At 62.4% G+C, this 57,671-nt stretch carries 31 protein-coding genes (1 of these 31 running past the window's edge); 12 read left to right on the top strand and 19 right to left on the bottom strand.

Features of this window, described 5'->3' with window-relative positions; translation table 11 throughout:
* The 5 genes from ccoN (OC605_RS11825) to ccoN (OC605_RS11805) form a co-directional block, all read right to left on the bottom strand.
* Positions 1-548 carry the beginning of a cytochrome-c oxidase, cbb3-type subunit I gene (gene ccoN, locus OC605_RS11825; RefSeq protein WP_024012334.1) on the bottom strand. Its footprint begins 895 nt before the window's first position, so the window shows 548 of its 1,443 coding nt (coding positions 1-548); it begins with the start codon at positions 546-548; the stop codon falls past the left edge of the window.
* A 481-nt stretch (positions 549-1,029) separates the two neighbouring features.
* Positions 1,030-1,983, bottom strand: coding sequence for a cytochrome-c oxidase, cbb3-type subunit III (ccoP, locus tag OC605_RS11820; protein WP_186565724.1), 954 nt, complete (start codon positions 1,981-1,983; stop codon positions 1,030-1,032).
* Entirely contained in the window at positions 1,980-2,177 is a 198-nt protein-coding gene (locus OC605_RS11815; protein ID WP_262137288.1) for a cbb3-type cytochrome oxidase subunit 3, read from the bottom strand. The genes ccoP and OC605_RS11815 overlap by 4 nt, the downstream gene beginning before the upstream one ends.
* 3 nt (positions 2,178-2,180) lie before the next feature.
* Positions 2,181-2,789 carry a cytochrome-c oxidase, cbb3-type subunit II gene (gene ccoO / locus OC605_RS11810; protein ID WP_003223389.1) on the bottom strand — a complete coding sequence of 203 codons (609 nt, stop codon included), beginning with the start codon at positions 2,787-2,789 and terminating at the stop codon, positions 2,181-2,183.
* A gap of 10 nt (positions 2,790-2,799) precedes the next feature.
* Complete coding sequence (ccoN, locus tag OC605_RS11805; RefSeq protein ID WP_024012337.1) at positions 2,800-4,224, bottom strand: cytochrome-c oxidase, cbb3-type subunit I; 1,425 nt, start codon at positions 4,222-4,224, stop codon at positions 2,800-2,802.
* A 92-nt stretch (positions 4,225-4,316) separates the two neighbouring features.
* On the opposite strand from ccoN (OC605_RS11805), the gene OC605_RS11800 reads away from it, so the two are divergent.
* Positions 4,317-4,997: an alpha/beta family hydrolase gene (locus OC605_RS11800; RefSeq protein WP_262137286.1), complete on the top strand. Its 681-nt coding sequence runs from the start codon at positions 4,317-4,319 to the stop codon at positions 4,995-4,997.
* 1,034 nt (positions 4,998-6,031) lie between these two features.
* Positions 6,032-6,385 (top strand): DUF6124 family protein, encoded by a 354-nt coding sequence (locus OC605_RS11795; RefSeq protein WP_016773880.1) that lies wholly within the window; start codon positions 6,032-6,034, stop codon positions 6,383-6,385.
* Between the two features lie 274 nt (positions 6,386-6,659).
* Here the strand turns inward: OC605_RS11795 and OC605_RS11790 are convergent, their stop codons facing one another.
* From OC605_RS11790 to inhA, 3 genes are all read right to left on the bottom strand, one after another.
* Positions 6,660-8,225 carry a methyl-accepting chemotaxis protein gene (locus OC605_RS11790; RefSeq protein ID WP_262137283.1) on the bottom strand — a complete coding sequence of 522 codons (1,566 nt, stop codon included), beginning with the start codon at positions 8,223-8,225 and terminating at the stop codon, positions 6,660-6,662.
* Between the two features lie 102 nt (positions 8,226-8,327).
* The gene (locus tag OC605_RS11785; protein ID WP_122881583.1) at positions 8,328-9,119 is read right to left on the bottom strand and encodes a CPBP family intramembrane glutamic endopeptidase; all 792 of its coding nucleotides are present in this window, start codon (positions 9,117-9,119) and stop codon (positions 8,328-8,330) included.
* Positions 9,120-9,328: 209 nt separating this feature from the next.
* Positions 9,329-10,015, bottom strand: coding sequence for an isonitrile hydratase (gene inhA, locus OC605_RS11775; RefSeq protein WP_262137280.1), 687 nt, complete (start codon positions 10,013-10,015; stop codon positions 9,329-9,331).
* Positions 10,016-10,104: 89 nt separating this feature from the next.
* Between inhA and OC605_RS11770 the strand changes: the two genes are divergently transcribed.
* On the top strand, positions 10,105-11,088 hold the full coding sequence (locus tag OC605_RS11770; protein ID WP_262137279.1) for a GlxA family transcriptional regulator: 984 nt from the start codon (positions 10,105-10,107) through the stop codon (positions 11,086-11,088).
* Here the strand turns inward: OC605_RS11770 and OC605_RS11765 are convergent.
* A complete protein-coding gene (locus OC605_RS11765; RefSeq protein WP_262137277.1) occupies positions 11,057-11,944 on the bottom strand; it encodes an alpha/beta fold hydrolase in 888 nt (295 codons plus the stop codon). The genes OC605_RS11770 and OC605_RS11765 overlap by 32 nt on opposite strands.
* Positions 11,945-12,034: 90 nt before the next feature.
* On the opposite strand from OC605_RS11765, the gene OC605_RS11760 reads away from it, so the two are divergent.
* The gene (locus OC605_RS11760) at positions 12,035-12,667 is read left to right on the top strand and encodes a hypothetical protein (protein WP_262137274.1); all 633 of its coding nucleotides are present in this window, start codon (positions 12,035-12,037) and stop codon (positions 12,665-12,667) included.
* On the opposite strand, the gene OC605_RS11755 is transcribed toward OC605_RS11760, so the two are convergent.
* The 4 genes from OC605_RS11755 to OC605_RS11740 form a co-directional block, all read right to left on the bottom strand.
* On the bottom strand, positions 12,639-13,028 hold the full coding sequence (locus OC605_RS11755) for a hypothetical protein (protein ID WP_262137272.1): 390 nt from the start codon (positions 13,026-13,028) through the stop codon (positions 12,639-12,641). The two genes, OC605_RS11760 and OC605_RS11755, sit on opposite strands and share 29 nt — an antisense overlap.
* A 310-nt stretch (positions 13,029-13,338) precedes the next feature.
* Positions 13,339-15,165, bottom strand: a complete 1,827-nt coding sequence (locus tag OC605_RS11750) for a glycoside hydrolase family 15 protein (protein WP_262137270.1) — start codon at positions 15,163-15,165, stop codon at positions 13,339-13,341.
* Positions 15,158-15,958: an SDR family oxidoreductase gene (locus tag OC605_RS11745; RefSeq protein ID WP_262137268.1), complete on the bottom strand. Its 801-nt coding sequence runs from the start codon at positions 15,956-15,958 to the stop codon at positions 15,158-15,160. The genes OC605_RS11750 and OC605_RS11745 overlap by 8 nt, the downstream gene beginning before the upstream one ends.
* Positions 15,959-16,047: 89 nt before the next feature.
* Positions 16,048-17,052 carry a family 2 encapsulin nanocompartment cargo protein terpene cyclase gene (locus OC605_RS11740; protein ID WP_186565704.1) on the bottom strand — a complete coding sequence of 335 codons (1,005 nt, stop codon included), beginning with the start codon at positions 17,050-17,052 and terminating at the stop codon, positions 16,048-16,050.
* A 244-nt stretch (positions 17,053-17,296) separates the two neighbouring features.
* Here OC605_RS11740 and OC605_RS11735 point away from each other — a divergent pair, with 244 nt between their 5' ends.
* Positions 17,297-18,469 (top strand): MFS transporter, encoded by a 1,173-nt coding sequence (locus OC605_RS11735; protein WP_262137264.1) that lies wholly within the window; start codon positions 17,297-17,299, stop codon positions 18,467-18,469.
* Positions 18,470-18,580: 111 nt separating this feature from the next.
* Here OC605_RS11735 and OC605_RS11730 read toward each other — a convergent pair whose 3' ends face one another.
* Positions 18,581-19,714, bottom strand: coding sequence for a cupin-like domain-containing protein (locus tag OC605_RS11730; RefSeq protein ID WP_186565700.1), 1,134 nt, complete (start codon positions 19,712-19,714; stop codon positions 18,581-18,583).
* A 135-nt stretch (positions 19,715-19,849) separates the two neighbouring features.
* On the opposite strand from OC605_RS11730, the gene OC605_RS11725 reads away from it, so the two are divergent.
* From OC605_RS11725 to OC605_RS11700, 6 genes are all read left to right on the top strand, one after another.
* Positions 19,850-20,590: a thioesterase II family protein gene (locus tag OC605_RS11725; protein WP_262137262.1), complete on the top strand. Its 741-nt coding sequence runs from the start codon at positions 19,850-19,852 to the stop codon at positions 20,588-20,590.
* 34 nt (positions 20,591-20,624) lie between these two features.
* Complete coding sequence (locus tag OC605_RS11720; protein ID WP_262137260.1) at positions 20,625-21,608, top strand: TauD/TfdA family dioxygenase; 984 nt, start codon at positions 20,625-20,627, stop codon at positions 21,606-21,608.
* 187 nt (positions 21,609-21,795) lie between these two features.
* Entirely contained in the window at positions 21,796-25,197 is a 3,402-nt protein-coding gene (locus OC605_RS11715; RefSeq protein ID WP_262137258.1) for an amino acid adenylation domain-containing protein, read from the top strand.
* Positions 25,194-33,017: a non-ribosomal peptide synthetase gene (locus OC605_RS11710; protein ID WP_262137256.1), complete on the top strand. Its 7,824-nt coding sequence runs from the start codon at positions 25,194-25,196 to the stop codon at positions 33,015-33,017. The genes OC605_RS11715 and OC605_RS11710 overlap by 4 nt, the downstream gene beginning before the upstream one ends.
* A gap of 13 nt (positions 33,018-33,030) precedes the next feature.
* Positions 33,031-45,345 carry a non-ribosomal peptide synthase/polyketide synthase gene (locus OC605_RS11705; RefSeq protein WP_262137254.1) on the top strand — a complete coding sequence of 4,105 codons (12,315 nt, stop codon included), beginning with the start codon at positions 33,031-33,033 and terminating at the stop codon, positions 45,343-45,345.
* A 69-nt stretch (positions 45,346-45,414) separates the two neighbouring features.
* Positions 45,415-46,374: an alpha/beta hydrolase gene (locus OC605_RS11700; protein ID WP_262137252.1), complete on the top strand. Its 960-nt coding sequence runs from the start codon at positions 45,415-45,417 to the stop codon at positions 46,372-46,374.
* A gap of 919 nt (positions 46,375-47,293) precedes the next feature.
* Here OC605_RS11700 and OC605_RS11695 read toward each other — a convergent pair.
* The 5 genes from OC605_RS11695 to pvdM form a co-directional block, all read right to left on the bottom strand.
* On the bottom strand, positions 47,294-49,777 hold the full coding sequence (locus OC605_RS11695; protein ID WP_177421669.1) for a TonB-dependent siderophore receptor: 2,484 nt from the start codon (positions 49,775-49,777) through the stop codon (positions 47,294-47,296).
* Between the two features lie 114 nt (positions 49,778-49,891).
* Positions 49,892-51,541: a cyclic peptide export ABC transporter gene (locus OC605_RS11690; protein ID WP_262137249.1), complete on the bottom strand. Its 1,650-nt coding sequence runs from the start codon at positions 51,539-51,541 to the stop codon at positions 49,892-49,894.
* A 109-nt stretch (positions 51,542-51,650) separates the two neighbouring features.
* On the bottom strand, positions 51,651-52,538 hold the full coding sequence (locus OC605_RS11685) for a formylglycine-generating enzyme family protein (protein ID WP_016773898.1): 888 nt from the start codon (positions 52,536-52,538) through the stop codon (positions 51,651-51,653).
* Between the two features lie 36 nt (positions 52,539-52,574).
* Complete coding sequence (locus OC605_RS11680; RefSeq protein WP_262137247.1) at positions 52,575-53,861, bottom strand: aminotransferase class V-fold PLP-dependent enzyme; 1,287 nt, start codon at positions 53,859-53,861, stop codon at positions 52,575-52,577.
* A complete protein-coding gene (gene pvdM / locus OC605_RS11675) occupies positions 53,858-55,222 on the bottom strand; it encodes a pyoverdine-tailoring dipeptidase-like protein PvdM (RefSeq protein WP_101160093.1) in 1,365 nt (454 codons plus the stop codon). The genes OC605_RS11680 and pvdM overlap by 4 nt, the downstream gene beginning before the upstream one ends.
* Positions 55,223-55,429: 207 nt before the next feature.
* On the opposite strand from pvdM, the gene OC605_RS11670 reads away from it, so the two are divergent.
* Complete coding sequence (locus OC605_RS11670; RefSeq protein WP_262137244.1) at positions 55,430-57,055, top strand: PvdJ/PvdD/PvdP-like protein; 1,626 nt, start codon at positions 55,430-55,432, stop codon at positions 57,053-57,055.
* The last annotated feature ends 616 nt before the right edge of the window (positions 57,056-57,671 follow it).

The following is a 57,671-nucleotide window of genomic DNA, read 5'->3' as shown; positions in this document are numbered from 1 at the left end:
AGCGACATGTGGTTGACGATGTGCAGCATCGCGGTGACGACGATGAACGCGCCGTAGAACCAGTTGCCGACATAGATGTGCTTGGTTTTGCGCTTGGTGATGGTGCCGAAGAACACCAGACCGTAAGTGACCCAGACAATCGCCAGCAGAATCGCGATCGGCCATTCCAGTTCGGCGTATTCCTTGGTGGTGGTGTAACCCAGCGGCAAGGTAATGATTGCGCCGACGATGACCGCTTGCCAGCCCCAGAAGGTGAAGGCAGCGAGGCTGTCGGAAATCAGTCGCGTCTGGCAGGTTCGCTGCACGACATAGTAGGAAGTGGCAAACAGTGCACAACCGCCGAAGGCGAAAATCACCAGGTTTGTGTGCAACGGGCGCAAGCGTCCAAAGCTCGTCCACGGCAGACCGAAGTTCAGTTCCGGCCAGACCAGTTGCGAGGCGATGAAGACACCGAGCCCCATGCCAAGGATCCCCCAGACCACCGTCATGATGGCGAACTGGCGGACTACCTTATAGTTATAAGCAGTCGGACTGATTGCTGTGCTCATTCTAAGGTTCCACGGTTTGGGTATTTTTATAGGGATAAAATCGGCCGCAAGTATGTATAAAGCAGGGGGTCATTGCAACGCGCCATGACCTGGGTCAATGCTTTCCAACGCTGATGCTGCGGCCTTTCCATACGCCGCGTAGGGTCAAAAATGGCCTCTGACAAAATGTCGCCGTGAGTGAAAAAAACGCCGGGTCCGGATCGCCGTCAACGATGCCCGCTGACAGGTCTTGATCGGGTTTCACAAGGCAATCGGCGTAACAGCCGTTAACTGCCTGCCTTTGCGGCAAATCCATCGGCCGGTTTATCGGACGCATCGCTTGAGAGTCATCGGAAACCGTCACGCACCGGTCCGCTTTCGAACAAGCGTAGACCCGAATCAGGCGAACCGAAAGGTGAGGTGGCAAGGGGTGCGACAATGCGTCGCAAGGGGGCGGGAAACTGCCGCGACGAAAAAGTCGCGGCAGTTGTGTACGCAAGATTTATTTGGCTGTGTCTTCAGTTGCCAGTTTTTCTGTATTCAAACTGTTGCTCAAGCTGTACACATAAGCGGCAAGCAATTGCACTTTATCGTTGCCCAGCAATTCATTCTGCGCGGGCATGTGCCCTTGGCGACCATGGCGAATGGTCTGCTCAAGCTGGGTCAGGCTGGTGCCATAAATGAAGCCGGCCGGATGAGTCAGGTTTGGCGCGCCCATCGCCGCAGTGCCTTGGCCGGTGGCGCCATGACAGGCGACGCAAGTGGTGCTGAACGCCTGCTGCCCGGCTTGCAGATCCGCCTTGCTGTCGGCAGGTAGCGGCAGGCCGGCCAGTTCGTGGCGCACATACGCGGCAACGTTTTTCACTCCAGCCTCACCGAGCACTTCGCCCCAGGCCGGCATCGCCGCCATCCGCCCACCCATGATGGTGGTCTTGATCGTCTCGGCATCGCCGCCCCAGCGCCAGTCGCTGTCAGCAAGGTTAGGGAAGCCGAACGCGCCCTTGGCATCCGAGCCGTGGCACACCGAGCAATTGGAGGCGAACAGACGACCACCCATTTTCAGCGCCTGCGGATCCTTGGCCACTTCTTCCAGGGGCATCGCCGCGAATTTGGCGAAGATCGGACCGAACCGGGCGTCGGCCTTGTTCATTTCCTTTTCCCATTCGTGCACGCCGGTCCAGCCATCCTCATAGCCGGGCAGGATGCCTTTCCAGTTGCCCAGGCCCGGATACAGAATCAGATAGCCCACCGAGAACACCAACGTGCCGGCGAACAGCATGAACCACCACTGCGGCAGCGGATTGTCGTATTCCTCGATGCCGTCGAAGCTGTGGCCCATGGTCTGGTCGACGCTGCCCTTGGTCTCGCCCCGGCGGGTGCCGATCAGCAGCCAGGTCAGGCCGATCAGGCTGCCAATGGTCAGTACGCAGATCCACGTACTCCAGAAGGTGGTCATGGCCGGGTACTCCTTGTTTCAGGGGCTGAAATTGTTTCGGGTGGTGGTTCGTCGGCGAACGGCAGCAGGCGTGCCTCGGCGAATTCCGGGGTGCGCTTGCGGTTGAACACCCACAAGGTCAAACCGACGAAGGCGACGAACACCACGACCGTGCCGAGGCCGCGGATCAGGCCTGCACTCATTTCAATGACCATGGCTCACCTCTTGCTCTTGATCGCAGTGCCGAGCACTTGCAGATAGGAAACGAGGGCGTCCATTTCGGTCTTGCCCTTGAGGCTGGCGACCGCGCCGCTGATGTCGTCGTCGGTGTACGGCACGCCGAGGGTGCGCATGGTTTTCAGCTTGGTTTCGGTGTGGCTGCTGTCGACCGCTTGGGTGACCAGCCACGGATAGGCCGGCATCTTTGATTCCGGCACGACGTTGCGCGGGTTGTACAAGTGCGCGCGGTGCCAGTCATCCGAATAGCGCGCGCCGACCCTTGCGAGGTCCGGACCGGTACGTTTCGAACCCCACAGGAACGGGTGATCCCAAACGCTTTCGCCCGCCACCGAGTAGTGCCCGTAGCGTTCGGTTTCGGCGCGGAACGGGCGGATCATCTGCGAGTGGCAACCGACGCAGCCTTCGCGGATGTAGATGTCGCGGCCTTCCAGTTGCAGCGCGGTGTAGGGCTTCATGCCTTCCACCGGTTTGTTGGTGACGTCCTGGAAGAACAGCGGGACGATCTGGGTCAGGCCGCCGATGCTCACGGCGAACACCATCAGCAGCATCAGCAGGCCGACGTTCTTTTCAATCGTTTCATGTTTCATGGCGGACTCCTCAGGCCATCTGCGCGGCAGCGACGACATCAGCAGGCTGCGAGGCCCGCACGGTGCGCCAGGTGTTGTAAGCCATCAGCAACATGCCGCTTAAGAAAATCGCCCCGCCGATCAGCCGCACGACAAAGCCCGGATGGCTGGCCACCAGGGTTTCGACGAAGGAATAGGTCAGCGTGCCGTCCTCGTTCACTGCGCGCCACATCAGGCCCTGGGCGATGCCGTTGACCCACATCGAGGCGATGTAGAGCACGGTGCCGATGGTCGCCAGCCAGAAGTGCGCATTGATCAGGCCGACGCTGTGCATCTGCGCCTTGCCGAAGATTTTCGGGATCATGTGGTACAGCGCGCCGATCGAGATCATCGCCACCCAGCCGAGGGCGCCGGCGTGAACGTGGCCGATGGTCCAGTCGGTGTAGTGGGAGAGGGCGTTTACCGTCTTGATGGCCATCATCGGGCCTTCGAAGGTCGACATGCCGTAGAACGCCAGCGACACCACGAGGAAACGCAGGATCGGGTCGCTGCGCAACTTATGCCACGCGCCCGAGAGGGTCATCATGCCGTTGATCATGCCGCCCCAGCTCGGTGCCAGCAGGATCAGCGACATCACCATGCCCAGCGATTGCGCCCAGTCCGGCAGCGCGGTGTAGTGCAGGTGGTGCGGGCCGGCCCAGATGTACAGGGTGATCAAGGCCCAGAAGTGCACGATCGACAGGCGATACGAATACACCGGACGCTCGGCCTGTTTCGGCACGAAGTAATACATCATGCCGAGGAAGCCGGCGGTGAGGAAAAAGCCTACGGCGTTGTGGCCGTACCACCACTGCACCATGGCGTCGGTTGCACCGGCGTACACCGAGTAGGACTTGGTGAAACTCACCGGCAACTCGAGGTTGTTGACGATGTGCAGGATCGCCACGGTGATGATGAACGCGCCGAAGAACCAGTTGCCCACATAGATGTGTTTGGTTTTGCGCTGCATGATCGTGCCGAAGAACACGATCGCGTAGGCGACCCAGACGATGGTGATCAGGATGTCGATCGGCCATTCCAGCTCGGCGTACTCCTTGGAACTGGTGTAACCCAGCGGCAGGCTGATCGCCGCCAGCAGGATCACCAGTTGCCAGCCCCAGAAGCAGAACGCGGCGATTTGCGGCGCGAACAATTGCGTCTGGCAGGTGCGTTGCACCGAATAAAAAGAACTGGCGAACAGCGCGCAGCCACCAAAGGCGAAGATTACCGCGTTGGTGTGCAGCGGGCGCAGACGGCCGAAACTGGTCCAGGGCAAATTGAAGTTGAGTTCCGGCCAGACCAATTGCGCCGCGAGAAAAACCCCGAGGCCCATGCCGACGATGCCCCACACCACCGTCATAATGGCGAATTGGCGGACCACCTTGTAGTTGTAGGCGGTACTGATAGAAGTGTTCATGGTTCCCCATCCACGGTTCAGCCGAAGTGAGCGCGCGCAAACGACGCGAATCCTTCGCCTGGAGTTATAGGCAGACTAAAAGCGAGGCAAGCATGGACAAACAGCACAAGGCCAGTATTGACGGGGATCAATGGGCGCAGTGTGTGCTCGATCATGGATGGTTGTGGGATGCCGCTGTTGGTGAGGCTTCGGCAACGCTGATTCTGGCGCACGGGGCGGGGGCGCCGATGGATAGCGAGTGGATGAACGACATGGCTGGGCGCCTTGCCGGGCTTGGGGTCAACGTGTTGCGGTTTGAGTTTCCGTATATGGCGCAGCGGCGGGTGGATGGGGTGAAGCGGCCGCCGAATCCTGCTGGCAAGTTGCAGGAATGTTGGCGGGAGGTGTTTGCGCTTGTGCGGCGTCATGTCGCTGGGGTTTTGGCTGTTGGCGGCAAGTCGATGGGCGGGCGGATGGCGAGTCTGGTGGCGGATGAGTTGGGGGTGGATGCGTTGGTGTGTCTGGGGTATCCGTTTTATGCGGTGGGGAAGCCGGAGAAGCCGCGGGTTGAGCATTTGGCTGGTTTGAAGACGCGGACGTTGATTGTGCAGGGGGAGCGGGATGCTCTGGGGAATCGCGAGGCGGTTGAGGCCTACACGTTGTCACCGAGTATTGAGGTGATGTGGCTGGCGGCAGGGGATCATGATTTGAAGCCGCTGAAGGTTTCCGGGTTTACCCATGAACAGCATTTGGCCAGCGCCGCGCAGAAAGTATCCGAGTTTCTCAAGGGTTAACCGAGATTCTGTTTTCCATGGAGATCGGCTCCCTTTCCCCCTCGCCCCCTTGGGGGAGAGGGTTGGGGTGAGGGGGGGTAGCTGTTGATCTTGCTCTTGGGGGCATATCCGTTGCTGCGGTAACGGCTGCTTAGGGTTCCGCCCTTACGGCGGGTCACCTTTTTCAAACGCCAAAAAGGTAACCCAAAAGGCTTGCTCCTACGTTCGGCCCTCGCAGGCTCGGGTTCCTTCGCTCCGGGACTGATCCGGGCGCAGCGGCTCCGGTTTGCTTCGCTGCACCTCCTTGCGCTGTGTCTGGCTGCGCCAGACGGTCGCTACGCTCCCACCCCCGGATCAATCCCTCCACTCAGCCTTCCGACGTCGCCGGTGGATCAAGATCAAGAGCACTCGAGCTAACGCTCATTGTTGAGTGGGGCGGCTTTGCCGCGGGCAGCTGCGCTGCTTTGCTTTTGCTTTTGTGGGAGCGAGCCTGCTCGCGAAGGCGGCCTGACAGCCGACCAATCTCTACCTTTTGGACCAAATCCCTGTGGGAGCTGGCTTGCCAGCGATGGCGACCTCCAAGCCGACCAATCCCTCACTGACGTACTCGGTCCAAATGTGGGAGCGAGCCTGCTCGCGAAAGCTCCCTTCCAGACGACATCAACCCACCTGCCTGTCAGAGGCAATCCCTGCACTTAAACATCATCAAATAGCCACGTTTAAACTACACGACCCGTTACGCCATCCAGGCTACAACTCCTTGCGCCATTGCCTACGCCTACGCCAGAATCCGCCGGCTTACGCGCCATGAGGTTGGCTATATCGTTTCTCGGTCACTGACAAAAAGCAGTGATCGGGTTTGGTAGCCCGTCTCTAAGCGTCATGACGCCATATGCAGTCTCTGTAGAGACTCGATTTATGGTGGCCATGCGTGGGGCTCCTTCGGGAGCGCCGGGTTTCCTGCTTAGACCGGTCTACCAACCTGCGTATGGTCGCCACCCTCGTTTGGTAGCGAGAGTGATGACTCCTTATTTTTCTAAGTAGGAGCTTCATCTATGTTCAAAGTAACCCCCAACCCGCCACCCTCCCACGACCGCGCACTCGACCCGCAAAAAATCCAGGAAGCCACCGACCGCGCCCTCGATTACTACCTCAAACCCGAAGATCTGGCCGCTCCACCAAGCTCTCCAAAATATCGCCCGATCTATGTCGTGGACCCCACGCTGGATGACGAAACCCTGTTGGTTGAGGCCTGCGAGTCGCTTTCATACGCGCATGCCATGGCCGGTAACATCGCCAACTCAATAGGCGGCCCGGAGCGCAAACCGCTGCTGGCGCTGCAACAGGTGATCATGCTCAATGAACTGTTGGTCAATCGGTTACTGGACAAACTGAAGCTGCCTCAATAAGTTCGCTGGCTTTTATGGCCTCTTCGCGAGCAGGCTCGCTCCCACAGGGGAATGGTGTCGGGCACATAATCTGTGATCACCACAGATCCAGTGTAGGAGTGAGCCTGTTCGCGATGGCGGTCTTCGAGCCGACCAATTCCTCACGGATGTACCTCATCCAATGTGGGAGCGAGCCTGCTCGCGAAAGCGCTCTACCGGACACCGTCATTTTCAGCAGGTAACAAAAAACCCGGAAGGCTCACGCCATCCGGGTTTTTTCATTCCAGCCATCCAATCAGCGGTTAAACCGCGCCACCAACGAATACTGGGTGTTGGCCGTCTTCGTCAGCTCTTCACTCAACAATGCCGAGTTATGCGCTTGCTCGGACGTCTGATCCGCCAACTCCGAGATATTGCTGATGTTACGGCTGATCTCTTCAGCCACGGCACTTTGCTCTTCGGTCGCGGCGGCGATCTGGGTGGTCATGTCGGTGATGTTGGCCACTGCTTCGCTGATGCCGACCAGTGCCTGATCCGCTTCCAGGACCCGCGCCACGCCTTCTTCGGCCTGGCGATGGCCGGCTTCCATGGTCTGCACGGCGCTGGAGGCGGTCTGTTGCAACTTGGCGATCAGGGCATGGATCTGCCCGGTGGATTCGCTGGTGCGTTGCGCCAGTTGGCGGACTTCGTCAGCCACGACCGCAAAACCACGACCCATTTCGCCGGCACGTGCCGCTTCGATCGCAGCGTTGAGGGCGAGGAGGTTGGTCTGGTCGGCGATGCCTTTGATCACGTCGACCACACCGCCGATTTCGTCGCTGTCCTTGGCCAGTTGCGTTACGGTCAGGCCGGTTTCGCCGACGACTACCGACAAACGCTGAATCGCTTCGCGGGTTTCCCCGGCGATGTCGCGGCCGCGGCCGGTCAGGCGGTTGGCTTCCTGGGTGGCGTCAGCGGTGCGCTGTACGTGGCTGGCGACTTCCTGGGTGGTGGCAGCCATCTGGTTGACGGCGGTGGCGACCTGTTCGGTTTCCACGCGCTGACGTTCCAGGCCGGTCGAGCTGTTGTGCGCCAGGGCGTCGGACTGCTTGGCCTGATCGGTCAGGTGTTCGGCGGTGTCCTGCAGGCGGGTCAGGCAGGTTTTCAGGCGTGCTTCCTGGCTGAGGATCGACATTTCCAGGCGCGCCTGGGCGCCACGGCTGTCGGTGTACATCTGCGCGATCAGCGGGTCGGAGGTGGTCTGCTCGGCCAGGCGGAGCAGGCGCTTGAGCCCGCGTTGCTGCCACTGCAGGCCCATCAGGCCCAACGGCACCGAAAGACCGGCGGCGAGGGCGAAGCCCCAATGCGAGTTCAGCGTCGCGCCGATCATGAAGCTCAGCTGGCTGACCAGAATGAACGGCAGCCAGTCCTGCAGGAGCGGCAGCCATTTGTCCGTCGAAGGAATCGCCGACTTGCCCTGGTTGATGCGTTGGTAGAGCGCTTCGGCGCGGCGGATCTGTTCGGCGGTGGGCTTGACGCGCACCGACTCGTAACCGATCACCTGATTGCCTTCGAACACCGGTGTTACATAGGCGTTAACCCAATAGTGGTCACCGGATTTGCAGCGATTCTTGACGATGCCCATCCATGGCAAGCCTTGTTTCAATGTGCCCCACATGTGCGTGAACACCGCCGACGGCACGTCAGGGTGGCGGACCAGATTGTGCGGTGCACGGATCAGTTCCTCCCGCGAAAACCCGCTGATCTCGACAAAGTCGTCGTTGCAGTAGGTGATCACGCCCTTGGCATCGGTGGTGGAAATCAACCGTTGCTGAGCTGGAAAGGTCCGCTCGCGTTGTGTAATGGGCTGGTTGTTACGCATGGTTTTTCAATCCGCAAGGCTTTGAATGGTTGTCGGCGCCGACAGGTTTTTATTGAAGTTTTTTTTCAGATTTAAGTACGCCGTCGCAAAACCGCGCTTGCGTCAACTGGCCAGCATCGGATAGGTGAACAGGCCGAAGTGCAACAGGTTCAGGCCGAAATGGGTGGCGATCGCCGCGCCCAGTCCGCCGAAACGGTAGGCCAGACCATAGCCGACCCCGGCCAGTCCCGCCAGCAACACCCAGGTCCAGCCAGCACCGGCATGCACCAGACCAAATAGCAGCGAGGCCAACAGCAGCGCGAGGTTGTCGCCGTAGGGCAGGTGCTTGAAGCGACGGCTCAGCCCGCCCTGTATATAGCCGCGAAACAGCGCTTCCTCGACCAGCGTCACCAGCAGCAGATTGTTCAGCACCCACAGCCAGGCCTGATCCGGCCACTTCGGCGCCCAGGCGATTACGCCGAGCAACAATGCGCCGCCAAGGGCGAGAATCGCACACAGCGTCAGGGCGAGGGCGGTGGCATAGACCGTCAGGCGCAACGAACGCCGCGCGACGATCCACGGACAAACCAGCAGCAACCAGAAGCCCACCAGCGGTTTGTCGAGATTGAGGTACATCGCGAACGGCACCGCGTTGTCAGTGAAACGTTGCGGATTGATCACCCGGCCGTTGGCGAAGCCCGGCAGCCAGTGCATCGCCAGTGCCACGGCCAGAACGATGAACAGGCCATGGCCGAGCCAACGCGCGACCGGCACCTCTTGCTGACGCACGGCGAATGCGGCGAACAGCAAAAGCCCCACGGAGATCAATGCCAGCCAACCGAGCTGGCCGTAGCTCAGGGCCAATCCGTAACCGAGGCCGAGCAGCGCGAGATAAAGCCAGGGCAGCGCCTTCATCGAAAGTCCTTGTGCGAGATTTCTGGAAGGGGCTTTCTACACGGGCGAGGGAGGTGGGACAAGTGAAGGTGTGGCAGTCATGCCCGACACAAATCAAATGTGGGAGCGAGCCTGCTCGCGAAAGCGGTTTTCCAGATGACGTCACTGGCGACTGACACTCCGCTTTCGCGAGCAGGCTCGCTCCCACAGGTTTTGCATTCGGCTGAAGATCAGCGCAGGCCCAGTTTGGCCGCCGCGCGTTCGGTAATCTCCGTACGCAACTTCAACGACGGCGCCGCGCGCAACCGCGCTTCATCGACCACCGCGCTCGGCGCCACGTCCGGGCTCCCAGCGTTGAACGGCGGTGCCGGGGCATATTCCAGTTGCAACTGCACCAGTTGCGCCGTATCGGCACCGACCAGTTCCGCCGCCAGCACCAAGGCGAAATCGATGCCAGCGGTAATTCCGCCACCGGTAAACAGATTGCCGTCGCGTACCACCCGATCCTTCACCGCAACCGCGCCCAGGGTCGGCAGCAACTGGTGATAAGCCCAGTGCGTGGTCGCGCGCTTGCCCCGCAGCAGCCCCGCCGCGCCGAGCACCAGCGAGCCGGTGCACACCGAGGTCACGTATCGTGCCTGCGCGGCCTGGCGTTTGATGAAATCCAGCGTCTGCTGATCTTCCATCAGCGGCCCGACGCCACTGCCGCCGGGCACGCAGATCACGTCCAGATCCGGGCAATCCTCAAAGGTCGTAGTCGGTTTCAGCAGCAGGCCGGTGCTGGACGTCACCGGCATCAGGTCCTTCCAGATCAGGTGCACCTGCACGCCGGGCAACGAGGCGAGCACGTCGTAAGGGCCGGTGAGGTCGAGTTGCTGGACCTGCGGGAATAATAGAAAACCGATCTGCAGCGTCATCGTTGTGGCTCCGTTGAAAGAAGTGGACGACTTCACTGTAGGCGCGTAGGTTCTGGCGCATACGCCAATCACCCCACGAATTACGCCAAATGCCTAAAGCCATTCACGTTCTCGCGTTCGCCAACATGCAGATCCTTGATGTCACCGGACCGCTGCAGGTGTTCGCCTCGGCCAACGATCTGGCCCGCCAGCGCGGCTTGCCGACGCCCTATGCGCCGAGCGTGATTGCCAGCGGTGGCGGGGCGGTGATGTCGTCGGCGGGCCTGGCGGTGCTGGCCGAACCGTTGCCGCAAACGCCCAGCGATACCTTGATCATCGCCGGTGGTTGGGGCATTTATCCGGCATCGGAAGATCTGCCACTGGTCGACTGGGTTCGCAAGCATGCGCACGGCTGCCGGCGCGTGGCTTCGGTGTGCACCGGGGCCTTTCTGCTCGCGGCCAGCGGCTGGCTCGATGGTCGCCGCGTGGTCACCCACTGGACGCGCTGCGAGCAACTCGCCGCGCAACATCCGAATCTGCAGGTGGAAGCCAATCCGATTTTCATCAACGACGGCCCGGTGTGGACCTCGGCCGGGGTCACGGCCGGCATCGATCTGGCGCTGGCCATGGTCGAAGAAGACCTCGGCCGCGATATCGCCCTCGACGTCGCCCGGCACCTGGTCGTCTTCCTGAAACGCCCGGGCGGGCAGTCGCAATTCAGCGTGACGCTGTCGCTGCAACAACCGGGCAACCGCTTCGATGAACTGCACGCCTGGATCGCCGAAAACCTGACCTGCGACCTCGGCGTCCCGACCCTCGCCGAGCAGGCCGGCATGAGCGAACGCAGCTTCATCCGCCACTACCGCGCCGACACCGGCCAGACCCCGGCGCGGGCGATCGAATTGATCCGCGTCGAAACCGCCCGCCGACTGCTCAGCGATACCGGTTTGCCGGTGAAACGCATCGCCGCCAATTGCGGCTTTGGCAGCGAAGAGACGTTGCGGCGCAGTTTTCTCCGTGCCATTGGCGTGACACCGCAGGCTTATCGCGAGCGGTTTTCGGTCAGCGTTGCAACAGATCCAGTATCGCCTTGAGGGTTTCCTGCGGCGCTTCTTCGGGAATGTTGTGGCCGACACCCGCCAGCACGCGCCGCTCATAGACGCCGCTGAAATGTTCGGCATCTTCATCAATCAGCGAAGGCGGGCCGACGCCATCATCGCCACCGCACAGCGAAATGCTCGGCACGCTGATCACCGGCTGTGTGGCCAGCGCTTCCTCCATCCACTCCAGGGCTGGATCGCCCGGGGCGTAGCCGAAGCGATGCCGATAGGAATGAATCACCACGTCGACGAAATCAGGATTATCAAAAGCGCCAGCGGTCAGCGGGTAGCGTTCATCCTTTCGCGCCCATGTCGGCGACCACAGCCGCCAAAGCAACTGACACAACTCCCGGCGATTCTGCTTAAGTCCCTCGACGCCACGCGGCGTGTGGAAGTAGTACTGATACCAGAGCCGATGCTCGTCTTCGGGGTCCAACGGCTGGTTCGCATGGGCGATGTCCTGCACGAGGTAGCCGTCGCCGCTGACCAGCCCGCGCACTCGCGCCGGAAACAACGCCGCGACAATACACGCCGCCCGACCGCCCCAGTCATACCCGCAAAGCGTGGCCTGTTCGATGCCCAGCGCATCCATCAGATCGAGCAAGTCCTGCGCCATCGCAGCTTGCTGGCCGGAGCGCAGGGTTTGCGCACTGTTGAACCGGGTCGCCCCGTAACCGCGCAAGTACGGCACGATGACGCGGTAGCCTCGCGCGGCCAGCGCCGGGGCGACTTCGTCGAAGGCGCGCGGGGAATAGGGGAAGCCGTGGAGCAGAATCACCGGGGCGCCGTTGTTCGGGCCATGCTGTTCGTAGGCAATGGTCAGAAAAGGCGTAAGGACTGACTGAATCATGACTGTCAACTCCGTGCAAACGTCTTCCAAACCCTAGACCATCGGATAGACTGCGCAGCTCATTCTGTCGACTGGCTTCAAGGACGATACATGTCACTCAAAACGCTGCTTGTTATGTTGGGACTTGTCGTGATGCTGACCGGTTGCGCATCGCCGCCACCGGCATTGCCGGACACCCCGCAGCGCCGTGAACTGATGGAGCGCATGTTTGCCAAGTCGACGATCATGCTGTCCTTCAAGGAGTTGGACGCACGGTCCGCCGCCGTGCCGGGCGAACCGCAACGCCAGCTCAGCGCCGATGAGGCATTGGCCAGACACAAGAAACAAATGAATGTCGACCTGCCGGCGGCGTACTGGGAGCAGCGCCGGGTAAACCTCGCGCAACTTATCGATGCCAGAGCAAAAGGTGAAGCCTTCGGTCTGGCGGCATACAAGCAAAAGTACTTCGAGCAATTGTCCCAGGCGCCGACGCCAATGCTCGCGGCGCTGGCCAATGCGCCGAGGATGGACGCGCTGGCAGAGTTTCCATTGGTGCTGCCCAATGATCATCAGCTCAGTTACTTCTACCTGATGACCGTTGCGGATGAAACGTTTTGGGAAATCGAGCAGTTCTACCAGCACATGGCCGATCTGGACGCACAGTATGGCGTCTGTGCCCTGTACCCGGATTGCTACCGCCCGGACTTCCGCACGGCTAAGCCTCAAGCTCCGCGATCTGATTGAAATACTTCGTCCGATCCGGCGTAAACGTCACCTTCATCTTCGTCCGTGAGCACGTCAGCGAACGCTCCTGCGCCAGATCGATATCCAGATCTTCGCCACGCAGTCCCTGCCACTGCGCCAGATATTTCAGCGATCCGTATTTCTCGTTTTTCTTCAGGCTGCGACTGACGCCGCCCTTCCAGCCAAGCACCGGCAATTCACCGGCCAGGCAGCGCTGAGCCAGTTCGGGAAAGCGTTCGGCGCGCTGGCGGCCGATTTCCCAGCATTTGATCAGGCCTTTGTCGGCGCTTTCCCAGAGCTGGGTGCGGGTCAGCCCGGTGCGAAGAGGGGAGGCGATGCTGCGCTGGACGTGGTGAGGCATTCCGGTTCCTTGAATTCGGGGGTGGTTGGACAGCTCCGCTGTGCCCGTTGCGTTGGATGGTAGGTGTGGATGTAACGGCTGGCAACAAGGTATTTCGGGGTGTAAGCGCAGGTTACGGGAAGCGTTCCAACGTGACGTGAGTGGTTTTTGTAGGCGCGTTTTTTACACAGACTGTCGCCAGACGTAACCGCCGCACAGGTTTCAAGGTGGGTAGGGGCCTGATCCGGTTGTCTGGCGAGCAGGCCTGTGGTGGAAAAAAACCGTGCGCACAGAGATCGGTCTTACAAGCGCTGACGAAAAGTAGTCAGCGCTATGGCTGCCAGGAACTCTTCTCGCCACTCAATTTTCGATCAAGAAAACTCGCCGCACTGATCAACGCCAGATGCGTCAGCGCCTGCGGCGTGTTGCCCAGATGCCGGCCGTGGCTGTCGAACTCTTCGGCGTATAGCCCAAGCGGGTTGGCATATCGCAGCAATTGCTCGAACTCCAGATGGGCTTTTTCCACCTGGCCGGCGCGGGCCAGGCATTCGACATACCAGAACGAGCACGCGGCGAATGCGCCTTCGGTGCCGCTGAGGCCATCGATGTTGGCGTCCTCGTTGCGATAGCGATAGACCATGCCGTCGCGCACCAGGGTTTTTTCGATCGCTTCCAGAGTCGACAGCCAGCGCGGATCCTTGGCGCTGACGAAACGCACCAGCGGCATCAGCAGCATCGAGCCGTCCAGCGCGGTGCCGCCCTTGTACTGAACGAAATGCCCGCGTTCCTCATCCCAGAAGTTGTCCCAGATGTCGGTGTAGATCGCTTGCCGGGTCTGATCCCAACGGGCGAACGGTGCCGGCAACGAACGCTTGGAGGCCAGACGGATCGCCCGGTCCAGCGCCACCCAGCACATCAGCCGCGAGTGCAGGAAGTGATGAGTCTCACCGCGCATTTCCCAGATGCCGACATCCTCGGTCTGCCAGTTCTCACAGACCTGATCTACCACCTCGCCGACGTGCCGCCAGCCTTCGTGGGAAATCGCGTCGCCGTACTTGTTGACCAGATACACCGCGTCCATCAGCTCGCCGAAGATGTCCAGCTGGATCTGCTCGTAAGCGCCATTGCCGATGCGCACCGGTTGCGCGCCGCCGTGACCGGACAGGTGCGTGAGTTCGGTTTCCGGCAATTCCTGCTGGCCGTCGATGGCATAAAGGATGTTGAGTTTCATCGGTTTGCCGCAGCAATCGCTGACCCGACCACGCAGCCATTGCATGTAGTGGTTGGCCTCATCGACAAAGCCCAGGCGCATGAACGCATACACGGTGAACGAGGCATCGCGGATCCACGTGTAGCGGTAATCCCAATTGCGCTCGCCTCCAGGCGTTTCAGGCAGGCCGAAAGTGGCAGCGGCGAGGATTGCACCTTGGCGACGCGAGGTCAGCAGTTTCAGGGCGAGGGCGGAACGGTTGACCATTTCCCGCCAGCGCCCGCGATAGTTGGATTGGCCGATCCAGCCACGCCAGTATTTAAGGGTGCGCTGCATGCACAATTCGGCGGCGCCTTCGGCAAAGCGTGGGTCGTCGCTGCCGCCGAGCATGAATGCGGCGCTTTCATTGTGCTTGAGGGTGAATTGCGCGACGGCCGCTTGCGCGTCGATCTGCAGTGCCTGATCTGAAGCCAGGCGTATCGACGGCTGTCCAGCGGCGTGGAACGTCACGTCCTTTGCGTCCATCTCTGCCCGGGTGTCGGCGCGGCCGTAGTCGTGGCGCACCGCGCAACGCAGGTTGAACGTCGCCGAGCCGCTGACCACGCGCACCCGGCGCATCAGCAGGGGCAGGGCGTCGACATCGTCACCGATGGGCAACAGATCGGTGATTTCCACCACCGCGTGTTCGCTCAGCCAACGGGTCTGCAAGACGTTGGTGTCGGGCAGATAAATCTGTTCCCGGCGCGCATCCGGCAAGTCCGGCGCGAGCTGGAAAATCCCTGCTTCAGGGGTATCGAGCAGCGAGCAGAAGATCGTCGGGCTGTCGAACTCCGGCCAGCAGAAAAAATCCACGCTGCCCTTGTCGTTAACCAGTGCGGCGCTGCGCATGTCGCCGATGATGCCGTGGGCACCGATGGGACTTTGTTGTTCCATTTCAGGCTCAGCCATTGCCGCGAAACTCCGGATAGAGGCTCATCCCGCCATCGATGAACAGGGTCGTGCCGACGATGTAATCGGACAGGTCGCAAGCAAGGAAAACCACTGCGTTGGCAACATCCTCGACATCGCCAATGCGTCCGTAGGGAATCAGCTCAAGAAGTTTGTCGCCGGCCGCGCCTTCAGTGGCTTCGGTGTTGATGGCCGTACTGATTGCACCGGGCGCGATGCTGTTGATACGGATGCGCTGGTGGCTGACTTCCTGAGCGAGGCTCTGCATCAACTGATCGACGCCGCCCTTGGACGCCGCGTAATTGACATGCCCGGCCCATGGAATGCGCTGGTGCACCGAACTCATGTGAATGATCTTGCCCGCCGCGCGCGACACGCCTTCGCGCACCCCCTGACGCTGGAAAATCCGTAACGCCGCCCGCGCGCAGAGGAACTGCCCGGTGAGGTTGACGCCGATCACCGTGTTCCAGTCGTCGAGGGTCATGTCCACGGCAGCGGCGTCCTTTTGCAGGCCGGAATTGGCCACCAGAATGTCCAGCGAGCCAAAGGCTTCGACGGTCTCGGCGAACAGCCGCTCGACATCTTCTTCCTTTGAAACATCCGCGCCGATGGCGAGGGCCTTGCCGCCTTCGGCGTTGATCTGTGCAGCCAGTTCTTCGGCGGGTTCGGCGCTGCTGTTGTAGTTGATCACGACCGCAGCGCCGGCCGCAGCGAGTGCTTTGGCGGCGGCATGGCCGATGCCGGAGCTGGCACCCGTGACCAGCGCCACCTGATGAGCGAGGGAAATCTGCATGACGATTCGCGCCTTGGTTCCAGAGACTTAAGTAGCTGACTGATGGCCCGTGGCGAGAGTTCATCTGCAACCATGAAAAGTTGGCAGCTTCAGACCTGATAGCGGCCACTGCTGCGATGCCATTCGACGTTGCCGGCCAGCCAGCTCTTGAGTCCGCGCAGGTAGCGTTGGAGTAGCTGCGAGGCGTGCGGCAATACCGCCCGTTCTGCCGCCTCATACAGATGCATGATGTCATCGTGAACGGCAGCACTTTGCGCCATGGCCTGCGCGGGGGAGCAGCCCTGTTCTTGGATCAGCAGCAAAGGCAGGTTGAAATCGCCGATACCGGCCTGCTGTTCCTTCAGCGCGGAAAACAGATCATTGGCAATGATCGTGGCGCTGGCGGCCAGCGCCGTGACGCGCCTCACCTCAGGTGCGCTGTATTCATTGGCGGGCAATTCATACCCGCCGATGATGTCGATCAGCGACAGGCACGGCAGAAAACTGTTGACCTGACGTTGAGCCAGATATTCCCAGAGCGCGGGCGTGAACCCTTCGATACGCCAGGCCGCTTCGGCGGTCATGGTGACGAACATGGCAATGATTTCATGGCGAACGCGGGCAACCTGCGCCGCGGTCGCGAAAGTCTCGACCCGCCTCAGATAGGCACGCAGCGCGACCAGCACCGGATCGCCGCTCAAGGCCTGCTCGAGCTCAGGGCGGAACCGTGCGCTCAGGTAAACCGGTTCCAGCGCCGCCAGCGCCAGGGAAAGGCGCGGCCCGACCATTCTGGGTTCGGACCCGGTTCGCTCATCGTCGCAGTAGTAGTCGTCCACGGCGAACAATGCGGCGAAACATTGCGCCGCGAGCAACAGCCGATCGGGCTCATCGGTGTCGGTATGACACAGCATGGCGAAGCGCCCGAAACCCATGGCGCGGACCTTGTCGTGCCGACCCGGGAAAATCCCCACCTGCTCGATCCACGGCATCAGCCGATCATCCACCTCGTCTGCCAGCGCGGCGTTGTTGCGAAAGGGCGCCAGGCCATACAGAGCGGGGACGGCCCAGGGCACTTTTTCCGCTTCGGGTGAGACGAACATTGACGATTTGTCCATGGCGAGACTCCTGAGTGCGTTTGCAGGGTTCACGGTGACACATGAAGATCCAAGGCCTCATCAAAGCGCAAAAGGCAAGGGACCACACCTGTCAGGTCTGACAGGTCAGCGTGGGTTTTCGACCAATGGTCATCGTCGTTCAGCGCTGGAAAGATCAGTGGCCTTCACAGACCGCTAACAATTGCGCGCTTCCACGGCATTCAAGGCTATGGCAACTTGGCCGCTCCTGATGAGGCTGCAACCGATGGCAAATCCCTACCGCGAATTGTTCTCCGCCCCCGGTGCCCGTGCGTTTGTACTGGCCGGGATGCTGGCGCGCATGCCGATTTCCATGACCGGCATCGGCCTGATCACCATGCTTGCGCAGTTGAACGGCGGATATGCGCTGGCGGGTGCGGTGGCGGCAACGTTTGCTTTGGCCACGGCGTTTTGCGCGCCGCAGGTATCGCGGCTGGTGGACCGTTATGGGCAGGGGCGGGTGCTGCCAATCGCAGCGCTGACCGGTGGCGGCGGGTTATTGATGTTGCTGCTGTGCACGCGTTTGCAGGCGCCGGACTGGACGTTGTTCGTCTTCGCCGCGCTTGCCGGGTGCATGCCGAGCATGTCGGCGATGGTGCGGGCGCGCTGGACCGAGATCTATCGTGGCCAGCCGCAATTGCAGACGGCGTATGCGCTGGAGTCGGTGCTCGACGAAGTGTGTTTTATCGTCGGGCCGCCGCTGTCGGTGGGCTTGTCGGTCGCGGTGTTTCCCGAGGCCGGGCCGCTGGCGGCGCTGCTGGCCCTGGCCATCGGCGTGACGGCGTTTGTCGCCCAGCGCAGCACCGAACCACCGGTGCACGCGCAGGAGTCGCAGCATCAGGGCTCGATCATTCGCTCGACTGACGTGCAATGGCTGCTGGCGTTGATGCTGGCGATGGGCGTGATCGTCGGGGTCATCGATGTGGTCAGCGTCGCTTTCGCTCAACATCAGGGCCAGCCGGCAGCGGCGAGTATTGTTTTGTCGGTATACGCGATCGGCTCATGCCTGGCCGGCATCGCCTTCGGTGCGATGCGTTCGAAACTGCCGTTGCCGCGCCTGTTTCTCTACGGCGGCGTGGCGACGGCGGTGACCACGCTGCCGCTGCTTTTGGCGAGCAACATCCTTGGCTTGTCGATCGCGGTATTTATCGCCGGGCTGTTCTTTTCACCGACGTTGATTGTGGCGATGGCGTTGATCGAACGCATCGTGCCTCCGGCCAAACTGACCGAAGGCCTGACCTGGCTGGTGACCGGGCTGAGCATCGGCGTGGCAATCGGCGCCGCCGGTTCCGGCGCGCTGGTGGATGCGTTCGGCGCGCGTAGCGGCTTCTGGCTGGCGATTGCGGCGGGGGCGGTGGTGCTGATTTCAGCGTTCCAAAGTTTCCGTCACTTGAAATGAAATTCCACTGTGGGAGCGAGCCTGCTCGCGAAGGCGGTGTGTCAGTAAATATCTTCATACCTGATACAACGCATTCGCGAGCAGGCTCGCTCCCACAGTTATTTTGCGGTGTTACCAGCCGCGTCCTGAGTTGATCCAGAAGTTGACGGACAGCGACGTCGACACCGACTCCACCTGATGGAACCAGCCCTCTGGCAAAAACAGCAGATCCCCAGCCTCCAGCGTCACTCGCAAAAACGTCACCTCCCGCGCTGCCGGGAAGCGCTCATAGTCCGGCGCATCCGGGTTGAAATCGCAGCCATCCAGGCCACCCTTGGGCGCGGTCGACCAGGTGCCCAGTGCCTCGCGGTGATGCGGCGCGGCAAGGGTGAATTTCTTCTGGCCCCAGACCTGGGCGAAGAGGTTGTCTGTGTCATCGCGGTGCAACGGCGTCAGCGTGCCCTTGGGGCCGATCCAGATGCGCGGCGGGATGAACAGCGACGTGTCGAAGTAGGGCGGGTACTGGATCTGCTGCAACAACTGCGCCGGCAGGATGTTGTTGCCCATGTACGCCGGCGGCTCGCCATCGGCGCCTTTGATTGCCGGGCTGTCCAGCGAGGCGATGAACTCGGCCATCGAGGTCGAGCGGAAATCACGCTCGGTGGAAAAGGTCTTCTTCACGTAATCGCCATGGCGGGTGATGCCCTGCAGTTCAGCGAAATGCACCAGTGATTCCTCGCGGCTCAGGCTGAACAATGGCCAGTCGTGCAGGGCATCGCTGATCACCAACGGAGTGCCGTTGGGCAGATAACGGGTTTCGAATTCGTGCCGGCTCAACTCGGCGCGCGCACGACGTTCGACGCTGGTCTGGCGAGGCAGCGCGGCAGTGAGCTTTTCGCTGAAGCGTGGCGGCGTCGGGTAGCGCTTGTTCATGTCGACCTTTTCCACCGTGCCGCCACCTTGGCGGGCGTGGTCGATGATCTGCGGCAACATCGTCGCCAGGCCCATGTTGCCGCCGATCTTCAGCCGCCCGCTGGCGAACAGTTCCTCGACGTTGACCACGCCGGCCATGATCCCGAGGAAGTCCTTTTGCGCCACTTCAATGGTCACGTCCGGGCTTGGGTGGCGCCCGACTTCCGTGCGCTGGCTGGTCTTGATGTCGTACCAGTACGCCTGCTGCGCGCTGAAAATGAACTGGAAAACCCCCTCGATGCCGACCGCGCCGGCGTTGGCGAACAACTTGCCCAGAATGCTCTGCAGGTCCACGGTGATTCCCTCGCGATTGTTGTTTTTTTCCTGAACAGGCAACGAGCGGCTGGCGAGGGAATTTAGCGACCGGCGACTAATTTGTCCGGCCAGTGATCCGTCTTTCTTGCAGACACATTTTTCAAGGAAAGCGCGGTGACCAAGCTGACATTGCTGTGCCTGCCCTATTCGGGCGCCAGCGCCATGGTTTACAGCCGCTGGCGGCGCCAACTGCCGACGTGGCTGCAATTGCAACCGGTTGAACTGCCGGGACGTGGCGCGCGGTTCGATGAACCGCTGCAAACCGACATGCGCGCACTGGCGCGGCAACTGGCGCGCGAGCACAAAGCGGGGCTGCAAGGCCCGTACGCGTTGTTCGGGCATAGCCTCGGTGCGTTGCTCGCCTGCGAACTGGCCCATGCCTTTCGCGAGTCGGGTGTGCCGGAGCCGCTGGCGCTGTTCGCCTCCGGCACCGCTGCGCCGTCCATGCGCAGCGATTACGACCGCGGCTTTGCCGAACCGCGCAGCGATGCAGAGCTCATCGAACAGTTGCGCACCTTTCAGGGCACCAGCGAAGAAATCCTCGCCAATGAGGAATTGATGAGCCTGACCCTGCCGGTGCTGCGCGCCGATTTCATGATGTGCGGCCGCTTTACGCCTGCCGAGCGGCCCTTGCTCAATTGCCCGGTGCACGTGCTCGGTGGCAAGGAAGACCGCGCCACCACCGAACAACTGATCGGCTGGAGCAAGGAGACCCTGGGCAGTTTCTCGGTGGACATGATGACCGGCGGGCACTTCTTCATTCATGAGCACGAAGCGCGGGTCATTCGCACGATCAAGACCCATCTGGAAGTGCATCACCGGCGCCATGCGCAGGCCGCGCAACCGGCGTTTTGAGACCGCCTCATCTATCATTTTCAGGAGGCCAGTCATGGCTGTTGCTCTGGGATTTTCCGTGCGGCCATTGCTGCCGCAGCGCGGGCGCTTGCCGCTGTTGGTCGAGGCGGGCGATGCCGACACCGATCTGTTGGCGGTATTCGCTGAATTGAAGGCCTTGGTCGACGAGCATTTGCTGCGCGACGGTGGCGTGCTGTTTCGCGGTTTTCGCCTCGATGGCGCCGAGCAGTTTCGCCAGTTTGCCGCGAGTTTCGGCCATCCGCTGCTGAACTACGAGTTCGGCTCTACGCCGCGCACCAACGTCACTCAAGGCGTGTACACCTCCACCGAATACCCGGCGCACCAGAGCATTCCGTTGCACAACGAACAGGCCTATTCCCGCGACTGGCCGATGAAGATCTGGTTCTACAGCATGATCGCTGCCAGGTCCGGAGGCGAGACGCCGATTGCCGACAGCCGCGAAGTCTACCGGCGCATCCCCATGGCGATCCGCGAGCGTTTCGTCAGTAAAGGCCTGATGTATGTGCGCAACTTCGGCAACGGCCTCGATGTCGCTTGGGAAGACGTGTTCAACACCGAAGACCGCGAAGTCGTCGAGGCCTACTGCAAGGCCCACGGCATTGTCTGCGAGTGGAAGGACGACGGTGAGCTACGCACGCGGCAGACCTGTCAGGCGGTGGCGGTGCACCCGGTGACCGGCGACCACGTCTGGTTCAATCAGGCGCACCTGTTTCACATCTCCAACCTGCCAGCGGACGTGCGCGAAAGCTTGCTCGACATCGTCGACGAAGAAGACCTGCCACGTAATGTCTACTACGGCGACGGCTCGCCGATCGAAGACGAAGTGCTGGCGCAGATTCGTGCGGTGCTCGACGACTGTGCGATCAGTTTCCCCTGGCAGGAGGGCGATGTGCTGATGCTCGACAACATGCTTTCGGCTCACGCGCGCTCACCGTTCGAAGGGCCGCGCAAAGTCATCGTGGCGATGGCCGAGGGGCATTCGCAGGACGTGCGCTGACCTGTTCGCAACCCTTCAACTGAAATGCCGAATCCGGGCCTGTACCGGCTTCGGCATTTGTCTGTCTGGCCTTTGTACCGTCGGGCCGTGATTGCCGCTGGCGCGCTAAATCGTTGCGCGGGCCATTCGTTCTTGTTGATACGACCGGGTCTCCAGGTCACGCCGCCGATCAGCAAGGACTCCACGCATGAATGCCGCAGACGCACAGAAACTAGCCCGACGCTTTATCGAATTGCCTCAGGACAAACGCCGTCTGTTCCTCGCCGGCATGGCCCGCGAAGGCATCGATTTTGCGCAGCTGCCCATGACCGCCTGCGACGGCATCGCCGAGCGTGACGGCCTGTCTTACGCGCAGCAGCGCATGTGGTTTCTCTGGCAACTGGAGCCGACCAGCGCCGCCTACAACCTGCCGATGGCGGTGCGTCTGGAGGGCGATCTGAACGTCGAGGCACTGGAACAGGCCTTCAGCCGTCTGGCGGCGCGCCACGAATGTTTGCGCACCACCTTCGGCCAGGACGGCGAGCGGGCCTTCCAGCGTGTGGCCGAACCTAAGCAACTGAAACTACCCGTGACTGACCTGAGCGAGTTGCCCCAAGCCCAGCGCTGGCCGCTGGCTCAGCAGCACATGATGGCCGAGGCGACCCAGGCCTTCGACCTGCAGAACGGCCCGCTGCTGAGTCTGCGGCTGTTGCGCCTGGCCGCGCAGGAACACGTGCTGCTGCTGACCCTGCATCACATCATCGCCGACGGCTGGTCGATGAACATCCTGATCGACGAACTCATGCGCACTTACGACGCGCTGGTCGCTGGGCGTGAACCGATGCTGGCGCCGTTGACCGTGCATTACCGCGACTACGCACTGTGGCAACGCAGCTGGCTGGAGGCCGGTGAGCGCGAGCGGCAACTGGACTACTGGCGCACGCAACTGGGCGACGAACATCCCGTGCTGGAATTGCCCACCGACCGCGCTTATCCGGCGCAAGCCAGCCATCAAGGCGCACGCCTGGAAACAGTGATCGACGCAGCTCTGCGCGAAGAACTGAAAAATCTTGCCCAGCGTCAGGGCGTGACCTTGTTCGTGGTGTTGCTGGCGGCGTTCAAGACCCTGTTGCATCGCTACAGCGGCCAGACCGATATTCGTGTCGGCGGGCTGATCGCCAACCGCACCCGCAGTGAAACCGAGGGCCTGATCGGCTTCTTCGTCAACACGCAGATTCTGCGCAGCGTGGTCACCGCACAAACGCCCTTCACCGAGTTGCTACAGAACCTGCGCCAGGCCGCCCTCGGCGCCCAAGCCCATCAGGATCTGCCGTTCGACGCCTTGATCGAAGCCCTGCAACCGGCGCGCAGCCAAAGCCACAATCCGCTGTTTCAAGTGATGTTCAACCACCAGCCGCTGGTTACCGATTTGCATCAGGCGCAACTCGCTTCAGGCTTGCGCGTGGGTTATCTGAGCGAAGAGCAACTGGCCGGCAGCGCTCGGCAACACGCGGCCACCAGTGACCTGATGCTCGACACCCGCGAGGAGGGCGAGCAACTGTTTGCAGCCTTCACTTACGCTACGGATATTTTTGATGCCGCAACCATTGCCGCGCTGGCCGGACATTGGCGCAACATTCTCCAGTCGGTGTGCCGTGATCCGCAGCAGTTGATCGGCGAAGTGGCGATGCTCGCCGACAGCGAACGGCAAGCGCTGATACAAGCGACTGCACCTGTGCCTCGGTTTACCAGCGTACAAAGCCTGTTCGAAGCGCAAGTCGCACGGACCGCGCAAGCGCCGGCGGTGCTGTTGGCCACCGCGCCTTCATGGGCATTCAGCTACGAGGAGCTCAACAGCCGCAGCAATCGCTTGGCCCATCAGTTGCGCGCACAGGGTGTCGGCCCGGACGTGCTGGTCGGCGTCGCGCTGGGACGTTCGCTGGAACTGGCGGTGGCGCTGCTGGCGGTGCTCAAGGCCGGTGGTGCCTATGTGCCGCTGGATCCGCAAACCCCAGCCGAACGCTTGCGCCAAGTGCTCGCTGACAGTGGTTTGCAACTGTTGCTCAGTGATCAGCAAAGCCTCGCCAGCCTGCCGCCGCTCGACGGCATCGAATGCCTGTGTCTGGAGCAGGTGCCCGCCAGCGAGCAGAGCGACAACCTGCCGGTCACGGTCGAGGCCGACAACCTCGCTTACGTGATCTACACCTCTGGCTCCACCGGGCGGCCGAAAGGCGTGGCGGTCAGTCATGGCGCGCTGAGCGAGTTCGTCGCCCGCGCCATCGACTACAGCGATCTGCGCGAAGGCGACCGGGTTCTGCAATTCGCCACCAGCAGCTTCGACGGTTTCGTCGAGCAGTTTTTCCCGCCGCTGTGCCATGGCGCCAGCGTGGTCATGCGCGATGCGCCGTTGTGGGACAGCGCGACGCTGCATCAGGTGATCATCGATCAGGGCATCACTCTGGCCGACCTGCCGGCGGCTTATTGGTATTGGCTGGTGCAGGAATACGCGGCGAAACCGCCGGCCAGTTTCGGCGCGCTGCGGCAGATTCACGTCGGCGGTGAAGCCATGGCGGTGGACGGCTTGCGTCTTTGGAAGCAGGCCGGGCTCGGCCATGTGCGCCTGCTCAATACCTACGGCCCGACCGAGGCCACGGTGGTCTCGACGATTCATGACTGCACCGCGCTGACCGCGCAGGACGTGTCGTGGCGTGGGATGCCGATCGGCAAAGGACTGGCAGCACGGCGTCTGTACGTGCTCGACGATGATCTGAACCTGCTGCCGCAAGGCGCGGTGGGCGAGTTGTACATCGGTGGGCTGGGGCTGGCGCGCGGTTATCACCGTCAGCCGAGCCTCAGCGCTGAGCGGTTCATCGCCGACCCTTTCGCCGATGGCCAGCGCCTGTACCGCACCGGCGATCGTGCGCGGCTGCGCGGCGATGGCGCGCTGGAATATGTCGGCCGGGTCGATCATCAGGTGAAGATTCGTGGCTTTCGCATCGAACTGGGCGAGATCGAATCGCGCCTGCAGCAATGTCCGCGCGTTCGCGAGGCAGTGGTGCTGGCGGTGCCATTCGCCGGCGGTGCGCAACTGGTCGCTTACGTGGTGACAGAACCTGAGGTGCTTGCCGGCGCGGCAACGCAAACGGCCTTCCGTCAGCAGACCCGCGCTGCGCTGCAAGCCAGCCTGCCGGATTACATGGTGCCGGGGCATCTGCTGTTGCTGGCGAACCTGCCGCTGACGCCGAGTGGCAAGCTCGACCGCAAGGCCTTGCCAGCGCCGGATCCGGCGCAGTTGCAGGGCGATTACCGTGCCCCGCAATCGCCGGCCGAACAATGTCTGGCGCAGGTCTGGGCCGAGGTGCTGCACGTGCCGCGTGTGGGCCTGGACGATCATTTTTTTGAACTGGGCGGCCATTCGTTGCTGGCCGCGCAGGTGATTGCGCGGGTCAAGGAGCAGATGGGCGTGGTGCTGCCGCTGCGCAGCCTGTTCGAAAAACCGCTGCTGGCGGATCTCGCAGAGGTGCTTGAGCAACTGGCCGAGGCGAGCGGCGACGACGACTGGTCCGACATGGATCAGTTCATGAATGCTTTGCAAGGAGAAGAAGTATGAGCGGCACGATGGCGGAACGTATTGCAAAAAGGTTCGTCGGCCTGCCGCTGGAACAGCGTCGGCTGTTTCTCGCCAAGCTGCGCGAGGAGGGCAAGGATTTCAGCCTGTTGCCGCTGCCGGTCAGCCGCCACGACTGCGCGCAGATTCCCCTTTCATTCGCCCAGCAACGCCTGCTGTTTCTCTGGCAACTGGAACCGCACAGCGCGGCATACAACATGGCCGCTGGCTTGCGTCTGAAAGGCCGGCTGGACGAGTCGGCCCTGAGCCGCTCGTTCGATCATCTGCTGGCGCGCCATGAAGTGTTGCGCACGGTGTTTCACACCGACGGTGATCAAGCGCATCAGCTGATTCTCGAACAACAAAGTATTGCGCTGGAACGCTTCGACCTGACTGGCACCGCCGCGCAAGAGCGCGAAGAACTGCTCGCGCAACACGTGCAAGACGTCACCGCGCAACCGTTCGATCTGCGCCATGGCCCGCTGTTGCGCGCCAGCCTGTTTGCCTTGGCCGAGGATGAGTTCGTGCTGGTGGTGAGCATGCATCACATCGTCTCCGATGGCTGGTCGATGGATGTCATGGTCAAGGAATTCGTGCAGTGCTATCAGGCGTTCAGCTTGCAGCGCGAGCCGCAACTGCCGGCGCTGCCGTTGCAATACGCCGACTATGCGATCTGGCAGCGGCGCTGGCTGGAGGCCGGCGAGGGCGAGCGCCAGCTCGACTACTGGCGTCAGCAATTGGGCGACGAACATCCGCTGCTCGAAGTGGCGCCGGACTTTGCCCGACCGCTGACGCAAAGCTTTGCAGGACAGACCCTGAGCTTTGATTTCGGCGCCGAGCTGTCGCAGCAGCTCAACGTTTTTGCGCGCAGCCAGGGCATCAGCCTGTTCATGCTGGTGCTGGCCGGGTTCTCGCTGTTCCTTTCGCGTCTGGCTGGCGAGCGCGACATTCGTGTCGGCGTGCCGAATGCCAACCGTGGCCGCGCCGAAGTCGAGGGGCTGATCGGTTTCTTCGTCAACACTCAAGTGCTGCGCTGCCAGGTCGATGAGCGCGGCAGTTTCGCCGATTTGCTCGCGCAGGTGCGTGAAGCGGCATTCGGCGCACAGGCACATCAGGAGTTGCCGTTCGAGCAACTGGTCGACGAATTGGTCGCCGAACGCACCCTGGGCCACAACCCACTGTTCCAGGCCAAGTTCAACCAGAACGTCGGCATGCAGAAACAGCGCTCGATGGCCTTGCCCGGCCTGACCGTCAGTGAATACCCGCTGGCCAAGGACGGCACGCACTTCGATCTGGCGCTGGACATTACCGACGACGGTGCGCTGATCCACGGCCAGATGACCTACGCCAGCGATCTCTATCGGGCGGAAACGGTCGCCGGTTTTGTACCGATGTTGCTGGATCTGTTTACCCAGTTGCTTGACTCGCCGCAGGCGCCATTGCACGCGGTTGCCACACCACGGCCTGCTGCGCTTGCCAGCCAACGCGAACCGGCGTTGACGGTGTTGCAGCACTGGGCGCGTGAAGTGGCGCGGCAGCCGCAGGCGTTGGCCGCTCGGGATCTCAAGCAAGCGGTGACTTTCCAGGCGCTGGATCAGGAGGCCAATCGTCTCGCCCATTATTTGCGTGCGCAGGGCGTCGATGTCGGCGACCCGGTGGCGGTGCTGCTGGAACGTTCGCTGGACTGGTTGACTTGCCTGTTGGCGATTCTCAAGGCTGGCGCGTTGTACATGCCCCTCGACGTCAAGGCACCGAGCGCACGCCTGCAACAGATGCTCGGGGCTGCGCAGGCACGGGCGTTGATCGCTGCCGAAAGCGATGCGCGGGTCAGCGAATTGGCGGGTGAGGGCTGTCAGGGCCTGGAGTTTGCCCCGGAGCAATGGCACTCGCTGCCGACATCCGCGCCTGAGCTGACGCTGTATGCGCAGTCGCCGGCCTACGTGATTCACACCTCCGGTTCCACCGGGCAGCCCAAGGGCGTGCTGGTCAGCCACGGCGCGCTGGGCAGTTACGTGCGCGGCGTACTCGAACGTCTCGCGCTGGCGCCGGAGGCGAGCATGGCGCTGGTCTCGACCATCGCCGCCGACCTCGGCTTCACCGTGCTGTTCGGCGCGCTGTGCTCGGGCCGACTGCTGCATGTGCTGCCGGAAGAACTCGGCTTCGACCCGGATCGCTTTGCCGATTACATGGCCCGCCATCGCGTTGGCGTGCTGAAAATTGTCCCCGGGCATCTCGCCGCGCTGTTGCAGGCGGCCAAGCCTGCCGATGTGTTGCCGGAACACGCGCTGATCGTCGGCGGCGAAGCCTGTTCGCCGACGTTGGTCGAGCGTGTGCAGCAACTGAAACCGGGCTGCCGCCTGATCAACCACTATGGCCCGAGCGAAACCACTGTGGGCGTGCTGACTCATGAGGTCGAAGAGCTCGCCGCGCTGGCGCGCAGTGTTCCGATCGGCACAGCGCTGGTCGGTGCTCATGTCTATGTGCTCGACGATGTGCTCAGCCCGGTGGCCGATCAGGTTGCCGGTGAGTTGTACATCGGTGGCGACAGCGTTGCCCTTGGCTACCTGAATCAGCCGGGGCTCACCGCTGAGCGTTTCCTGCCTGATCCGTTTGGGAACCCCGGCGCGCGGGTGTACCGCAGCGGCGACCGGGTCCGGCGCAATCGCGAGCAGGCGCTGGAGTTCATCGGTCGTGCCGACGACCAGGTCAAAGTGCGCGGCTACCGTGTGGAGCCTGCGGAAGTCGCGCGGGTGTTGCTCAGCCTCGACGGTGTCAGCGAAGCCGCCGTGCTCGCGCTGCCACTGGATGACGATCCGGCGCGCCTGCAACTGCTGGCGTGGTGCGTGCCGGCAGCGGGCGCGAAGGTGCAGGCGCAGGATCTGCGCGAGCAATTGCAGGCGCGGCTGCCGGATTACCTGGTGCCGGCGCAGTTGCTGTTGCTGGAAAAGCTGCCGCTGACCGCCAACGGCAAGCTCGACAAGCGTGCCTTGCCAGTGCCCGGGGTGGTTAGTCAGCAGTTCGTCGCGCCGGTCGGTGAGATCGAGGAAAAACTCGCAGCGATCTGGGCCGAAGTGCTCAAGCTTGAGCGGGTCGGCAGCAGCGATAACTTCTTCGAACTGGGTGGCGACTCGATCCTCAGCTTGCAGATCATCGCCCGGGCCAAGCGCCAGGGCATCAAGCTCAGCCCCAAGCAGTTGTTCGAAAAACAGACCATCGGCCAACTGGCTGCTGTGGCCAAACTGATCGAAGCGAAACCGGCTGCCGTCGCCGCACCAGTGGCACGCGGGCCGTTGCCGTTGCTGCCGATCCAGATGCGCTTCTTCGACACGCCGATTGCCCAGCGCCAGCACTGGAACCAGGCGGTGATGTTGCAACCGACCCTGGCGCTGGACGCCGCGCATCTGCGTACGGCGCTGGCAGCGTTGGTGGAACAGCACGAGGCCTTGGCCCTGAGTTTCGTTCAGTCGGGCGATAGCTGGCAGGCGTTGCCGCAGACTCAGTGCGATGCCGAACTGCTCTGGGTGCGCGAACTGGACAGCCTCGACGCTTTGCCAGCGCTGGCCGACGCGGCACAGCGCAGCCTCGATCTGCAACGCGGGCATCTGTTGCGCGCTGTGCTGGTCACTTTGCCGAATACCGAGCAACGTCTGTTGCTGGTGATTCATCACCTGGTGGTCGACGGCGTGTCGTGGCGCATTCTGCTCGAAGACTTGCAGCATGCTTACCAGGCATTGGCGGCGGGGACGGCGCCGGTGTTGCCAGGCCAGAGCAGTTCGCTGCACAACTGGGCCGAGCAGTTGCATCGTTTTGCACAGAGTGAGGCGCTGGCCGGCGAAAGTGCTTACTGGCAGCAGACCCTGGCGGGCGACGAAGCGGCACTGCCACGGGATTTCGCCGAGGACAGCCAGATTCGCGCACAGGCCGCCCGCGCCAGTACGCGCCTGAGTCCGGCACTGACCGACAAGCTGCTGAAAGTCGCCCCGGCGGCCTACCGCACGCAAATCAACGACCTGTTGCTGACCGCATTGGCGCGGGTGCTGTGTGACTGGAGCGAGCAGCCGTCGGTGTTGATCCAGCTCGAAGGCCATGGTCGTGAAGACCTGTTCGACGACATCGACCTGAGCCGCACGGTCGGCTGGTTCAGCAGCCTGTTCCCGGTGCGCCTGACCCCGCAGACGAGTCCCGCTGCGTCGCTGTGTGCGATCAAGGAGCAACTGCGCGCGGTGCCGGGCAAAGGCATCGGTTATGGCGTGCTGCGTTACCTCACGCGTGCTGCCGAGTTGCAGACGCTGGCGCAACCACGGGTAACCTTCAATTACCTCGGTCAGTTCGACGGCGCGTTCAGCGCTGAGCAGGGCGCGTTGTTCGTGCCAAGCGCTGACAGCACCGGCGCCAATCAGGATGGGCAAGCGCCGCTGGGCAATTGGCTGAGCGTCGACGGTCAGGTTCTCGGTGGTGAGCTGGAACTGACCTGGACCTTCGGCACCGGCATGTATCGCGCCGAGACCATCGAGGCGTTGGCCGAGGCTTATCGCTGCGAGCTGGAACGCCTGCTCGAACATTGCTGTGCGAGCGGCGCCGGTGGCGTGACACCCTCGGATTTCAACCTCGCCAACCTGACCCAGGCGCAGCTGTCGGCATTGCCGATGGCGCCGCGTGACATCGTCGATCTGTACCCGCTGTCGCCGATGCAGCAAGGCATTCTTTTCCACAGCCGCAACGAGCCGGACAGCCCGGCCTACACCAATCAGCTGCGCGTCGACGTCGAGCAGCTCGACGCCGAGCGCTTCCGCCACGCCTGGCAGCAGACCGTCGATACCCACGATATTCTGCGTACCGCGTTCGTCTGGCCGCAGGATGCCGCCGCGCCGGTACAAGTGGTGCGCAGCCGTGTGAAGATGCCGTGGCAAGTGCAGGACTGGCGCGGTCGCGCTGGCCTGGATGCCGCGCTTGATCATCTGGCCACTGAAGACCTGCATAACGGCTTCGATCTGCTCGACGCACCGCTGTTGCGCGTGACGTTGGTGCGCATCGATGAGCACACTCATCACCTGATCTACACCTGCCATCACATCCTCATGGACGGCTGGAGCACTTCGCAGTTGTTCGGCGAAGTGCTGCAACGTTACGCCGGCATCGTGCCGAGCGCAGGGCAGGGGCGTTATCGCGATTACATCGAGTGGCTCGGCCAGCGCGATCAGCAAGCCAGTCGGCAGTTCTGGAGCACGGCGCTGGCGGATCTCGAAGAGCCGACGCGACTGGCCAGTGCCATGCCGGTCAGGCACGCCGCCAGCGGCTATGCCGATCACGAGCATGTGTTCAGCGAACCGCTGACCGCCGAACTGAACCGCTTCGCCCGCGAGCAGAAAGTCACCCTTAACACGCTGGTACAAGCGGCGTGGCTGCTGCTGTTGCAGCGTTATACAGGCCAGGATCAAGTGGCGTTCGGCGCGACTGTCGCCGGGCGGCCAACCGATTTGCCGGGTGTCGAGCAGCAGATCGGCCTGTTCATCAACACCTTGCCGGTGGTGGCGGCGCCATCGCCGGAAATCGGCGTCAGCCAATGGCTGCAACAGGTGCAAGACCTCAACCTGGCCTTGCGCGAGCACGAACACACGCCGCTGTATGACATTCAGCGCTGGGCCGGGGCGGGTGCCGGCGCGTTGTTCGACAGCATTCTGGTGTTCGAAAACTACCCGATGGCCGAGGCCTTGGCGCAGGGCCCGCAGACGGGGCTGAAGTTCTCGGCAATCCGCCGTCAGGAGCAGACCAACTATCCGCTGACGCTGGTGGCGGTCACCGGCCGCGAGCTGAGTCTGGGCGTAAGTTACGATCAGGCCAGCTTCGACGTTCAAGCGATCAGCGCGTTGAGTGCGCAGTTGCAAGGCCTGCTCGAGCAGTTCCTCGCCGACGCCACACAGCCGCTGGGCGCGCTGGAACTGCTCGCCGAGCCACAACGGCAACAAGCGATCGAGTGGGGCAAGGCGCCGGTTACCACGCCGGATCAACGCACGGTGCTGGCGTACATCGCCGCGCAGGTGCAGCGTCAACCGCAGGCGAACGCGGTGCTGTTCGCTGAGCAATCCATCGATTACCAAAACCTCGATGCCCGGGCCAATCGTCTGGCGCACAAGCTGCAAGGCATGGGCGTCGGGCCGGAAGTGCGCGTCGGCGTGTGCATGCGCCGCACGCCGCAGATGCTGGTCGGCTTGCTGGCGATCCTCAAGGCCGGTGGCGCTTATGTGCCGCTGGACCCGGATTACCCGCAGGAACGCTTGCTGCACATGCTCGACGACAGCCGCGCGGCGGTGCTGCTCACTGAGCCAGCGGCATTGGCGATGCTGCCCGAAACCTTGAGTGCGCAGGTGCTGCTGGTGGACGAGAACGTCGCCAGCGAATACCCGGCCACTGCGCCGCTGGTTAACCTCGCGGCAGACAATCTGGCGTACGTGATCTACACCTCCGGCTCCACCGGCAAACCGAAAGGCGTAGCGATCAGCCACGGCAATCTATCGGCGCTGATTCAGTGGTCAGCGGGTGTCTATCGCGAAGAACAATTGCGCGGCGTGCTCGCTTCGACGTCGATCTGCTTCGATCTGTCGGTGTGGGAAATCTTTGTCACGCTGGCCTGCGGTGGCTGTCTGGTATTGGCCGACAACGCCTTGGCGCTGGCGGATTTGCCGGCGCGCGATCAGGTCACCCTGATCAACAGCGTGCCGTCGGCGATTGCCGCGTTGCAACGGGCTGGGCAGATTCCGGCTTCGGTCGGCACCATCAATCTCGCCGGCGAACCGCTCAAGCAGAGTGTGGTCGACAGCCTCTACGCCAGCACTCAGGTGCAGCAGGTTTACGATCTTTACGGGCCGTCGGAGGACACCACTTATTCGACCTTCACCCTGCGCACGCCGCAGGGTCGGGCGAACATTGGCCGGCCGCTGGACAACACCGTGGCGTACCTGCTCGACAGTCAGTTGCAGGCGCTGCCCGAGGGCGTGGCGGCCGAGCTGTACCTCGCTGGCGCCGGGGTGACGCGCGGCTATCTGCGCCGCGCCGCGCTGACCGCCGAACGCTTTGTGCCGAATCCCTACGCGACCAATGGCGAGCGCCTGTACCGCACCGGCGATCTGGTGCGCCAGGGCGACGATGGCAATATCGAGTACATCGGTCGCGCCGACCATCAGGTGAAGATTCGCGGTTTCCGCATCGAGCTCAGCGAGATCGAAGCGCGCCTGCTGGAACTCGACGATATCCTTGAGGCGGTGGTACTGGCGCAGGACGGCGCCGCCGGCAAACACCTGCATGCCTACCTCGTCGCCGCGCCGGACAGCGAGCGGTCGACGCTGGCCGAGCGGGTGCGCAATGCCTTGGCCAGTCGCTTGCCGGCGCACATGGTGCCGGGGCATCTGCACCTGATCGACGCGATCCCGCTGACGCCCAACGGCAAGCTCGATCGCAAGGCGCTGATGGCGTTGGGCGAGAGCCCGACGCATGAGCAATACCTAGCGCCGCAAAGCGATCTGCAATGGGAGGTCGCGACGATCTGGCAGGAAGTGCTGGAGGTCGAGCGGGTAGGGCTGGCGGACAACTTCTTCCAGCTCGGCGGTCATTCGTTACTGGCAACGCTGGTGGTGACCCGGGTGCAGGAACGTCTGGGCGACAAGGTGCCGCTCAAGGCGCTGTTCGAGACCGACACGCTCAAGGATTTCTGCGCGCGGATCGAAGCGCTGCGCGTCGAAATGTCGCCCGTTCAGGATGAATTGGCTAAATCACTGGAGGCCCTCAAACGTCTATCCCTCGATGATCTGGAAAAACTGATTTCTTGAGAGGGAAAAACGCGTGCAAGAGTTAATCGAGTCGGTAGGACAACTTTCGGCTAAGCAAAGAAAGGCTCTGGCGGTTCTGCTCAAGCAGAAAGGCGTCAACCTCTTTGACATTGCCCCGGTTTTCAAGCGCACGGCTGAAGAGCCGTTGCTGCTGTCCTACGCTCAGCAGCGCCAGTGGTTCCTCTGGCAGTGGGCACCGCACAGCGCGGCCTACAACATTCCGACGGCCCTGCGCTTGCAGGGGCCGCTCGATGTGCCGGCACTGGAACGCAGCATCGCGGCGCTGATCGAGCGCCACGAAACCTTGCGCACGGTGTTCTCTCAAGACAGCGCGCAACCCTTGCAAGTGGTCCTGCCCGCAGGACCTTTTACTCTCGATATTCATCACCTGAGCGCTGATCTGGCGAATGACCCGGAGCACTTGATCGAGGCTTTCGTTCAGACCCAGAGCCAGAAGACTTTCGATCTGCAGCACGGCCCGTTGCTGCGTGCCGCGCTGCTGCAGGTCAACCCCGCTGAGCATGTGCTGGTGCTGACCCTGCACCACATCGTTTCCGATGGCTGGTCGCTGCAAGTGATGATCGAGGAACTGGTGCAGCTCTATGCCGGTTTCAACCTCGGTCACGACGCCGGTCTGCCGGCCCTGCCGATTCAATACGCCGATTACGCCTTGTGGCAGCGCCAGTGGATGGAGGCCGGTGAGCAGGAGCGACAACTGGCCTACTGGCAGGAAAAGCTCGGCGGCGAACAACCGGTGCTGGAACTGCCGCTTGATCGCCCGCGCGCGGTCGATCAAAGCTTCGCCGGCGCCAGCCATAACCTGATTCTTGATCCGGCGCTGAGCAATGCCCTCAAGGCCTTTGCCCGGCAGGAAAACGTTACCCTGTTCGTGTTGCTGCTGGCCTCGTTTCAGGCCTTGCTGCATCGCTACAGCGGGCAAAGCGACATCCGTGTCGGCGTGCCGGTGGCCAACCGTGGCCGGGTGGAAATCGAGCGCCTGATCGGCTTCTTCGTCAACACCCAGGTGCTCAAGGCGGATGTCGACGCAGAGCTGCCGTTTATCGAACTGCTGCGTCAGGTCAAACAGACGGCGCAGGAGGCGCAGGCGCATCAGGATTTGCCCTTCGAGCAACTGGTCGAAGCGCTGGAACCGGGCCGCAGCCTCAGCCACAGTCCGCTGTTCCAAGTGATGTTCAACCACCAGGCCGAGCGCCGCGCAAGCGTCGCCACGCGCCTGAACGGCCTGAATATCGAACCGCTGGAATGGCAGAGCCAGACCGCGCAATTCGACCTGACCCTCAACACCACCGAACAGGCCCACGGCATCGAAGCCGTGCTCAAGTACGCCACTGATCTGTTCGACGCAGCGACCATCGAGCGCCTGGCGCAGCACTGGACCGCGCTGTTGCAAGCGATCGTTGCCGAGCCGGCCCAGCGCATCGGCCAATTGCCGATGCTTGACGCCGGCCAGCAGCAACAGCTATTGGCGCAATGGAATCCGTCGCTGATTGAACAACCGCTGACCCAGTGCATCCAGCAAGCCATCGAGGCCCAGGCCGAGCGGCATGCCGATGCGGTGGCGGTGAGCTGTGCAGGGCAACGCCTGACCTACGCCGAACTCAATCACCGCGCCAACCTGTGGGCGCATACGCTGATCGAGCAGGGCGTCGGCCCGGACGTGCGCGTCGGCGTTGCGGTGGAGCGTTCGCTGGACATGATCGTCGCCATTCTCGCGGTGCTGAAGGCCGGCGGCGCCTATGTGCCGCTGGACCCGAGCTACCCGGATGACCGCTTGAGCTACATGATCGACGACAGCGGCATTCACTTGCTGTTGACCCAGGCGCATTTGCTCGGGCAATTGCCGCTGCCGCCGGGGCTGATCTGCCTCGATCTGGATCAAACGCCGGAACACGGCATCGCAAGCAACCCGCCATGCCTGACCACGCCGGACAATCTGGCCTACGTCATCTACACCTCCGGTTCCACCGGCAAACCCAAGGGCGCCTTGCTGCCGCACGGCAACGTGATGCGCCTGTTCAGCGCCACCGAGCACTGGTTCGATTTCGGCGCGCAGGACAGCTGGACGCTGTTCCATTCCTACGCGTTCGACTTTTCCGTGTGGGAGATTTTCGGCGCGCTGCTGTACGGTGGCAAACTGGTGGTGGTGCCGCACGACGTCAGCCGTTCGCCGGAGGATTTCTATACGCTGCTGTGCGATGAAAACGTCACGGTGTTGAACCAGACACCTTCGGCATTCAAACCACTGATGCAGGTCGCCTGCGAGTCGAGCCGCAGCAATGCCCTGCGTTACGTGGTGTTCGGCGGCGAGGCGCTGGAAGTACAAAATCTGCGTCCGTGGTTCGAGCGTTTTGGCGACCGCACGCCGACGCTGATCAACATGTACGGCATCACCGAAACCACCGTGCACGTGACTTACCGGCCGTTGTCGCTGGCCGATCTGCAGAGCAATCACAGCAGCCCGATCGGCGCGCCGATTGTCGACCTGTCGTGGTACTTGCTCGACAGTTCGCTCAACCTGGTGCCGCAAGGCTGCATCGGCGAGTTGTACATTGCTGGCGCCGGTCTGGCCCGTGGTTATCTGAATCAGGCCGGCATGAGCGCCACGCGCTTCGTGCCCGACCCGTTCAACCGCAAGGCCGGCCAGCGTCTGTACCGTACCGGCGACCTCGCTCGGCTGCGCGGCGATGGGGTGATCGAGTACATCGGGCGTATCGACCACCAAGTGAAGATCCGTGGTTTCCGCATCGAGCTCGGTGAAATCGAAGCGCAACTGCTCAAGCATCCGCAGGTGCGCGAAGCGGTGGTGCTGGCGGTGGACGGCGTCAGCGGCCAGCAACTGGCGACCTGGGTCGTGCCGGTTGAGACATTGAACGCGGACGAGCAGGGCGCGTTGCGCGATTCGATCAAGGCGCACCTGCGCGAAACCCTGCCGGATTATATGGTCCCGGTCAGTTGGGCGTTCCTCGACCGACTGCCGCTGACCGCCAACGGCAAGCTCGATCGCAAACAACTGCCGCAGCCGGATGTTGCGCAGGTGCAAGAGGCCTACGCGGCGCCGCGCAGTGAACTGGAACAGCGTCTGGCGGAGATCTGGCAGGACGTGCTCAAGGTTGAACGGGTCGGCCTTCACGACAACTTTTTCGAGCTGGGCGGCGATTCGATCATATCGATTCAAGTGGTCAGTCGCGCGCGGCAGGCCGGCATTCGCTTTACGCCCAAGGACATTTTTCAGCACCAGACCGTGCAGCGTCTGGCCACCGTCGCGCAGCAGAGCGATGCGGTGCAGACGGAGCAGGGCGAGGTGCTTGGCGAAGCGCCGCTGACGCCGATCCAGCAGTATTTCTTCCACAGCGACATCCCGGCGCGGCATCACTGGAACCAGTCGATCCTGCTGACCCCGGCGAAAGCCCTGCAAGCCACGGCGCTGCAACAGGCGCTGGCGCAGGTGCAAAAGCAGCATGACGCCTTGCGTCTGCGTTATCGCCAAACCGAGCAGGGCTGGCAGCAAAGCCACGGCACGGCGGATCAGCCACAAGCGTTGTTGCGCACTTTCACGCTGGACGACAGCGCGGCATTGCCAGCGCTGTGCCTGGACCTGCAACGCAGCCTCGATCTGCACAACGGCCCGCTGATCCGCGCGGCGCTGATCGATTTGCCGGACGCCAGTCAGCGTCTGTTGCTGGTGATTCATCACCTGGTGGTCGATGGCGTGTCGTGGCGGATCCTGCTCGAAGACCTGCAGAACGCCTATCAGCAGATCAGTGCCGGGCAGAGCGTGAACCTGCCGGCCAAGACCAGTGCATTCAAGGACTGGGGCTTGCGCTTGCAAGAACATGCGCGCAGCGCGGCGCTGAACAGTGAGCTGAGTTACTGGCGCGAGCAGTTGCTCGACGCGCCGCTCGGTTTGCCATTGGACAATCCGCAGGGCCAGTTGAACAACCGCTTCGAACGCAGCGTCGACACGCGGCTGGACGCCGAGCGTACCCGCCAGCTGCTGCAACAGGCCCCGGCGGTCTACCGCACCCAGGTCAACGACCTGCTGCTGACCGCGCTGGCGCGAGTGTTGTGTGAGTGGACTGCAAGCGACAGTGCGTTGGTGCAACTCGAAGGCCATGGCCGCGAAGATCTGTTCGATGACATCGACCTGAGCCGCACCGTGGGCTGGTTCACCAGCATGTTCCCGGTACGCCTGACACCAAACGCCAGCCTGGAAAGCTCGATCAAAGGCATCAAGGAACAACTGCGCGCGATCCCCAACAAGGGTATCGGCTATGGCTTGCTGCGTTATCTCGGCACCGCCGACGCACAAGCGGCGTTGCATGAACTGGCGCAACCGCAGGTGACGTTCAACTACCTCGGCCAGTTCGATAACAACTTCGATGAAGGCGTCTTGTGGCGGCCGGCCACCGAGGACAAGGGCGCCGGTCAGGACGCAAACGCGCCGATGGCCAACTGGCTGACCATCGATGGCCGGGTTTATCAGGGCCAGTTGAGCCTGACCTGGACCTACAGCAGCGACATCTTCGAAGAAACGACCATCGCCGCTCTGGCCCGCGCCTACGAAGTGGCGCTGAGCGAATTGATCGACCACTGCCTCAGCCATGCGGGCGGCCTCACGCCGTCCGACGTGCCGCTGGCCGGTTTGTCCCAGGCGCATCTGGACAGCCTGCCGATTGCCGCCCAGCGCATCGAGGACATCTATCCGCTGGCGCCGATGCAGCAGGGCATTCTGTTCCACAGCCTGTACGACGCCGACGCCAGCGCCTACGTCTATCAGATGCTGCTGGACATCGACGGCCTCGACGTTGCGCGGTTCCAGCAAGCCTGGCAGCGGGTGGTCGATCGCCATGAAGTGCTGCGCGCAGGTTTCATCTGGGGCCGCGAGGGCCTCGACGCGCCATTGCAGGTGATCAATCGCCAGCTGACGTTGGAAATGCCGGAAATCGATGTGCGCGATGCCGCTGATCTGCCGGCCGTGCTTGAGGCGCGGGCGCAAGCCGACCGTGAACGCGGCTTCGATCTGCAGAATCCACCGCTGTTGCGCCTGTGCCTGCTGCGCACTGCCGACGATCGCCATCGACTGATTTTCACTTGTCACCACATCCTCATGGATGGTTGGAGCAACTCGCGGATGTTCGGCGAGGTGCTGCAGGATTACGCCGGCCAGTCGGTGCCGAGCGCGCAGGGTCGCTATCGCGATTTTCTGGTCTGGCTGCAGGGCCAGGACAAGGCTGGGGCGCAGGAATTCTGGCGCGGGCAACTGGCCGAACTCGACGAGCCGACCCGACTGGCCTCGGCCTGCCACGGACGCACCGTGCCGGGGCCGGGCAAACAGATGCATCGTCTGCATTTCGACGAAGCGTTGACCCAGCGTCTGAACGCCTTCTCCCGTCAGCAACAGGTGACCCTCAACAGCCTGGTGCAGGCCGCGTGGCTGCTGGTGTTGCAGCGCTACACCGGGCAGGCCACGGTGGCGTTTGGCGCTACGGTATCCGGGCGTCCGGTGGATTTGCCGGGCATCGAGGAGCAACTGGGGCTGTTCATCAACACTCTGCCGGTGATCGCCAGCCCGCAGGCCAGCCTCAGCGTCGGTGACTGGGTGCGCAGCGTGCAGGACAAGAACCTGCTGTTGCGCGACTACGAACAGACGCCGTTGCAGGACATTCAGCGTCTGGCCGCATTGAGTGGCGAAGCGCTGTTCGACACTTTGCTGGTGTTCGAGAACTACCCGGTGTCCGAAGCGCTGGAGGCCAATCCGGGCGGGCTGCGTTTTTCCGGTCTGGAGCATCGCGAGCAGACCAACTACGGTCTGACCCTGATTGCCGGCGCCAGCGAAGTGCTCAACCTCGATTTCAACTACCTCACCGAGCACTTTGCCGAGCGCAGCGTGCTCGCTCTGGCCGCGCATCTGCGTGAAGTGCTCGAGCAATTTATCGCAGCGCCGCAGCGGGCACTCGGCGAGATCGGTCTGCTGCCGCTGGCCGAACGGCAGACGCTGGCGCAGTGGAACGACAATCACGCGGCTTATCCGGCCGAGCGGTTGATTTCGCAGAGCTTTGAAGCGCGGGTCGCAGCGCATCCGCAGGCACTGGCGTTAAGTCATGCCGGCGTGGCCCTGAGCTACGGCGAACTGAACCGGCGGGCAAACCAGTTGGCCCGGCATCTGGTGACGCTGGGTGTCACCGCGGAAGTGCGCGTCGGCGTGGCGCTGCCGCGTTCGGCGGAACTGGTGATCGCCCTGATGGCGGTGCTCAAGGCCGGCGGCACCTACGTGCCGCTGGACCCGGACTACCCGGCCGACCGCGTGGCCTACATGCTCGACGACAGCCAGGCGAAAGTCCTGCTGACCCAGCAAGCCTTGCTGGCGCAACTGCCGTCCAGCGAAGCGCAAGTGGTGCTGGTCGAGGCCGGCGGCGAGGCGTTTGCATCGCAGGCGCCGGACAACCTGCCGGCGCGCGCCGACTCGGCCAATCTTGCCTACGTGATCTACACCTCCGGTTCCACCGGCAAACCGAAAGGCGTGGCCATCGCCCATCGCAACGTGCAGGCGCTGATTCACTGGTCCGCCGAGGTCTACAGCGAGGACGATCTGCAAGGCGTGCTGGCCTCGACGTCGGTGTGCTTCGACCTGTCGGTGTGGGAGATTTTCGTCACCCTGGCGCGCGGCGGGTCCATGGTTATGGCGCGCAATGCTCTGGAGCTGCCGGACTTGCCCGAGCGTGATCAGGTGCGCCTGATCAACACCGTGCCGTCGGCGATTGCCGCGTTGCAACGCATCGGCCAGATCCCGTCGTGTGTGCGCATCATCAATCTGGCCGGCGAGCCGCTCAAGCAGGCGCTGGTCGACACCTTGTACCGCGAAACTTCGGTCGCCCACGTTTACGATCTGTACGGGCCTTCCGAAGACACCACGTATTCGACCTGGACCCGCCGTGAACTCGGTGGCCAGGCCAATATCGGCCGACCACTGCGCAACACCACCGCGTACCTGCTCGACGGGCAATTGCAGGCAGCACCGCTCGGCATCGCAGCGGAGCTGTATCTGGCCGGTGACGGCATCACCCGTGGCTATCTGTTGCGCCCGGGCCTGACCGCCGAACGTTTCGTGCCCAACCCGTTGGCGAGCAACGGCGAGCGCATGTACCGCACCGGCGACCTGTCGCGTTTCATGGACGACGGCCGTATCGAATACGTCGGCCGCATCGACCATCAGGTCAAGGTGCGCGGCTTCCGTATTGAACTGGGTGAAATCGAAGCGCGTCTGCTGGCCCAGGCCAGCGTGCGCGAAGGCGTGGTGCTGGCGGTGGACGGCGTCGGCGGCCAGCAACTGGTGGCTTATGTGGTACCGGCCGAGGCCGATCAAAGCCCCGCGCAACTGGACGCGCTGAGTGCTGAGTTGCAAGCCGCGCTCAAGGCGCATCTGCCGGACTACATGGTGCCGGTGCAGTGGCTGTTCCTCGAACAATTGCCCCTGACACCCAACGGCAAACTTGATCGCAAGGCTTTGCCGGCAGCGGATGCCAGCCAGGCACAACGCGATTACGTCGCGCCGTCGACGCCGCTGGAGCAGCAGCTGGCCGAGGTCTGGCAGGACATTCTGAAGATCGAGCAGGTTGGCGTGACCGACAATTTCTTCGCCCTCGGCGGTGATTCGATCATCTCGATTCAACTGGTAAGCCGCGCGCGTCAGCAGGGCATTTGTTTCACGCCCAAAGACCTGTTCCAGCAACAGACGGTGCAGAAACTCGCCGCAGTGGTTTCGCTGGCAGACGCGCAATCCGCCAGCGCTGCCGACTACCCGTTGGCGCAACTGGATCAGGCGCAGCTCGATGCCTTGCCGGTGCCGGCGGAGCTGATCGAAGACGTCTATCCGCTGTCGCCGATGCAGGAAGGCATGCTCTTCCACACCCTGTCGGATAACGGCAGCAGCCTTTACGTGCAACACGTCAGTCTGCCGATCAAGGGCCTCGACGTTGAGCGTTTCCGCCGGGCCTGGGAATTCATCATTGTGCGTCAGGCGATCCTGCGCACCAGTTTCCATTGGCAGGATGGGCTGGCCAAGCCGTTGCAGGTCGTCCATCGCCAGGCGCCGCTGCAGATGCAGGTGCTCGATTGGCGTGGGCAGGACTGCAGCGAGGCGGCGATTGCCGAGTTCGCCAGCGCTGATCGTGCGCTGGGCTTCGACTTGGCTGAAGCGCGATTGCAGCGGGTGACCCTGCTGCAGCTGGGCGACGAGCAGTACCAGATGATCTGGACCAGCCACCACATCCTGATGGACGGCTGGAGCAGTTCGCGGCTGTTCGGCGAGGTCTTGCAGTACTACTCCACGGGCGAGGTGACTGGCGAAAATGGCCGCTATCGCGACTTCATTGCCTGGTTGCAGGCGCAGGATCAGGATGCCCAGGAGCTGTTCTGGAAGGCGCGTCTGGCGGTGGTCAACGAACCGACCGCGCTGAGTCAGGCGATGCACCCGCGTCACAGTGCCGACGTTACCGGTCACGATGCGCTCTATTCGAATTGGGACAAGGCGCAAACCGCGCGCCTGCTGGAGTTCTGCCGCGATTTGCGCATCACCCCCAACACGCTGATTCAGGGCGCGTGGCTGCTGCTGTTGCAACGCTACACCGGCCAGCAGACGGTGACCTTCGGCGCCACCGTATCAGGGCGTCCGGAAAGTCTGCCGAACGTCGGCAACATGCTCGGCCTGTTCATCAACACCTTGCCGATCATTCAGACCCCGCAGGCCGATCAGCGTCTGGCCGACTGGCTGGGTGAAGTGCAGGCCTACAACCTCGACATCCGCGATTACTCCCAGGCACCGCTGGCCGATGTGCAGCGCTGGTCGAACCTCGGTGGTCAGGCGCTGTTCGACAGCATCGTGGTGTTCGAGAACTTCCCGATCGACGAGCGCTTGCAGGAAGAAACCAACACCGAGCTGACCTTCGGCAAATCCATCGGCCACGGCGTGACCAACGTGCCGATGGACCTTGCGGTGATGCTCGGCGACGAGTTGTCGATCGAGTACCTGTACCTGCGCAGCCACTTCAGCGCCGAGGCGGTAGAAGGCATTCGCCTGACCCTGGAAAACACCCTCGCGGCGATGATGGCCGCGCCGTATGAGCGGCTGGGCAACTTGCAGCGTCTGTCCGCTGAACAATGGCAAGCGGCGCAGGCCTGGAGCGCCGAGCCGGCGCACCGCCATGAGCCTCGCCTGTTGCCGGAGTTGATCAGTCGTCATGCGCAACAGCAGCCCGACGCGATCGCGGTGCAATGCGCCGGCGAAAGCCTGAGCTACGCCGAACTGGAGCGGCAGGCCAATCGACTTGCGCAGTGCCTGATTGCCCACGGCGCCGGGCCGGAAGTGGTGATCGGCGTGGCATTGCCGCGCTCGCTGGAAATGCTGGTGAGTTTCCTCGCCGTGCTCAAGAGCGGTGCGGCGTACGTGCCGCTGGACATCGATTATCCGCCCGAGCGCTTGACGTACATGATCGAAGATTCGCGCATGGCCCTGCTGCTGACGCAAACCAGCCTGCGCGCGACATTGCCTGCACCACAAGGCGTGCGGCGTCTGGAAATCGATCAACTCTATCGCAGTCTTTACAGCGATGCTGCCCCGGTCTGCGATGTTCACGAGCAGAGCCTGGCCTATCTGGTTTACACCTCCGGTTCCACCGGACGGCCGAAAGGCGTGGCCGTGACCCAGGGACCGCTGAGCATGCATTGCCAGGCCATCGCCGAGCTGTACGAAATGGACGCGAGCAGTTGCGAGTTGCACTTCATGTCGTTCGCTTTCGACGGCGCCCATGAACGCTGGCTGAGTACCTTGTACAGTGGCGGTCGTCTGGTGATTCGCGACGGATGCCTGTGGACGCCGGAGCAGACCTATCAGGCCCTGCACGATTACGGCGTGACCATCGCCTGTTTCCCGCCGGCCTATCTCAAACAACTCGCCGAGTACGCCGCCGCCAGTGGCATCGCACCACCGCCAGTGCGCATCTACTGCTTCGGTGGCGATGCGGTGCCGGAGCAGACTTTCGAACAGGTCAAAGCCGCGTTGCGTCCGCAGTTCTTCACCAACGGCTACGGCCCGACCGAAACCGTGGTCACGCCGATGCTCTGGAAAGTCGCCATCAGCCAGCACTGCGAAGCGGCGTATGCGCCGATCGGCCGCGCGGTCGGTGCGCGGTCGCTGTACGTGCTCGACGACGATCTGAATCCGCTGCCGCCGGGTTTTGCCGGTGAGTTGTACATCGGCGGTTTCGGCGTCGCTCGCGGTTATTACGGGCGCCCCGACCTGACCGGCGAGCGCTGCGTGCCCAACCCGTTTGCGCCCGGCGAGCGCCTGTACCGCAGCGGCGATCTGGTGCGCCGCCGCGCGGACGGCGTGGTCGATTACGTCGGGCGCATCGACCATCAGGTCAAGGTGCGTGGCTTCCGCATCGAGCTGGGCGAAGTCGAGGCCAGCCTGCGTCAGTTGCCGGCGGTGAGCGATGCGCTGGTGATTGCCCGCGACAATGCCTCCGGCAAGCAACTGATCGGTTATGTGGTCACCGCCACGGGTGATGATATCGGCGATGAACTCAAGGCCGGGCTGCGTGCTTCGCTGCCGGAATACATGGTGCCGGCGCAGATCGTCTGCCTCAGCGCATTCCCGGTCACGCCCAACGGCAAACTCGATCGCAAGGCCCTGCCGGAGCCGGAGTTCAAAAGTGACGAATATGTAGCGCCGCGCACCGAGCAGGAACGCCTGCTGGCGGAAATCTGGGCGCAAGTGTTGCAGGTCGAGCAGGTCGGTATCAGCGATAACTTCTTTGAACTGGGCGGCGATTCGATCCTCAGCCTGCAAGTGATCTCGCGGGTGCGAAACCACCCGACGCTGCAGATGGAGCTGAAGCTGCGCGATCTGATGCGCTATCAAACCATCGCCGGCATTCTCGAGCAGCAAGTGGCGAAGGAGGGCGCCGGGCAAGCGCTGCCGGACCTGACTCAGGTTGCCGCAGAGGGCGCGTTCAATCTGCTGCCGATCCAGCAATGGTTCTTCGCCGAAGGCATGGCCGAGGCGCATCACTACAACCAGTCGTTGCTGCTCAGCGCACGTCAGCCGCTGGATCTCGATGCACTGGAACAGGCGCTGGGCTTGATCGAACAGCATCACGATTCGCTGCGCCTGCGTTTTTCCAACGACGGCGGACGCTGGTTGCAGCGCTACAGCACCAGCGCCTCCGACGAGGCTGTGCTGTGGCGCCGTGAAGCGCAAAGCAGCGAAGAGGTCGAAGCCTTGGCCAACCTCGCGCAGCGTAGCCTCAAACTCAATGACGGGCCGGTCTGGCGGGTCATGCATGTGGCGTTGCCGGATGGTCAGGCGCGGTTGCTGGTGGTAATTCATCACCTGGTGGTCGACACCGTGTCGTGGCGGATTCTGCTCGACGATCTGAAAGTCGCTTATGAGGCGTGCGTGCAGGGGCTGACGCCGCAGCTGCCGATTCGTACCAGCAGTTACCGTTCGTTTGCCGAAGCGTTGCAGGCGCAGGCGCCGGTGATTGCCGAGCAGGAATTGAACTATTGGCTGGAGCAACTGGATCAACCGGGCGTTGATCTGCCGTGCGATAACCCGCGTGGCAAGAACCTTGTGCGGCAACAGGCGCAGGCACGGCTCAAGCTGTCCCGCGAGCACACCGAACAACTGCTCAAACAGGCCCCGGCGGTGTACGGCACGCAGATCAACGACTTGCTGCTGTCAGCGCTCAGCCGCGCGCTGTGCCGCTGGAGCCAGCAACCGTCGGCGCTGATTCTGCTTGAAGGGCACGGTCGCGAAGACCTCTTCGAATCGATCGACCTGAGCCGCAGCCTCGGCTGGTTCACCAGCATGTTCCCGGTGCGTTTGCGCCCGGACAGCGACGACATCGGCCAGTCGATCATCGATGTGCAGGCGCAACTGGCGGGCGTACCGCAGAAGGGCATCGGCTACGGCGTGTTACGTCATCTGGCCGGGCCGGAAATCTCGGCGCAACTGGCTGCATTGCCGCAGGCACGGGTGACGTTCAATTACCTCGGGCAGTTCGACCAGAGCTTCGATGAACAGGCGTTGCTGGTGCCGGCACTGGAAGAGACCGGCGACAACTACAGCCTCAAGGCGAACCTGGGCAACTGGCTGGAAATCGTCGGCCAGGTCTATGACGGGCAACTGGCCTTGCGCTGCATTTACAGCAGCCAGCGTTACCGCGCCGGCACCATGAATGCGCTGATGAGCGATTACCAGCGCGAGCTTGAAGCGTTGATCGAACATTGCATGGCGCGGGTGGGTTGATCGCCCGGCCTTTTGCGCGGGCGCTGCCCAGGCGCGCCCGTCCTATCGCGGATACAAGGATTTTTATCGATGTCGTTACACCCTGATCTGGAAGCTTTCCTCGACCTCGCTCAAGACAGCCAGGACGCCGGCCTGCCGGCCATGCACCAACTGACCCCGAGCGAGGCCCGCGCCACCTTCGAGCAGACCACCGCGCAACTGCGCTGGCCGGCGCCGCAGGATCTTGAAGTCACTGAGATCGAAACACAGGTCCGTGACGGTGCGGCGCTGGCGTTGCGTTTGTATCGGCCAAGCGGTGTTGAATCGCCGCTGCCGGTGCTGGTGTATTTCCACGGTGGCGGGTTTGTCGTTGGCAGTCTGGATTCCCACGACGGCGTCTGCCGCGAGTTTTGCCAGCGCACGCCGTGTGCGGTGCTCTCGGTCGGTTATCGACTGGCGCCGGAGCACCGCTTTCCGACGGCGCTGGAGGATGGCGAGGACGCTTTGGCCTGGCTGGCGGAACAGGCTGCGAGCCTCGGCCTGGATGGTTCGCGGGTCGCGTTTGGTGGTGACAGCGCGGGTGCCACGTTGGCAACGGTGCTGGCGATTCAGGCTGTGCGGCAGCCGCACACGGTGGCTATCGCGCCGAAGGCGCAGTTGTTGTGTTATACGGTGACCGATGCTTCGCGGGTGCATGATTCGCGGCTGTTGTTTGGTGAGGGGTATTTGCTCGAGAACGACACGCTGGAATGGTTTTATCAGCACTATGCGCGTGGGCCGGAGGATTATCTGGATTGGCGCTTTTCGCCGTTGCTGGCTGAGGATTTGCGCGGGGTTGCGCCGGCTATTGTGCTGCTTGCCGGGTTTGATCCGTTGCTGGATGAAGGGCAGGCTTATGTCGACAGGCTGCGTGGGCAGGGGGTTGAGGTCGATGTCGAGGTTTGTGCCGGGTTGACTCATGATTTGTTGCGGTTGGGGGCGGTGGTGCCTGGGGTTCTGGAGGTTTATTCGAGGGTGGGTGGGGCTTGCGCGGCTCTTGAGATTGGGTGAATATCCGTTGCTTCGGTAGCGGCTGCTGGCGGTTTCGCCTGACGGCGACTTATTTTTTACAAGCGCCAAAAAAAGGAAGCAAAAACCGCTAGCTCCTGCGTTCGGCCCTCGCAGGCTCGGGTTCCTTCGCTGCGTGATCGATCCGGGCGCAGCGGCTACGGTTTGCTTCGCTGCACCTCCTTCCGCTGTGTCTGGCTGCGCCAGACGGTCGCTGCGCTCCCACGCCCGGATCAATCCCTCCACTCAGCCTTCCGACGTCGCCGGTGGATCAAGATCAAAAGCACTCGAGCTAACGCTCATTGTTGAGTGGGGCGGCTTCGCCGCGGGCAGCTGCGCTGCTTGGCTTTTCTGTGGGAGCGAGCCTGCTCGCGAAGGCGGCCTTAAAGCCGACCTGTTTTTTGAGGGTGTACCCAATCCAATTGTAGGAGCGAGCCTGCTCGCGATGGCGATCTGCGAGGCAACCAATTCCTATCGAATTCACGCGATCCAACTGTAGGAGCTGCCGAAGGCTGCGATCTTTTGATCTGGCTTTTGCTTTTGTTTTTGCTTTGGCTTTGGCTTTTGATCCGGCTCTTGATCTTTTGCCCCTTCGGCAGGCTTCGTTACGGGATCGATCCGGGCGTGGGAGCGCAGCGACCGTACGACGCAGTCGTACACAGCGGAAGGAGGTGCAGCGAAGCAAACCGTAGACGCTGCGCCAGGATCGGTTCCGTAACGAAGGTACCCCGAGCCCAAGCGAGCGGGCCGTACGCCGGGGCAAAGCCTTTTGGTTCCTTTTTGGCGTTTGAAAAAGGGACTCGCTGTAAGAGCGAAACCGCCAGCGGCAACACCCGCAGCAATGGATATGCCCCCAATCCCAAAAAACAAAAAAGCCCCACATCTCACAATGCGGGGCTCTCTCACAGCTCAAATCAAAAAATCAGAAATCAGCCTTCACCGACATCACAAAATTGCGCGGATCCCCGTAGAAGTTACCGAACCCCTCGGTACCAATGGTCGCGTAATAACGCTTGTCGAACAGGTTATTGCCGTTCAACGCCACCGACCAGGTGTCATCGATCCGATAACCAATGCGACCGTTCCAGACGGCATAACCCGCGCCGTCGACATTGTCCCCGCCCAGAGGCGAAACGCGGTAGGTGCCCGTCTGTGCATTGACACCCGCACCAATGGTCACACGGTCCAGCGGTCCGCTCAGGGCGTAATCACCCCAGACGCGCAACAGGTGACGCGGCACGTAGGAGTTGTAGACCGCGCCATCCTGAGTAGCATCGGCGTCTTCCAGCACTTTGGTCTGGGTGTAGGTATAACCGGCCAGCAATTGCAGGCGGTCGATCACTTCACCGCTGACTTCAGCTTCAAAGCCCTGGGCGCGGACCTTGCCGGAGTTGATCTGGCAGGAGCTGTCTTCGCACCGCAGGTCATCCTGGGCCGCGTCTTTCTGGATGGTGCGGAACAGGTTGAATGTGGTGTTCAAGCGACCGTCGTACCACTCACCCTTGATCCCCAGCTCGTAGCTCTGGCCAATCAGCGGCTTGAGCGTGCTGCCGTCGATGGTTTTGTACGAGCCTTGCGGGGTGAAGATGTCGGTGTAGCTGGCGTAGGCGGTCAGGTTGTCGTTGAGGTCGTAGAGCAGGCCGGCGAACGGCGTGACCTGGCCGGTTTCGGTGGACTGGGTGTTGACCTCGGTGCCTTCACCGCGGAAGTACTGCACCGAGTCGGTGTCGGATTTGTACCAGCTGACCCGGCTGCCGAGTACCAGGGTCATCGGGTCGGCGAGTTTCAGGCGGGCGATCGAGTAAGCGCCATATTGCTTGATGTGCATGTCCACCGGGCCGCCACGGGAGGCGTTGGCCAGGTAGTAGCTTTCATCCGGCTGCGGGATGTTGTGGTTCGGGTTGAACACGTTCTGGCGCTGTGGCAATGCCGCCACCGCGTAGAAGTCGTCCTTGTGCGAACGGCTGGCGTTGGCGCCGACGATCAGTTCGTGCTGCTGGCCGAAGGCGTCGAATTTGCCGTCGACGTAAGCATCGAAACCGTAGTCGCGCTGATCGTAATCATAGGTACTGCCGAGCATCAGCGTGTTGGTGGCGGTCGCGCCCAACGGCACTGTGCCGCTCGGGAAGGAATATTCCATGTCCTGAGTATTGCGCGAGTACACGCCAGCGACTTTCAGCGACCAGTCATCGTTGAACTGGTGCTTGACGTCGGCGAAGTAGGTGGCGCGTTTGCTGCGCTGGTTGTTCCACGAGGTGTTCAGGCAGGTGGAGCGTTTCAGGTGCAGGTCGGAGCCGTCGGCGTAGCGCGGCAGGCCGCCCCAGCACGGGGTGGCGTCGACGTCTTCATAGGCCATGCCCAGACCGAGGGTGGTGTCGGGGCTGAGGTCGAAGTCCAGGGCGCCGTAGTAGATCTGGTCGCGGCGTTCAGCCACATCGTAGAAATACTGACGGGTCTGCTGGGTCACCACGGCGCGGCCACGGACAGTGCCGGCGTCGTTCAGCGGGCCGCCGGTGTCGACCTGGCCGCGATAGTTGTCCCAGGTCCCGGCCGACAGCGACAGCTGCGTGTGCGGGGTGTCTTGGCCGCGCTTGCGCACGAAGTTGACGCCGCCGGCGGTGCCGCCCGCGCCCTTCATCATGCCGGCCGCACCGCGGAGGATTTCCACGCGGTCATAGATGGCCATGTCGCTGTTGAAGCTGTCCGCCTGCACGTAGCTGCTGCCGATGTCCAGCGGCACGCCGTCGTACTGGTACTGGCCGGTCATGCGGAAACCGCGTGAGTAGAAATATTTGCCGCCCATTGGCGAGTCGTAGACGGTGATGCCCGGGGTCTTCTCCATCACCTGTTCGATGGTGTTGAGGTTCTGGTCGTCGAGCATCTTGCGGGTCATCACCGTGACCGACTGCGGCGTTTCCTTCAGCGAGTGCACGCCTTTGCCGATGGTCACGCCGCCGGTGGTGTAGGAGTTGCTGCCTTCGGTGGTGGCGCCGAGGCGGTTGGCGTTGACGTTGGTCGGCGCCAGTTCCATCGCACTGCCGCCGGTGGCCGGGCCGAGCACGGTGACGGTGTTGCCGTCACGCTGATAGCGGATGCCGGTGCCGCTGAGCATGGCCTTGAGCGACTCGTCATCCTGATAGCGGCCGTTGAGGGCGCTGGAGCGCAGGCCTTGCAGGCTTTCCGGGCTGTAGACGATTTGCAGGCTGGTCTGCTGACCGAGGGTCTGCAGGGCCTGAGCCAGCGGTTGGGCCGGGATGTTCAGGGTCCATTCCTGGGCCTGGACATACGGCGCTGCCGCGAGGGTCAGTGCCAGACCCAGGCCGCTACCGGCCAGGCGTGTGCGGGTCGCGCCGTGCATCAGCAGGGCTCGAGTCAGAGGGCGAAGCATGAAACGGGATGCGGACATGAGGTTAAGACCTTGGCAGGTATAGTTGTTAATGGTTCTTATTCATCTCATTAAGACGAGGAAGCCGCGGCAAACCGGAAAAGTTTTTTTCCGGCCCGGTCGCGGCTGCCTCGATCAAGCGGTTTGCAGTTCGCTTCTGACCTTGCCGGCCTCCATGCGCACTAGCTGATCGGCAACGTCGAAGTAACGGTCGTCGTGGGAAATCACGATGATGGTTTTGCCCAGACGCTTGAGGTCGGGCAGTAGCTCGGTATAGAAGATCCGCCGGAAGGTCGGGTCCTGATCCGCCGCCCATTCATCGAACACCAGCACCGGGCGCTCTTCGAGCCAGGCATTGACCAGTGCCAGACGTTTACGCTGGCCGGTGGACAGGTCGGTGGTGCTGAACGCGCCGTCACGCACGCTGACCTTGTGCGCGATCTCCAGACGTTCGAGGTAGCGGGTGGCATCCTGCGGCACCTCACGATCGCCCTGGATCAAGTCATCGAACAGGTAGTAGTCGGCGAAGATCGTCGTGAAGTTCTGCCGGTAATCATCGCGGTTGACCGCAGTGATCGGCTTGTCGTTGACGCGGATTTCGCCCTCGGTCGGCGCGTACAGCCCCAGCAACAGTTTTATCAGCGTGGTTTTGCCGCAGCCGTTTTCACCGACGATGAACACGATGTCGCCCTGTTCGATGCGCAGGTTCACCGGGCCGAGGCGGAACGGCTCGCTGCCTTCGACGGGCGGGAAGGCGTAGCGCACGTTGCGCAGTTCCAGGCTGTTGACGGCGGCCGGCTTGCTGCCCTGATCCTGCAGCAACAGGTGCGGTTCCGGTGAGGAGAACTGTTCACTGAGTTCGGCGATGCGGCGGAAGGCAATCTGCGCGCGGCTGATGATCGGCAGGGTGCTGATCAGGTGTTCCAGCGGCCCCTTCATGTACAGCAACACCAGGACGAAACCGCTCATCACCGCTTTGTCGGCGCTCGGCCACAGCGATTGCAGGGCCAGGGCCATGCCGATGACCACGAAGAACAGCATCGAGCCAAACGACTTGGCGATGACGAAGGTGTTGATCGATCTGATCTGGGTGTCGCAGATTTTCTCGGCGGTTTTCTGAATGCCGGCGACGAACATGCGCTGACGGCGCGGGCGGTGGATACGCAGTTCCTTGGCGCCTTCGGCAATCGCGTTGTAGTGCTTTTGCAGTTCGTCTTCGCAATCGCGGGCGGCGTAGAAGCCGCGCATGCCTTTGGCCCGGGCGATGGCCTGGATGGTGGTGCCGATGGCGATGGCCACCAGCATCATCAGAAACATCGGCCACGACAGCATGGCCAGGTAGCCGAGACAACCAAGGGTCACGGTCATGGAGATCGCCAGGGGCGCGAAGGCAAAGGCGAAGTCGCTGATGGTGTCGACGTCGTGGGTCAGCACCGGAATCAGGCGATGGCTGCGATAGCGTTCGATCTGGTCGATCGGCGCCGACAGGACTTTCTCCCCCAGCTCTTTGCGCAGTTTGGCGATGATGTGCTGGCCGACGTAGTTGGTGCCGATGTCCGACAGGATCGTGGTCAGCAGGGCCAGGGCACAGAGGCCGGCGAAGATCATCACCACTGTGCGGGTCAGGCCGTCATCGGAATGCAGGGCGTTGTTGATGGTCGCCAGCAGCACGGTGACGCTCAGGCCGCCGAGCATGCCGAGCACGATGGAGGCCGAGACGATCAGGCGGAAGGGCTTGAGCAGGGCGAACAATTCGTTGATCGCCCCACGCGTAGGCTTGGTCATGGAGGATTCCTGCTTCGATGCGGAGGGAGTGCCGGTACTTAAGGAAAACGAATGGTCGCGGAGTTTCTTTAACCGAGCGCAGGCGTGGCTGCGCTCGTCGAGGGCAGTGTCAGAGGTCGCGTACTACGCGAAAGCCCAGCCAGTCGCCCTTGCTGGTCGGCCAGCTGCTGTTGCGGTTGCCCGAGCGCGAGAAGATCGGCGCCTCGCCCCAGTCGTTGCCGCGCATGACCTGGCGTTCGCAGTTTTCCTGGGTCCATGGGCGACCGTCAGCGGGCACGCCGGAGTAGTCCGGGTGGTAGCAATCGGCGGTCCATTCGTAGACGTTGCCGTGGGCGTCGAACACGCCAAACGCGTTGGCCGGGAAGGTGCCGGCCGGCGAGGTGAAGTTGTAGCCATCGGCCGCGCCGTAGGTGTTGGCGTGCTTGGAGATCTGGTAATCCTTGCCCTCATCGAACGGGAAGGGGAAAGGCCCGGTGCTGCCGCCACGCGCGGCGTATTCGCGGATCGATTCGCTTTGCAGGCGATAGGCGTGGCCGGTCTTTTTCGACAGCCAGTCGATGTAGCCCTGGGCTTCGGCGACGTTCATGCACACCGCCGGATCGCGGGGCGTCTGTTTGAATTCCGGCTTGCCGGCGGTGCAACGACGGCCCGGACGATCATCGAAGTCGTAGGGCTTGTTGCCGGTCTCGCGCACATAGGCGTCCCATTCGCCCACCAGCACCTGCGAGCGGCTGATAGCGAACGGTTTGCTGAACGTCACGGTGTGCAGCGGGCCTTCGTCCGGCTGCCGGCCGACTTCATCATCCGGCGTGCCCATGGTGTAGCTGCCGGTTGGCAACACGACCATTTCCGGGCAGTCCTTGCAGTCCTTAAACACTTTGCCCGCAGCAGGCGCGGTCGCCGCCAGGGCGCTGCCGGGCAACAGCGCAGCGCAGAGGGCGCTTAGCGCCAGTGCGGGCAGGGCTTTGGAGAGGAGTGACGCGTGAGGCTTTTTCATGGGTCGTCTCTTTGAAAGGAAAACGGCAGTCGAGGGTCAGGCAAGCAGCTTTTTGCCGAGGATGTCCATGAAGCGATCCACTTCGGCTTCACTGTTGAGCAAGCCCGGCGCGGTCCGAATCACCGGCCCGACATCGCGGCTGACCGCGTCGCAGATCACCCGGTTCTGCATCAGCCAGGCGGCCACTGCGTCGCTGTCCTGGCCCTTGATCCGGAAGAAGGTGAAGCCGGCGGAGAACTGCGAGTCGAGCGGGGTCACCAACTCGATGTTGCGGTGCTCCTGCAAGCGTTGCTTGAGGTAACTGTTGAGCTGATGAATGCGCGTCTGCACTTCGGCCTTGCCCAGTTGCAGGTGCAACTTGAAGGCTTCGTCCAGCGCCCAGCGATGCTCGAAAGCGTGGTAGCCGCCCGGGGTCATGATGGTCGAGAAGGCCGTGGCCTCGGAGAAGGTCGGCACGCTGGGGCTGACGTATTTCAGTTCTTCGGTGCGGCTGCAGACGATGCCGGTGCCGCGCGGGCCGAACATCCACTTGTGGGTGCCGGCGATGAAAAAGTCGCAGTTCATCTGCGGGAAACTCAGGTCGTCGACGCCAAAACCGTGCACACCATCAACCACGTAGATCAGCCGATCCTGGTCGTCGCGCTGACGGTTATGCTCATCGACCAGCCGCGAAATCTCGCTGATCGGCAGCTTCATGCCGCTGCCCGAATGCACCCAGGTCATGCCCAGCACGCGGGTCTCGGGGCGGATATTGCGATTGATCGTGTCGAGCACCTGATCCAGAGAAATGCTCTGCGGGTTTTCGAACAGGGTGAGTTTGCGCACGCGCGTGCCGTCACGCCGGCTGCGGAAATCGAGAATGTTGCGCGTCGAGTAGTGCTCGTGAACCGTGGTGAGAATTTCCTGATCCGCGCGCACCTGCACACTGCCGTAGATCATCGCCAGACCTTCGGTGGTGCTGCCGGTCAGGGCGATCTGCGCCGGTTTGGCTTGCAGGTACTGGCCGGCCCAGTGGCGCACATTTTCTTCGCGCTTCTCGGTGACGCCCAGATCCCAATCCATCGCCAGACCCGGATTCACATCCAGCGCCGCGCGATGGCGTTCGATCGCTTCGCGCACCGGTTTCGGATGCGAGGTGACGAGGAAGTTGGCGAAGTGAATCGCCTGAGGATCCTGCTCGAACAACTGACGCAACTGCGCCCATTTGTCCCGCGACGCAGTCGGCGCGGCAGCGATGGCCGCCGGAGCACTCAGGCTGGCGCCCAGGGGCAGGGCGGCGGCGAGCAGGCTGGCCTGCTTGAGGAAAGTGCGACGATCAGTCATGGTCGAGCCACCTCCTGGCGTGACGCCAGCGCCGGTTTCGCGGCTTTTTGCACCTGATCCCAGACGCGCATGAAGTTGCCGCCCCAGAGCTTGGCGATGTCCGCTTCGGAGTAACCGCGCTGCAGCAGTTCGGCGGTGACGTTGCGGATCTCGCCGACGTTTTCCCAGCCCTTGATGCCGCCGCCATCGTTGAAATCCGAAGCAATGCCGACGTGGTCGATACCGATCTTGCGCACCGTGTAATCGATGGCGTCGCCGAAGTCCTTGAGGGTGGCTTTCGGTTCTTCTTCGAGGATCGCGTAGAGGCCGCTGGCGTACTGGCCGAGCTTCTGTTCCGACCAGGCGGTGATGATCGGATCGCCCGGCATCAGTGCCATGGCGAGGTTGGGCAGTGGCGGCAGATCGAAGCGCGCACGCAGCGCATTGAGTTTGTCCTGCGTGCCCTGGGTCAACGGTTTCAGATACTGCGAGAAGGCGACGACCTGCACCACGCCGCCACTGTTCTTGATCAGTTGCAGCTCTTTGTCGCTGAGGTTGCGCGGGATATCCACAGCCGCCCGGGGCGCCGAGTGCGAGGCCACCAGCGGTGTGCGGCTCAGTTCGGCGACTTGCTCGAGGGCCTTGGTCGACATCTGCGAAACATCGATGATCACGCCCAGATCGTTCAAGCGCTGCACCGCTTGTTTGCCGATGTCCGAGAGACCGTCGAGGGCATCGGGCGAATCATTGAAAAACGGCAGCGGCCGCGACGAGTCGGCCCAGCTGTTGTTACCGATGTAACTGAAACCGAACATGCGCATGCCGCGCCCGGCCCACAGGTCGAGCTTGCTCAGATCGTTGCCCAGCGGGTAGGCGTTGAGCATGCTGATGAAGATCGCAAACTTGCCCTCGCCGTGCAGGCGGCGGAAATCATCCGGCGTGTAGGCGATGCCGGCCTGATTGGGGAAGTCGCGGACAATCCCGGAAATGATCTTGTAACGCACCTCCTGCTGATTGCGCGCTTCTTCGACAAAACCCTCGGTCGGACGGTGCGGGGCGTTCGGGCCGTTCCACATTTCCGGCCAGCCGAACACCGTCAGCGCCGCGCCGGACAAGCGCCCACGATTGGCCTTGACCAGGTCGAACTGGCCCGAACCATCCTTGTCGGCTTCGTGGTCATGGCTGCCGAAACTCAGCGGCACGGTGATGTGGCTGTCGAACGACAGCAGGCGATCCTGCAACTCGCTCGCCTGTTTCATCACCTTCACCGGGTAGCCGGGGTTGTTCAGGTAATCCCAGGCCAGAAATCCTGCGCCGGCACTGATCGCCAGGGCCAGCGGCAGGCCGATGAATAGAGCCTTTTTCCAACGCGGTTTTGTCATTGCCATCTCATTCAGGTTCGCCGTCGAGGTACAGGCGCAGGGGCCTTTGCTATCTGGGAAGAACGAGTGGCTGCACGGCTAATTTAGGTGTGCGTTACAAATGCCCGGCAGCGGCGCGGGTGATGATTGCCGGCGGCGTAAATTTCCGCGCCGAGCAAACGTCCTAGCTTGGATAAAGCCTGCTTCATGGCTGACACAGGTAGGGCAATGACGATCTCTCGACGCTGGTTCATGGCGGGCATGGCACTCACGGGCGCCGCGCTGCCTGCCGCTTTTTATGCACATCGTGAACTGACTCGCGAGGAGTTTCCGATCACCCCTGGCGAGGCCACGGTCGATCTGGCGGACACTGCCGGGCAACAGCTGGCGGACAATCTGCGCGGGGTCTGGGACATTCGCTTTACCGGTGCGGCGGCGGGGCTTGATGGTCTGCCGGCGCAAGGCCTGGAGCTGTTTCTCGACATTGCCCATCGTGGGCGCGGTTTGCGTGGTTATCTCGACACCGGAGCGAATCTGCGTGCCGACGGGCCTGTGCGTTATCAAGTGATTGGCGATCTGGCACCGGGCAACGGCGCCGAGATGTATTGGCGCCTGCTGCGCACCGATGCGCCGCTTGCGCCGCCGGTGTATGAATTCAAAGTCAAACTGGATGAAGTCTGGGCGGCGTTCGGCAATGCCGGCAGCGCCACGTTCACCGGGCAGGTACTGCGTCTGGATCGGCCGTTGGCCTTGCCCGAGCTGGACAATCAGTTCATCGCTATCAAGCGGCGTTTTCCCGAGGCCCGTGAACGCACCGGGCTTAATCCGCAACTGTTGGCCTGGCTGGTGGCGCCCGAGCATCGTTTGTTCCATCAGCTCTGGCACGCTACCCGCGACAAGTGGCACAAGCTCTCGGAGAAAAAACGCGAAGCGCTGCGCGGCATCGGCTGGCAGCCCGGGCCGCGTGACAAGGAGCGCGACGCCCGTGGGCCAAGCAAGGATCGCAATGGCTCGGGGGTGGATTTTTTCTTTATGCACCGGCACATGCTCGGCATCGCCCGCTCGATGCAGGACTTGCCTTCCTGGCCGGCGTTCCCGCGGCCGCAGCCTGAGCTGGAGCGCGACCGACAGGGTTTCGCCCGTTACTTCGACAACCACGACGGCAACTCACTGCCGCCGACCTGGCTGGCCGAGGGTGATGACGAGTACACCAAATGGGTCAGCGACATCAAAGCGGCGGAGACTTTCCAGAGCAATTTTCTGGTCTGGGAATCGCAGTACCGCGACCCGCGTTATTTGTCGAAATTGACCCTTGGCCAGTTCGGTTCGGAAGTCGAACTGGGCCTGCACGACTGGCTGCACATGCGCTGGGCCTCGGTGGCGCGGGATCCGTCCAATGACATTCCGGTGCCGATGGCGCGCGATCAGGCGGACTTCGCCGCGCGCTGGTATGCGCCGGAAAACGACTTTCTCGGTGATCCGTTTTCCTCCCATGTGAACCCGGTGTTCTGGCGCTTTCATGGTTGGATCGATGATCGCCTGGAAGACTGGTTCCGCGCCCATGAACGTTTTCATCCGGGCGAAGTGAGCCGTTTGGAAGTCAACGGCGTGCCGTGGTTTGCACCGGGACGCTGGGTGGAAGTCGCCGACCCCTGGCTCGGCCCCGACACCCACGGCTGCAGCACCGTGCCCGGCCTGCAAGTCGGACGTTCAGTGGAGATGGACCCGGAAACCATGAAACTGGCGCTGCGCATCACTTTTGGCGACGAAGACAACATGACCGAACTGTTCCGCAAAGTGCCACAGCGCCCCTGGTATGCGCGGCACCTGAAGGTCAAGGGCCGACAGCTCTAGATTGGTTCAACACACACACACACACTCAGAATAGTTCGCAATCCCCTTGTGGGAGCGAGCCTGCTCGCGAATGCGGAGTGTCATCCAGATGCATCAGTGCCTGACAGGACCTCTTCGCGAGCAGGCTCGCTCCCACATGGGCCTTGGTCGTGCCGAAAATTTCTGTCCAAACCGAATTCCATTTGTGGGAGCGAGCCTGCTCGCGAATGCGGAGTGTCATCCAGATGCATCAGTGCCTGACAGGACCTCTTCGCGAGCAAGCTCGCTCCCACATGGGCCTTGGTCGTGCGGAAAATTTCTGTCCAAACCGAATTCCATTTGTGGGAGCGAGCCTGCTCGCGAATGCGGAGTGTCATCCAGATGCATCAGTGCCTGACAGGACCTCTTCGCGAGCAGGCTCGCTCCCACATCGGGCCTTGGTCGTGGCGGAGATTTCTGTCCAGACCGAATTCCATTTGTGGGAGCGAGCCTGCTCGCGAATACGGTGTGTCATTCAGATGCATCAGTGCCTGACAGGACCTCTTCGCGAGCAAGCTCGCTCCCACATGGGCATTGGTTGTGCGGAAAATTTCGGTCCAATCCGAATTCCATTTGTGGGAGCGAGCCTGCTCGCGAA

Origin of the sequence: Pseudomonas sp. Marseille-Q5117, assembly GCF_946901175.1 — a bacterium.
GTDB lineage: Bacteria > Pseudomonadota > Gammaproteobacteria > Pseudomonadales > Pseudomonadaceae > Aquipseudomonas > Aquipseudomonas iranensis.
This window is presented reverse-complemented; position numbering and strand designations above follow the sequence as displayed.

What these genes read in the sequence shown, in the direction of transcription:
- pvdM (WP_101160093.1), bottom strand. Translation starts at nt 55,222, where the DNA reads ATGACAAAACCGCGTTGGAAAAAGGCTCTATTCATCGGCCTGCCGCTG.
- OC605_RS11685 (WP_016773898.1), bottom strand. Translation starts at nt 52,538, where the DNA reads ATGAAAAAGCCTCACGCGTCACTCCTCTCCAAAGCCCTGCCCGCACTG.
- OC605_RS11760 (WP_262137274.1), top strand. Translation starts at nt 12,035, where the DNA reads ATGTCACTCAAAACGCTGCTTGTTATGTTGGGACTTGTCGTGATGCTG.
- OC605_RS11815 (WP_262137288.1), bottom strand. Translation starts at nt 2,177, where the DNA reads ATGGTCATTGAAATGAGTGCAGGCCTGATCCGCGGCCTCGGCACGGTC.
- OC605_RS11720 (WP_262137260.1), top strand. Translation starts at nt 20,625, where the DNA reads ATGGCTGTTGCTCTGGGATTTTCCGTGCGGCCATTGCTGCCGCAGCGC.
- OC605_RS11715 (WP_262137258.1), top strand. Translation starts at nt 21,796, where the DNA reads ATGAATGCCGCAGACGCACAGAAACTAGCCCGACGCTTTATCGAATTG.
- OC605_RS11710 (WP_262137256.1), top strand. Translation starts at nt 25,194, where the DNA reads ATGAGCGGCACGATGGCGGAACGTATTGCAAAAAGGTTCGTCGGCCTG.
- OC605_RS11755 (WP_262137272.1), bottom strand. Translation starts at nt 13,028, where the DNA reads ATGCCTCACCACGTCCAGCGCAGCATCGCCTCCCCTCTTCGCACCGGG.
- OC605_RS11765 (WP_262137277.1), bottom strand. Translation starts at nt 11,944, where the DNA reads ATGATTCAGTCAGTCCTTACGCCTTTTCTGACCATTGCCTACGAACAG.
- ccoP (WP_186565724.1), bottom strand. Translation starts at nt 1,983, where the DNA reads ATGACCACCTTCTGGAGTACGTGGATCTGCGTACTGACCATTGGCAGC.
- OC605_RS11735 (WP_262137264.1), top strand. Translation starts at nt 17,297, where the DNA reads ATGGCAAATCCCTACCGCGAATTGTTCTCCGCCCCCGGTGCCCGTGCG.
- OC605_RS11750 (WP_262137270.1), bottom strand. Translation starts at nt 15,165, where the DNA reads ATGGCTGAGCCTGAAATGGAACAACAAAGTCCCATCGGTGCCCACGGC.
- OC605_RS11800 (WP_262137286.1), top strand. Translation starts at nt 4,317, where the DNA reads ATGGACAAACAGCACAAGGCCAGTATTGACGGGGATCAATGGGCGCAG.
- ccoN (WP_024012337.1), bottom strand. Translation starts at nt 4,224, where the DNA reads ATGAACACTTCTATCAGTACCGCCTACAACTACAAGGTGGTCCGCCAA.
- OC605_RS11680 (WP_262137247.1), bottom strand. Translation starts at nt 53,861, where the DNA reads ATGACTGATCGTCGCACTTTCCTCAAGCAGGCCAGCCTGCTCGCCGCC.
- OC605_RS11745 (WP_262137268.1), bottom strand. Translation starts at nt 15,958, where the DNA reads ATGCAGATTTCCCTCGCTCATCAGGTGGCGCTGGTCACGGGTGCCAGC.
- OC605_RS11790 (WP_262137283.1), bottom strand. Translation starts at nt 8,225, where the DNA reads ATGCGTAACAACCAGCCCATTACACAACGCGAGCGGACCTTTCCAGCT.
- OC605_RS11690 (WP_262137249.1), bottom strand. Translation starts at nt 51,541, where the DNA reads ATGACCAAGCCTACGCGTGGGGCGATCAACGAATTGTTCGCCCTGCTC.
- OC605_RS11740 (WP_186565704.1), bottom strand. Translation starts at nt 17,052, where the DNA reads ATGGACAAATCGTCAATGTTCGTCTCACCCGAAGCGGAAAAAGTGCCC.
- OC605_RS11700 (WP_262137252.1), top strand. Translation starts at nt 45,415, where the DNA reads ATGTCGTTACACCCTGATCTGGAAGCTTTCCTCGACCTCGCTCAAGAC.
- OC605_RS11770 (WP_262137279.1), top strand. Translation starts at nt 10,105, where the DNA reads ATGCCTAAAGCCATTCACGTTCTCGCGTTCGCCAACATGCAGATCCTT.
- inhA (WP_262137280.1), bottom strand. Translation starts at nt 10,015, where the DNA reads ATGACGCTGCAGATCGGTTTTCTATTATTCCCGCAGGTCCAGCAACTC.
- OC605_RS11795 (WP_016773880.1), top strand. Translation starts at nt 6,032, where the DNA reads ATGTTCAAAGTAACCCCCAACCCGCCACCCTCCCACGACCGCGCACTC.
- ccoO (WP_003223389.1), bottom strand. Translation starts at nt 2,789, where the DNA reads ATGAAACATGAAACGATTGAAAAGAACGTCGGCCTGCTGATGCTGCTG.
- OC605_RS11785 (WP_122881583.1), bottom strand. Translation starts at nt 9,119, where the DNA reads ATGAAGGCGCTGCCCTGGCTTTATCTCGCGCTGCTCGGCCTCGGTTAC.
- OC605_RS11670 (WP_262137244.1), top strand. Translation starts at nt 55,430, where the DNA reads ATGACGATCTCTCGACGCTGGTTCATGGCGGGCATGGCACTCACGGGC.
- OC605_RS11695 (WP_177421669.1), bottom strand. Translation starts at nt 49,777, where the DNA reads ATGTCCGCATCCCGTTTCATGCTTCGCCCTCTGACTCGAGCCCTGCTG.